58 protein-coding genes and 1 pseudogene (2 of these 59 cut by a window edge) are annotated in these 56451 nt (G+C 57.7%); 44 read left to right on the top strand and 15 right to left on the bottom strand.

Features of this window, described 5'->3' with window-relative positions; genetic code table 11:
• The 31 genes from MDG893_RS01795 to MDG893_RS01645 all read left to right on the top strand — a co-directional run.
• Positions 1-39: the 3' end of a DctP family TRAP transporter solute-binding subunit gene (locus MDG893_RS01795; protein ID WP_007151998.1), read on the top strand. 972 nt of this gene lie to the left of the window's left edge; only the last 39 of its 1011 coding nucleotides appear in the window; the start codon falls outside the window, past its left edge; the stop codon is at positions 37-39.
• 60 nt (positions 40-99) lie between these two features.
• A complete protein-coding gene (locus tag MDG893_RS01790; protein WP_007151997.1) occupies positions 100-594 on the top strand; it encodes a TRAP transporter small permease in 495 nt (164 codons plus the stop codon).
• On the top strand, positions 584-1888 hold the full coding sequence (locus MDG893_RS01785; protein ID WP_007151996.1) for a TRAP transporter large permease: 1305 nt from the start codon (positions 584-586) through the stop codon (positions 1886-1888). Before MDG893_RS01790 ends, MDG893_RS01785 begins: the two co-directional genes overlap by 11 nt.
• A 136-nt stretch (positions 1889-2024) precedes the next feature.
• Positions 2025-2648 (top strand): LysE family translocator, encoded by a 624-nt coding sequence (locus tag MDG893_RS01780; RefSeq protein ID WP_040474151.1) that lies wholly within the window; start codon positions 2025-2027, stop codon positions 2646-2648.
• 145 nt (positions 2649-2793) lie between these two features.
• Positions 2794-3834: an NAD(P)H-dependent flavin oxidoreductase gene (locus MDG893_RS01775; protein WP_007151994.1), complete on the top strand. Its 1041-nt coding sequence runs from the start codon at positions 2794-2796 to the stop codon at positions 3832-3834.
• A gap of 40 nt (positions 3835-3874) precedes the next feature.
• Positions 3875-4324, top strand: a complete 450-nt coding sequence (locus tag MDG893_RS01770) for an RDD family protein (protein ID WP_007151993.1) — start codon at positions 3875-3877, stop codon at positions 4322-4324.
• 211 nt (positions 4325-4535) lie between these two features.
• Positions 4536-5387: a glycine betaine ABC transporter substrate-binding protein OsmF gene (gene osmF / locus MDG893_RS01765; protein ID WP_244264376.1), complete on the top strand. Its 852-nt coding sequence runs from the start codon at positions 4536-4538 to the stop codon at positions 5385-5387.
• A gap of 3 nt (positions 5388-5390) precedes the next feature.
• Positions 5391-6575, top strand: coding sequence for an ABC transporter permease (locus MDG893_RS01760; protein WP_007151991.1), 1185 nt, complete (start codon positions 5391-5393; stop codon positions 6573-6575).
• Between the two features lie 20 nt (positions 6576-6595).
• Entirely contained in the window at positions 6596-7543 is a 948-nt protein-coding gene (locus tag MDG893_RS01755; RefSeq protein ID WP_007151990.1) for an ABC transporter ATP-binding protein, read from the top strand.
• Positions 7543-8283 carry an ABC transporter permease gene (locus MDG893_RS01750; RefSeq protein WP_007151989.1) on the top strand — a complete coding sequence of 247 codons (741 nt, stop codon included), beginning with the start codon at positions 7543-7545 and terminating at the stop codon, positions 8281-8283. The genes MDG893_RS01755 and MDG893_RS01750 overlap by 1 nt, the downstream gene beginning before the upstream one ends.
• Positions 8284-8895, top strand: coding sequence for a LysE family translocator (locus tag MDG893_RS01745; RefSeq protein ID WP_007151988.1), 612 nt, complete (start codon positions 8284-8286; stop codon positions 8893-8895).
• Positions 8896-8917: 22 nt separating this feature from the next.
• A complete protein-coding gene (locus MDG893_RS01740; protein WP_208855161.1) occupies positions 8918-9484 on the top strand; it encodes a YdeI/OmpD-associated family protein in 567 nt (188 codons plus the stop codon).
• Positions 9481-10869 (top strand): C13 family peptidase, encoded by a 1389-nt coding sequence (locus MDG893_RS01735; protein ID WP_007151986.1) that lies wholly within the window; start codon positions 9481-9483, stop codon positions 10867-10869. The genes MDG893_RS01740 and MDG893_RS01735 overlap by 4 nt, the downstream gene beginning before the upstream one ends.
• Positions 10870-10897: 28 nt before the next feature.
• Positions 10898-12118, top strand: coding sequence for a hypothetical protein (locus MDG893_RS01730; protein WP_007151985.1), 1221 nt, complete (start codon positions 10898-10900; stop codon positions 12116-12118).
• 35 nt (positions 12119-12153) lie between these two features.
• Positions 12154-12780: a Vgb family protein gene (locus MDG893_RS01725; protein WP_007151984.1), complete on the top strand. Its 627-nt coding sequence runs from the start codon at positions 12154-12156 to the stop codon at positions 12778-12780.
• Between the two features lie 60 nt (positions 12781-12840).
• Positions 12841-13053 carry a hypothetical protein gene (locus tag MDG893_RS01720; protein WP_007151983.1) on the top strand — a complete coding sequence of 71 codons (213 nt, stop codon included), beginning with the start codon at positions 12841-12843 and terminating at the stop codon, positions 13051-13053.
• A 103-nt stretch (positions 13054-13156) separates the two neighbouring features.
• A complete protein-coding gene (gene ndhC, locus MDG893_RS01715) occupies positions 13157-13573 on the top strand; it encodes an NADH-quinone oxidoreductase subunit A (RefSeq protein WP_007151982.1) in 417 nt (138 codons plus the stop codon).
• Positions 13574-13645: 72 nt separating this feature from the next.
• Positions 13646-14323 (top strand): NuoB/complex I 20 kDa subunit family protein, encoded by a 678-nt coding sequence (locus MDG893_RS01710; RefSeq protein ID WP_007151981.1) that lies wholly within the window; start codon positions 13646-13648, stop codon positions 14321-14323.
• 11 nt (positions 14324-14334) lie between these two features.
• Entirely contained in the window at positions 14335-16080 is a 1746-nt protein-coding gene (gene nuoC, locus MDG893_RS01705) for an NADH-quinone oxidoreductase subunit C/D (RefSeq protein WP_050776450.1), read from the top strand.
• Positions 16080-16595 (top strand): NADH-quinone oxidoreductase subunit NuoE, encoded by a 516-nt coding sequence (nuoE, locus tag MDG893_RS01700; protein ID WP_007151979.1) that lies wholly within the window; start codon positions 16080-16082, stop codon positions 16593-16595. The genes nuoC and nuoE overlap by 1 nt, the downstream gene beginning before the upstream one ends.
• Positions 16592-17974 (top strand): NADH-quinone oxidoreductase subunit NuoF, encoded by a 1383-nt coding sequence (gene nuoF, locus MDG893_RS01695; RefSeq protein WP_007151978.1) that lies wholly within the window; start codon positions 16592-16594, stop codon positions 17972-17974. The genes nuoE and nuoF overlap by 4 nt, the downstream gene beginning before the upstream one ends.
• Before the next feature lie 30 nt (positions 17975-18004).
• Positions 18005-20719: an NADH-quinone oxidoreductase subunit NuoG gene (gene nuoG, locus MDG893_RS01690; RefSeq protein WP_007151977.1), complete on the top strand. Its 2715-nt coding sequence runs from the start codon at positions 18005-18007 to the stop codon at positions 20717-20719.
• Positions 20716-21693, top strand: coding sequence for an NADH-quinone oxidoreductase subunit NuoH (gene nuoH / locus MDG893_RS01685; protein ID WP_007151976.1), 978 nt, complete (start codon positions 20716-20718; stop codon positions 21691-21693). The genes nuoG and nuoH overlap by 4 nt, the downstream gene beginning before the upstream one ends.
• Before the next feature lie 30 nt (positions 21694-21723).
• On the top strand, positions 21724-22272 hold the full coding sequence (nuoI, locus tag MDG893_RS01680) for an NADH-quinone oxidoreductase subunit NuoI (protein ID WP_007151975.1): 549 nt from the start codon (positions 21724-21726) through the stop codon (positions 22270-22272).
• An 18-nt stretch (positions 22273-22290) separates the two neighbouring features.
• The gene (gene nuoJ, locus MDG893_RS01675; RefSeq protein WP_007151974.1) at positions 22291-22833 is read left to right on the top strand and encodes an NADH-quinone oxidoreductase subunit J; all 543 of its coding nucleotides are present in this window, start codon (positions 22291-22293) and stop codon (positions 22831-22833) included.
• Positions 22830-23138 carry an NADH-quinone oxidoreductase subunit NuoK gene (gene nuoK, locus MDG893_RS01670; RefSeq protein WP_007151973.1) on the top strand — a complete coding sequence of 103 codons (309 nt, stop codon included), beginning with the start codon at positions 22830-22832 and terminating at the stop codon, positions 23136-23138. Before nuoJ ends, nuoK begins: the two co-directional genes overlap by 4 nt.
• A complete protein-coding gene (nuoL, locus tag MDG893_RS01665; protein ID WP_007151972.1) occupies positions 23135-25018 on the top strand; it encodes an NADH-quinone oxidoreductase subunit L in 1884 nt (627 codons plus the stop codon). Before nuoK ends, nuoL begins: the two co-directional genes overlap by 4 nt.
• Entirely contained in the window at positions 25015-26550 is a 1536-nt protein-coding gene (nuoM, locus tag MDG893_RS01660) for an NADH-quinone oxidoreductase subunit M (RefSeq protein WP_007151971.1), read from the top strand. Before nuoL ends, nuoM begins: the two co-directional genes overlap by 4 nt.
• Positions 26547-27992, top strand: a complete 1446-nt coding sequence (gene nuoN, locus MDG893_RS01655) for an NADH-quinone oxidoreductase subunit NuoN (RefSeq protein ID WP_244264375.1) — start codon at positions 26547-26549, stop codon at positions 27990-27992. The genes nuoM and nuoN overlap by 4 nt, the downstream gene beginning before the upstream one ends.
• A 152-nt stretch (positions 27993-28144) precedes the next feature.
• Positions 28145-28867, top strand: a complete 723-nt coding sequence (locus MDG893_RS01650; RefSeq protein WP_040474207.1) for a response regulator transcription factor — start codon at positions 28145-28147, stop codon at positions 28865-28867.
• Positions 28864-30153 carry a sensor histidine kinase gene (locus MDG893_RS01645; RefSeq protein ID WP_007151968.1) on the top strand — a complete coding sequence of 430 codons (1290 nt, stop codon included), beginning with the start codon at positions 28864-28866 and terminating at the stop codon, positions 30151-30153. The genes MDG893_RS01650 and MDG893_RS01645 overlap by 4 nt, the downstream gene beginning before the upstream one ends.
• Positions 30154-30174: 21 nt before the next feature.
• On the opposite strand, the gene MDG893_RS01640 is transcribed toward MDG893_RS01645, so the two are convergent.
• From MDG893_RS01640 to MDG893_RS01630, 3 genes are all read right to left on the bottom strand, one after another.
• Entirely contained in the window at positions 30175-32052 is a 1878-nt protein-coding gene (locus MDG893_RS01640; protein ID WP_244264365.1) for an LTA synthase family protein, read from the bottom strand.
• Between the two features lie 289 nt (positions 32053-32341).
• Positions 32342-33505, bottom strand: a complete 1164-nt coding sequence (locus MDG893_RS01635; protein ID WP_007151966.1) for an AI-2E family transporter — start codon at positions 33503-33505, stop codon at positions 32342-32344.
• Positions 33489-34316 (bottom strand): M90 family metallopeptidase, encoded by an 828-nt coding sequence (locus tag MDG893_RS01630; RefSeq protein WP_007151965.1) that lies wholly within the window; start codon positions 34314-34316, stop codon positions 33489-33491. The genes MDG893_RS01635 and MDG893_RS01630 overlap by 17 nt, the downstream gene beginning before the upstream one ends.
• 215 nt (positions 34317-34531) lie before the next feature.
• On the opposite strand from MDG893_RS01630, the gene MDG893_RS01625 reads away from it, so the two are divergent.
• The gene (locus MDG893_RS01625) at positions 34532-35611 is read left to right on the top strand and encodes an alpha/beta hydrolase (RefSeq protein ID WP_007151964.1); all 1080 of its coding nucleotides are present in this window, start codon (positions 34532-34534) and stop codon (positions 35609-35611) included.
• Between the two features lie 9 nt (positions 35612-35620).
• Here the strand turns inward: MDG893_RS01625 and MDG893_RS01620 are convergent, their stop codons facing one another.
• From MDG893_RS01620 to MDG893_RS01605, 4 genes are all read right to left on the bottom strand, one after another.
• Positions 35621-36472: a lipase secretion chaperone gene (locus MDG893_RS01620; RefSeq protein WP_007151963.1), complete on the bottom strand. Its 852-nt coding sequence runs from the start codon at positions 36470-36472 to the stop codon at positions 35621-35623.
• A 67-nt stretch (positions 36473-36539) separates the two neighbouring features.
• Complete coding sequence (locus tag MDG893_RS01615) at positions 36540-37319, bottom strand: SGNH/GDSL hydrolase family protein (protein WP_007151962.1); 780 nt, start codon at positions 37317-37319, stop codon at positions 36540-36542.
• 178 nt (positions 37320-37497) lie between these two features.
• Positions 37498-38523 (bottom strand): 2-dehydropantoate 2-reductase, encoded by a 1026-nt coding sequence (locus MDG893_RS01610; protein WP_040474204.1) that lies wholly within the window; start codon positions 38521-38523, stop codon positions 37498-37500.
• 106 nt (positions 38524-38629) lie between these two features.
• Positions 38630-38971, bottom strand: coding sequence for a hypothetical protein (locus tag MDG893_RS01605; RefSeq protein ID WP_007151960.1), 342 nt, complete (start codon positions 38969-38971; stop codon positions 38630-38632).
• 109 nt (positions 38972-39080) lie between these two features.
• On the opposite strand from MDG893_RS01605, the gene MDG893_RS01600 reads away from it, so the two are divergent.
• Together MDG893_RS01600 and MDG893_RS01595 are read left to right on the top strand one after the other, a co-directional pair.
• Positions 39081-39884 carry a helix-turn-helix domain-containing protein gene (locus tag MDG893_RS01600; protein ID WP_007151959.1) on the top strand — a complete coding sequence of 268 codons (804 nt, stop codon included), beginning with the start codon at positions 39081-39083 and terminating at the stop codon, positions 39882-39884.
• 56 nt (positions 39885-39940) lie between these two features.
• Positions 39941-40612, top strand: coding sequence for an SDR family oxidoreductase (locus MDG893_RS01595; RefSeq protein WP_007151958.1), 672 nt, complete (start codon positions 39941-39943; stop codon positions 40610-40612).
• Between the two features lie 20 nt (positions 40613-40632).
• Here the strand turns inward: MDG893_RS01595 and MDG893_RS01590 are convergent, their stop codons facing one another.
• The 6 genes and pseudogenes from MDG893_RS01590 to MDG893_RS01565 form a co-directional block, all read right to left on the bottom strand.
• On the bottom strand, positions 40633-41493 hold the full coding sequence (locus MDG893_RS01590; protein ID WP_007151957.1) for a LysR family transcriptional regulator: 861 nt from the start codon (positions 41491-41493) through the stop codon (positions 40633-40635).
• Positions 41487-42497 (bottom strand): phosphonate dehydrogenase, encoded by a 1011-nt coding sequence (locus tag MDG893_RS01585; protein WP_007151956.1) that lies wholly within the window; start codon positions 42495-42497, stop codon positions 41487-41489. The genes MDG893_RS01590 and MDG893_RS01585 overlap by 7 nt, the downstream gene beginning before the upstream one ends.
• Before the next feature lie 9 nt (positions 42498-42506).
• Positions 42507-43337, bottom strand: coding sequence for a phosphonate ABC transporter, permease protein PhnE (gene phnE / locus MDG893_RS01580; RefSeq protein WP_007151955.1), 831 nt, complete (start codon positions 43335-43337; stop codon positions 42507-42509).
• Between the two features lie 8 nt (positions 43338-43345).
• The gene (gene phnD, locus MDG893_RS01575; protein ID WP_007151954.1) at positions 43346-44209 is read right to left on the bottom strand and encodes a phosphate/phosphite/phosphonate ABC transporter substrate-binding protein; all 864 of its coding nucleotides are present in this window, start codon (positions 44207-44209) and stop codon (positions 43346-43348) included.
• Positions 44210-44222: 13 nt separating this feature from the next.
• Positions 44223-45057, bottom strand: a pseudogene (phnC, locus tag MDG893_RS01570) (phosphonate ABC transporter ATP-binding protein); the annotation flags it as partial.
• A gap of 170 nt (positions 45058-45227) precedes the next feature.
• Entirely contained in the window at positions 45228-45434 is a 207-nt protein-coding gene (locus tag MDG893_RS01565; RefSeq protein ID WP_007151952.1) for a cold-shock protein, read from the bottom strand.
• A gap of 312 nt (positions 45435-45746) precedes the next feature.
• On the opposite strand from MDG893_RS01565, the gene MDG893_RS01560 reads away from it, so the two are divergent.
• Genes MDG893_RS01560 through MDG893_RS01535 form a run of 6 tightly spaced genes read left to right on the top strand, consistent with a single transcriptional unit; the run spans position 45747 to position 49458 of the window.
• Entirely contained in the window at positions 45747-46070 is a 324-nt protein-coding gene (locus tag MDG893_RS01560) for an antibiotic biosynthesis monooxygenase family protein (RefSeq protein WP_007151951.1), read from the top strand.
• A 6-nt stretch (positions 46071-46076) separates the two neighbouring features.
• The gene (locus tag MDG893_RS01555) at positions 46077-46661 is read left to right on the top strand and encodes a CPBP family intramembrane glutamic endopeptidase (RefSeq protein ID WP_007151950.1); all 585 of its coding nucleotides are present in this window, start codon (positions 46077-46079) and stop codon (positions 46659-46661) included.
• A complete protein-coding gene (thpR, locus tag MDG893_RS20575; protein ID WP_007151949.1) occupies positions 46654-47226 on the top strand; it encodes an RNA 2',3'-cyclic phosphodiesterase in 573 nt (190 codons plus the stop codon). Before MDG893_RS01555 ends, thpR begins: the two co-directional genes overlap by 8 nt.
• Before the next feature lie 20 nt (positions 47227-47246).
• A complete protein-coding gene (locus MDG893_RS01545; RefSeq protein ID WP_007151948.1) occupies positions 47247-47642 on the top strand; it encodes an acyl-CoA thioesterase in 396 nt (131 codons plus the stop codon).
• 35 nt (positions 47643-47677) lie between these two features.
• Entirely contained in the window at positions 47678-48118 is a 441-nt protein-coding gene (locus tag MDG893_RS01540; protein WP_007151947.1) for a PaaI family thioesterase, read from the top strand.
• The gene (locus MDG893_RS01535) at positions 48115-49458 is read left to right on the top strand and encodes a diguanylate cyclase domain-containing protein (RefSeq protein WP_007151946.1); all 1344 of its coding nucleotides are present in this window, start codon (positions 48115-48117) and stop codon (positions 49456-49458) included. Before MDG893_RS01540 ends, MDG893_RS01535 begins: the two co-directional genes overlap by 4 nt.
• A 9-nt stretch (positions 49459-49467) precedes the next feature.
• On the opposite strand, the gene MDG893_RS01530 is transcribed toward MDG893_RS01535, so the two are convergent.
• The gene (locus MDG893_RS01530) at positions 49468-49869 is read right to left on the bottom strand and encodes a DUF2721 domain-containing protein (protein ID WP_007151945.1); all 402 of its coding nucleotides are present in this window, start codon (positions 49867-49869) and stop codon (positions 49468-49470) included.
• A gap of 228 nt (positions 49870-50097) precedes the next feature.
• On the opposite strand from MDG893_RS01530, the gene MDG893_RS01525 reads away from it, so the two are divergent.
• The 3 genes from MDG893_RS01525 (at position 50098) to MDG893_RS01515 (ending at position 54180) form a co-directional block, all read left to right on the top strand.
• Positions 50098-51459 carry a glycine cleavage T C-terminal barrel domain-containing protein gene (locus MDG893_RS01525; RefSeq protein ID WP_007151944.1) on the top strand — a complete coding sequence of 454 codons (1362 nt, stop codon included), beginning with the start codon at positions 50098-50100 and terminating at the stop codon, positions 51457-51459.
• Between the two features lie 74 nt (positions 51460-51533).
• Positions 51534-52463 carry a methylenetetrahydrofolate reductase gene (locus MDG893_RS01520; RefSeq protein WP_007151943.1) on the top strand — a complete coding sequence of 310 codons (930 nt, stop codon included), beginning with the start codon at positions 51534-51536 and terminating at the stop codon, positions 52461-52463.
• Positions 52444-54180, top strand: coding sequence for a formate--tetrahydrofolate ligase (locus MDG893_RS01515; RefSeq protein ID WP_007151942.1), 1737 nt, complete (start codon positions 52444-52446; stop codon positions 54178-54180). The genes MDG893_RS01520 and MDG893_RS01515 overlap by 20 nt, the downstream gene beginning before the upstream one ends.
• On the opposite strand, the gene gbdR is transcribed toward MDG893_RS01515, so the two are convergent.
• Positions 54172-55284 carry a choline metabolism transcriptional regulator GbdR gene (gene gbdR / locus MDG893_RS01510; protein WP_007151941.1) on the bottom strand — a complete coding sequence of 371 codons (1113 nt, stop codon included), beginning with the start codon at positions 55282-55284 and terminating at the stop codon, positions 54172-54174. The genes MDG893_RS01515 and gbdR overlap by 9 nt on opposite strands.
• Before the next feature lie 329 nt (positions 55285-55613).
• Between gbdR and MDG893_RS01505 the strand changes: the two genes are divergently transcribed.
• Positions 55614-56451, top strand: the 5' portion of a protein-coding gene (locus MDG893_RS01505) for an L-serine ammonia-lyase (RefSeq protein ID WP_007151940.1). Its footprint extends 545 nt past the window's final position; the window shows 838 of its 1383 coding nt (coding positions 1-838); its start codon is at positions 55614-55616; its stop codon lies off the right edge, out of view.

Below are 56451 nucleotides of genomic sequence, written 5' to 3'. Positions count from 1 at the left end.
AAGCAAGCGCAGGAAGCGGTCGCCAACCGTAACCAGTAAGCGCGATCTGTTCAGGCGCCCACCGTTGCCGGCGGGCGCTCTTTCCGAACCGGAGTTACCATGCCGTCCCGTCCTCCCAAATTCCGGCTCGATGCCTGGCTGGCCACCATTGCCCTGGTTGCGATCTGCTTGATCAGCCTCGGCAATGTGATCGTGCGCTACGCGACAGATGCCTCTTTTGCCTTTACCGAGGAATTCTCGGTGTTCCTTTTGGTGGTGCTTACCTTCGCAGGCGCTGCGGTGGCTGCGCGACACAACCAGCACATTCGCATCGAATTGATAGAGCACTACCTGCCGCCTTGGGCACGAAAGGTGGTGTTTGTCCTACAATGGCTGGGCGGGGTGACGGTCCTGGGGATCATGACGTGGTATGGCAGTACCTTCGCCCTGCAGGAATACCAGTGGGAATCGCTGTCACCGGGGCTGGGCTTGCCTAACTGGATCTATGTGATGTGGCTGCCGCTGTTGTCCGTGGCCATCATCATCCGTATGACCCAGAACCTCGTGGACCGCCTGCGCGGCAAGGAAGATCCGGAGGTGATCCATGAGTCCTGATCTTCTGATGATTGGCAGTTTTCTGCTGGCGTTGCTGTTGGGCATGCCAGTCGCAATTGCCCTGGGCCTGGGCGGGCTGGTGGGTATTGTGGCGGGACTGCCACCTGCAATGTTGGGCACGTTCGGTACCAACACCTATAACAGCGTGGCCAAATACCCGTTGATTGCGATTCCCCTGTTCATCCTGACCGGGCTGATCTTCGAGCGAGCGGGCGTTGCCGCCGCGCTGGTGCGATTTGCCCAGTCGATCATCGGCCCCCGCCATGGTGGGCTGACCGTTGTTGCGGTGCTGGTGTGCCTGATCATGGGTGGCATGAGCGGTTCTGGTCCAGCTGATGCAGCCGCTGTTGCGATGGTGATGTTGCCGAGCATGCAGAAGGCCGGTTATCCGAAGCCGTTTTCAGCGTCACTGATTGCGGCCTCGTCGTCCACAGCAATCCTGATTCCGCCGTCCATTGCGTTGATTCTCTATTCCATCGTGGTGCCCGGTGTTGATCTGCGAGCGCTGTTCGCCGCCGGTATTTTCCCTGGCATCCTGGCGGGCGTGTCCCTGCTGGCACCGGCTTTGTATTTCGCGAAGAAGTACCGTTGGGAAGATCCGGAAGCGGTCGAACGCCCGCCTTTCTGGCCCAGCCTCAAAGCGGCCTTGCCCGCGCTGTTTGCACCAGTGATCATTCTTGGCGGCCTGCGCTCAGGCCTGTTTACGCCCACTGAGGCGGCCGTGGTGGCGGTGGCATACGGCGTGCTGGTCGGTTGCGTGTTGTATCGCAATCTCAGTCTGCGGAACCTCTGGGGCCTGATGACGGATGCCGCCGTTACGTCCGGTGTGGTGATGTTTATCATTGCGCTGGCGGGCATCTTCGCCTGGGCGGGGACCACGTTGGGGACGTTCCAGCATCTGGCTGATGCTCTGCTGTCCCTTTCCGAAAATGGCTGGGTGCTGCTAGGTCTGGTGATGATCCTGGTACTGATCGCCGGCATGCTGCTGGATGCTATTTCGATCTACCTGATCCTGATTCCGATTGTTCTGCCGTTGATGAATCACTTTGGCTGGAACCCGATCTGGTTTGGCATATTGCTGGCCATGAACATCGCCATTGGCCAGTTCACACCACCGGTCGCCGTGAACCTGATGGTCACCACCCGCATCGCCAACATCCGCCTGGAACACACCATCGGTTGGGCCCTGGTGTTTGTGGCTGCGATGCTTGTCAGCCTGGTGCTGGTGATGTTGGTGCCGGGGATTGCGTTGTGGTTGCCTGAGAAGCTGGGGTATGTTGTAGGGCCTTGGTAGATGGGGGCACGCCTGCCTAAGCTAACCACTATTCACTTAAGAAGAAGCGGTTTGAAGACAAAGAATTTATCCTTTTGGTGTGGGCTAGTTGTGTAATCAGGCCTTGACTCGGATGCTTGAAATACAGGGAGGCGTTATGACTTTTGAGATATGGATTACCTTTGTATCTGTGGTTTTTGTGTTTGCCATTATTCCGGGCCCCACGGTGATTTTGGTGCTCGGTCAGGCCATTAGTCACGGCAAGAAATCTGTTATCCCATTGGTTTCTGGTGTTTTACTCGGAGACTTTGTGGCGATGACGTTGTCGTTGATTGGACTAGGTGCCGTTCTAGCGACCTCAGCGACGCTGTTTCTGGTGCTTAAATGGTTTGGTGTTGGGTATCTGGTCTACCTTGGTATCAAGGCGTGGCGAGAGGAGCCTGAGCATAATCTTCAAGCGATAGCAGGCCAAGATATTTCCAAGGCAAGCATGTTCAAATCGTCTTTCTTGGTTACAGCTTTGAATCCAAAAGACATTGTCTTTTTCGTGGCTTTCCTGCCTCAGTTTGTTAATCCCCAAGCGTCAGTCCTTCCCCAACTGCTCATTCTGATGGTGACGTTCCTGGGTATCGTCTCCATAACTATCAGCTCGTTCGCGCTTTTCGCAGGAATTGTGCGCCAAAGAATTCAAAGTATTCAGGCCCGTCGCAGGCTCAACAAATTGGGCGGTGGCGCTTTGTTCGGCGCTGCGGCGTTTACTTCGACGATGCAGCGGAGCTAAAAGCTCCTGAACCGAGCCAGGGCGCAAATCAGAAACCCAGGTTCGCGTCGTTTTTGCTAATGGAAAAACGCCGGCGCGGTCGCTCTGGGGGGGGGCAATGAACTTTTGGAGCGACTCTCCACCAATTAAGAACCTAGAGGTAAACATGACCATCCAGAATCTGCTGGGAATTGAGCTACCCGTCATCCAGGCGCCGATGGTCGGTGTGCAGGGTCATGCATTGGCTGTGGCAGTTTCCAATGCGGGAGGACTGGGTTCGTTGCCCTGTGCCATGCTTAGCTCTGAAGCACTGCGAAAAGAGTTGGAAGCACTGACAAGCCAGACCAGCAAACCCTACAACGTCAACTTCTTCTGTCACACGCCACCAGAGCCAGACGCCGATGCAGAGCGCCACTGGCGCGAGGCCCTCTCACCATATTTTGACGAGCTGGGTATTGATTCCAATAATGTATCCGCGCAAGCAGGAAGGGCTCCTTTCAGCTCTGAGGCAGCGGATGTGTTGGCGGACTTCAAGCCGCCGGTGGTGAGTTTTCATTTTGGCTTGCCAGCACCCGAGTTGATGGCCCGTATAAGAGGGTGGGGCGGGAAGATACTGTCAACCGCCACAACCGTGGACGAAGCGCTCTGGCTGGAGGCGCAGGGCGTCGATGCCATTATCGCGCAAGGGCTTGAAGCGGGCGGCCATCGCGGGTTTTTTCTGTCGCGGGACATTAGTGCGCAGGTAGGCACTTTTGCCTTGATTCCACAAATGGTAAACGCGGTAAAAATCCCCGTTATCGCCGCTGGCGGCATCGCGGACTCCAGAGGTGTACAGGCCGCCATGGCGCTTGGGGCGGCCGGAGCCCAGATTGGCACCGCGTATTTGTTGTGCCCCGAAGCTCAAACCAAAGCCGTGCATCGCGCCGCCCTGAAATCAGAGGCCAGCCGTGTGACCGCACTGACAAATCTGTTCAGCGGTGGTGCCGCCCGGGGTATTGTGAACCGAATAATGCGTGAATTGGGGCCGATGAGTTCCAAAGTTCCTGCTTTCCCCTTGGCATCATCCGCTATTGCACCATTGCGTGCGAAAGCCGAAGCTGAGGGGAGCGGTGACTTTTCGCCTCTGTGGGCGGGGCAGAATGTCAGTGGCTGCAAGGAGGTTTCGGCTGCAGTCCTTACGCGGGAATTGGCGGGTGTGAGTCAGTAAGCAAGTTCAAATCAAATGACAGACTCAGGAGTAAATTGGCATGGATGATCAGGAATACGCCGGATTTTGGATCAGAACCGGGGCGGCACTTATTGATTCGCTTTTAATTCTGGTGATCGTTGCGCCTATTATCAGTCTTATCTATGGATCTGAGTATTGGTTGAACGAGTCGTTCATCGTTGGGTTCTGGGACGTTGTGTTGAACTATGTGTTGCCCGCAATCGCGGTGATCGTGTTCTGGATCTACAAATCGGCAACGCCTGGGAAAATGGCCACCCGGTTGGTGATTGTGGATGCCAGGACGGGTGAGAAACCCACCACTGCCCAGTTTTTTGGCCGGTACCTGGCCTACTACATCTCCATACTACCGTTGTTTCTTGGGTTGATCTGGGTTGGTATCGATAAGCGCAAGCAGGGTTGGCATGACAAGCTCGCGGGTACGGTTGTTTTGCGAAATAAGAAGCCGGAGCCGGTGATGTTTGAGGGCTAGTCGACGCTATGATGCGGCGAGAAGCCAAATTAACCTTGTCTTCGTAGTTGCCTGCAATAGACTGATAACAGCAGCCGGAAGCCCGATTTAGGGCATTGTGGCGGCTTGATAATCAAAGAAACGCCAACCAATGAGAGGAATAACCGTGCCCGCTATATCCCCTTTGTACCGCGCAGCGGCTTTTACCCTTGTTCTGATCGCCGGGCCGGCTATGGCGGCTGATCCAGTGGTGGTGTCGTCCAAGATCGATACGGAAGGCGCTGTGTTGGGCCAGATGATCCTGCAAACCCTTGAAGAGGCCGATATTCCGGTTGAAAACCGTCTGCAGCTCGGCGCGACCAGCATCGTGCGCAACGCCATCAAGGCCGGCGAGATAGACCTGTACCCGGAGTACACCGGCAATGCCGCTTTCTTCCATGACCAGGCAGATAGGGACATCTGGAAAGACGCCGACAAGGCCTACGAGCAGGCTGCCAGCCTTGATAAGAAAGCCCATAACATCGTCTGGCTAACACCGGCGAAAGCCAATAATACCTGGGCCATGAGTGTGCGGGGCGATCTGGCGCGTGATAACGGTTTGAACACGCTTGAAGATCTGGCGTCTTATATCAACGGCGGCGGCGCTTTCAAGTTTGCAGCCAGCGCCGAGTTTGTTGAATCCGCCAGTGCGCTGCCCGCGTTCCAGGAGGCGTATGGTTTCAAGCTGGGGTCTGACCAGTTGCTGATCCTGTCCGGTGGCAATACGGCTGCGACGCTCCGGGCTGCGGCCCTGACCGACAACGATGTGAACGGCGCCATGACTTACGGCACTGATGGTGGTCTGAGCGCACTCGATCTGAAGGTGATGGAAGACACCCTGGGCGTTCAGCCGGTCTATCAACCCGCGCCTATCGTGCGCGCAGAGGTGCTGGAAACGTATCCGAACATCCGCGAGGTTCTTGCGCCGGTCTTTGAGTCTCTGGACCTGGAAACCCTTCAGCGTCTGAATGGTCAGGTTGCGGTGAACGGTGTGCCTGCCGAGGCAGTTGCCCGGGACTATCTGGATTCCCTGGCCCAGGACTGAGGTTTGTCCATCACCGAGCCTTTGCGCCATACGGTTCCAAACAGAGTCATTCCGGTACTTGGGGTGTTGGCTCTGGCACTGGTCTGGTTGCTGGACCTTGGCACTATCCAGCCCAACCGTATTGTCCCGGGTACCGGCCATGGCCTGCTTTCGGCCTTGGGATGGACAGGGGCAGGGCTGGTTACGGGGGTTCTGCTGGCGACCACTGTGTTGTCGATGGTGCCGGTGCGTCGGCGTTATGAGCTCCTGCTCGGTCTGATTGGGCTTTCACTGGCAACGATGCCGCTGTTGCTGGATGTGTTTGCCGCCCTCCATCTGCCCGAGGGTTCGCCCTACGCCCGTTCGTCGGTCGGGGCAGGGTTCTGGTCTCTTCTGTTCCTGCTTTCGCTGATGTTGATTGAGACCCTTGGCCGGCTCAGCGCCCGGCGTTGGTTGCAGTTGATGCTGCTGGTGTTTGTCGGTGGAAGCTGGCTTGTTTTTCTGCGTGGCGAGGGCCTGGAAAGTCTGTCGCTGGTGCGGGAGTTCAACGCTCGCCCCGACAAGTTTCAGCAAGCGCTCTGGACGCACCTGGCGCTGGCATTGGGTGCGGTTGCCATCAGTGCAGGCCTGGCGTTCGCCCTGGCGCTTAAAATGATTCGTAGCCCCGCCTGGCAGCGTCCTCTTCTGGGCGCCGTGAGTTTTTTACAAACCATTCCCAGCCTTGCGGTGTTTGGTTTGCTGATTGCGCCACTCAGTGCGCTCTCGTCAGCGCTCCCGTTCCTGCAGGATCTTGGCATTCGCGGGATTGGTTGGGCGCCGGCGCTACTGGCGTTGATCGCTTACAGTTTACTGCCGATGGTACGCAACACCTTTGTGGCTATTACCGAAGTTCCTGAAAGCCTGGCCGATGCGGCTCGGGGCATGGGGATGAATGAGCACCAGGTGTTTTTTCAACTCAAGCTGCCTTTGGCGCTGCCGGTGATCATTGAGGGGGTACGCATCACAACCATTCAGGCAATCGGCCTGACCGCGGTAGCCGCCCTCATCGGAGCGGGTGGTTTCGGTGGTTTTATCTTTCAGGGGCTGGGGCAGGCGGCGATGGACCTGGTATTGCTCGGTGCTTTGCCTACGATTGCGTTGGCGCTGCTTGCCGATGCGTTACTCACGATGCTGGCGGCCAGTCTCAAGCCGACACCGGCAACGGCCTGATAGAGGAAGGAAAAGGTCGGATGATTGAACTGAAAAATGTCTCCCGGCACTTTGGCAATACCATCGCAGTGGATGGGGTAAATCTGACTATTGAAACTGGTGAGGTCTGCGTGCTGGTGGGCAGTTCCGGCTGCGGTAAATCGACCACGCTTCGCATGATCAACCGGCTTTTGCCTTATAGTGCTGGCGAGATACTGGTGGATGGTGAGGACATCACCACCATGAACCCGGAACAGCTGCGGCTGAACATGGGGTATGTGATCCAGGGTACGGGGTTGTTTCCTCACTGGACGGTGGCACGCAACATCGCCATGGTGCCCACGTTGTTGAACTGGCCCAGGGAACGGATCAACGCACGAGTCGATGAGTTGATGACCTTGTTGGATCTCGACCCCAGCGCCCACGCCAACAAATACCCCCAGCAATTGTCTGGCGGCCAGGCCCAACGGGTCGGTGTTGCGCGGGCATTGGCGGCGGACCCCAACATTCTGCTGATGGACGAACCTTTCGGTGCATTGGATGCGATAACGCGGGAAAACCTCCAACTGGAAATGCTGCGGATCCAGAAGCAGGTCCGTAAAACCACTGTTTTCGTGACCCACGATATTGATGAAGCACTGAAGCTGGCCACCCGCATTGCCGTGATGGATCAGGGGCGCATCATCCAGCATGACACGCCGGAGAATATCCTCCGCCATCCAGCGTCGGACTTTGTTGAAAACCTGATTGGCAAGCAGGACCGCGGTCTGAAACTGATGAGCCTGCGGCCTGTCCGGGACCTGATGGCCAATCACACCGAGCCGCGGCAGTCGGAACCCGGGGAGCATGTACTCAGGGAGGAAGACAGTGTTCGCCTGGCTCTGTCCGTGATGCTCTGGCAGGACCTGCGGCAGGTCGCGGTGTTCAATGCGCAGGAGCAGGAGACAGGTGTGATTACCCGTGAACGCATTATCCAGGAAGGCGTGTAATGCGTGTCTGGTTACCTGCCACTCTTTTGGCCTCGCTGCTGCTCGCGCTGAGTGCCGGCATGCCGGTGCTGGAGCCATTGTTCAATTGGGTGCAGCCGGGCAAGCAGCAGGTGATCTATGAACGGGAGAGCTTTTTATTCCTGCTTCAGAATCACCTGATGCTGGTCGTCGTATCGGCGGCTGTGGGTACTCTCGTTGCGGTCGCTGGCGGCATCTTTGTCACTCGTCCTTTTGGCCGAGATTTCCTGCCTCTGGTCGGCCAGGTGGCTTCTATTGGCCAGACCTTCCCGCCGGTCGCTGTACTTGCGTTGGCGGTGCCGGTGCTCGGTTTTGGCGAAGCGCCGATTCTTCTTGCGTTGGTCCTTTACGGTTTGCTGCCCATTCTGCGTAATACCCTGGCGGGACTGGAAGGCATAGATCCATCGGTGCGGGAGGCTGCACTGGGCATGGGCATGTCGCCAGTGTTGGTCCTCGTGCGAGTAGAACTGCCCCTGGCCGGACGGGTCATTCTCGCGGGTATTCGAACCTCTGTTACTATCAATATCGCGACCGCCGCTATCGGCTCAACCATTGGAGCCCGCACCCTGGGCGATCCTGTCATCGCCGGGTTGGTGAACGGCAATACCGCGTATGTGCTGCAAGGAGCGATTCTGATCGGGTTGCTTGCGCTGACAACGGATAGCCTGTTTGAAGCACTTGAACGATCCTGGGATCGTCGGTTGCAATCCGTAGGAGTCTAGATGGGTAGTTATCTGCTGTTTGTTGTTATCGCTATAGCGACTGTCCTCAGCCCGGGGCCAGGCGTTATGCTGACGCTGACCAATGCTATTCGATACGGCGTTTCCGGTGCCTTCGGCGGAATTCTGGGGATTGCCTTTGGTACTTTCATTGTTGCGGGTATTTCAGCCACAAGCCTGGGCATTGTACTGGCGACGTCGGCGACGGCGTTTAGCATCTTGAAGTTTATCGGTGCCGCCTACCTGATCTATCTGGGGGTAAAATTGTGGCGGTCTCCTGTCACCGAAATAGCACAAAATGCGGCTGCGGTCAGAAGCAGAAAATTCCAGTTCCTTGAAGGTCTGGCGTTGCAACTGACAAACCCGAAAGCTGTATTCTTTTTCCTGTCTGTTTTTCCTCAATTTATTGATTATTCGACGGAATTTGTCGGCCAATTTGCCCTTTTGGTGGTCACTTACAGCGCCCTGGTTGTCGCCATCCACTTGTTGTATGCGCGCCTCGCCAGATCAGCCCGTGGCTGGCTTTCATCCGAAAAAGGGGGGCACTTGGTCAATAAACTGGGTGGGGCGACGTTTGTCGGTTTTGGTGTGGGGCTGGCAACGGCGAGCAGGTAACGATGTTGAGTGGAGGATAAGCATAGTGCAAAGTGAAACAAACTCTCAGTTCAACGCGGAATTACTTTGTCCGGCCAAGCCCGGCGGAGGCGCTCCCTGGGCTTTTATCGTTTTGCCCCGGGAGGCAAGCGAAAAGCTTCCCAGGCGGGGAAGAACAACGGTAGAGGCCAGCCTCAACGGTCATCATTTTCAGGTGACGCTTGAGCCCGATGGTCAATTGAGCCATTGGCTAAAGGTGAGCAAAGAACACCTCGAAGCCGCAGGTGTGAGCGTCGGTGATGTTGTTGATTTGGGCATCCGGCCGGTGGACAAGGAACCTGAACCAGAGGTTCCCTCGGACCTGCAAGAGGCGTTGGAAGCGGCCCCCGAGGCTCGGGTGGTTTGGGATGAGACAACTACCATTGCGCGTCTGGACTGGATTCATTGGATTGTCTCAGCCAAGCAGGCAAAAACCCGGGCGAAGAGGATTAGCGATGCGTGCGACATGCTGGCCTCGGGAAAGCGACGGGTTTGCTGCTTTGATCCCTCAGGTTATTACAGCAAAGCGTTGAGTGCGCCCAAGGTGGCGGACACACAGGAGATTGGATGAGCAAACCCGTTGTATCAAGCCCCCTGCGGCGAGCTTTCCCGCTTGTCGCAATCCTTTTGCTTACCGCCTGCGATGCGCCACAACTGCTTCCGCCTGACGCCCGCCTTCCGGACGGCAGTACCTATTCCGGTGATATTCAGGATGGTTACTTTCACGGTGAAGGCGTTCAGGAATTTGCCAGTGGCATGGTCTACACCGGCCAGTTCCAGGAAGGCTACTGGCACGGCCATGGTGAGCTCGAATCTCCGGCGGGTTGGCATTACGAGGGCGAGTTCCGGAAAGGGACGATGTCGGGACAGGGCGTAATCGAAGACGACGGCAGTCGCTACGAGGGGGAATTCCGGAACGGTGAGTTTCACGGTGAGGGGCGTTACGAAGCCGGTGGCAGTGTCTATATCGCTGAGTTTGAAGATGGCGAGCCCGTGGAGGGAAAACACGTTACGGATTACGGCACCTACGAAGGGGAGTTCCGTGACTGGTATTACCACGGTGAAGGCAGCTACGCCTTTACCGGCGAATCGCAGGATCTGGGCAGCCTCACAGGAACCTGGGAGTTTGGTGAGTTCGTCGATCAGGAAGAGTACGTCGCGGAAGCGCCTGTCCCGGAAGAACCAGCGCTTTTGACTGAGACTATTCTCGTCGAAGACCGTCGGCGCCTGAGCAACCAGATCGAGAGTCTCGCCCCGGAACAGGCGGGGACGGCAGACTCCTACTTTCTGGCCGTGGGCGGCGACGGCACCGAGTCGGTGTTCATGCGCGATATCCAGGTTGCCAAAACTGGCCTTCAGGCGCAGTTCGATGTGGAAAACCGCGCCATCATGCTGCTCAATCACCGGGACTATGAAACGTTTCCCCTGGCTACCCGGCCATCCATTGCCTCAGCTCTGGAAGCATTGGATGCGCAGATGAATCCCGAGGAAGACCTGTTGGTGGTTCACCTGGTCAGCCACGGCATGCAAAACGGACAACTGCTGTTGCAGCAACCTGGTATCGAGTTGCCTAACCTCTCGCCGCAGGATTTTGCGGAAATGCTGGAACCACTGAATATACGCCGAAAACTGCTGGTGATTTCCGCATGCTACTCCGGCCAGTGGATCGAGCCGCTCAAGGACGAAAACACGTTGATCATGACCTCTGCGAGGGGAGATCGTACCTCTTTCGGCTGCGGCGATGACTCGGAGATGACCTGGTTCACCAAGGCGGTTTATCAGAGTGTGGGGCTGTCATTGGCCGACCCTGATGCCATGTTCGAGGATATCAACCAACAGATCCGAGCCTGGGAAGAAGAGATCGGTATGGAGGAATCGAATTGGTCCTATCCTCAGTCGCATGTGGGTGAGAACCTGCGGGAGTGGTTGAGCCAGATGCCTCAGCCTGCACGCTAGAAAGCTAAAATACTGTGATGAGCTCGCGATGGACCGACTGATCACAGCCGCTGGCCGAGCACTTGCGATGGGCGACCCGTTGGCCGCGCTGAACTGCGTTGCCTTGCGCGACGATGCGCCGTCGCTAGCGCTGCGTGGCATCGCCATGGCCCAGCTCGGAGAACTGGACCGGGCCAGGGTGCTGATAGGCAACGCTAGCCGTGCTTTTGGTTCGCAGGAACCGTTGGAACGTGCAAAGTGCATTGTGGCCGAGGCCGAAATTGCGCTTGCTTCCCGTGATCTTGGCTGGCCATCCCCCAAGCTTGACGCAGCGCGCGAGGTGCTGGAACAGCATGGCGACCGGGTGAACGCAACGCATGCGCGCTATATCGATATCCGACGCCGGCTGCTGATCGGTCGACTCGATGAAGCTGAGCTCGAACTGGGAGTTATAAACGTAGCCTCGTTGCCGCCGGCGTTGAGAGCCATCCATGAACTTATTGTTGCCGGGATCGCTATGCGGCGCCTGGAAACCCAGGTGGCACGCGATGCGCTCCTGCAGGCCGAACGCGCCTCACAGCACGCCGGTATTCCGGCTCTTGTGGCTGAAGTCGCCAGTAAAGTTGAACTCCTGGGCTTGCCCGCCGCTCGCCTGACCAGGATGGGTAGTGAGCGTTTGTTGCTTCTGAGCGAAGTAGAAGCGTTAATGGCGTCCCAGGCGCTTGTGGTCGACGGGTGCCGTTATACCGTGAAGCACAAGGAAGCCGTTGTGTCACTCGCGACGCGCCCTGTGCTGTTTGTGTTGCTTCGCATCATGGCTGAAGCCTGGCCTAAAGAAGCCTCCAGAGACGAGCTAATTGCACGGGCATTTCGCATGAAACAGGCTGATGATTCCCATCGTGCACGTCTGCGGGTGGAGATCGGGCGCCTTCGGGAGTTATTGAAGCCGTTGGCAACCGTGGATGCCACTTCACGGGGTTTTGCACTGGTGCCCCACGAGGCGTGCGAGGTGGCCGTCCTGGCACAGCTAGTGGAGGAAAAGTACGCGCCTATACTGGCGCTGCTTTCCGATGGTGAGTCCTGGTCGAGTTCCGCCCTGGCACTGGCATTAAATGTCAGCCAACGCAGCGTGCAGCGGGCACTCGATACGTTAGCGACAGAAGGCAAGGTCTACTCGTTTGGCCGGGGCCGCAACCGCCGCTGGACAACGCCGCCCATCGCCGGGTTCGCGACAATCTTGTTACTCCCTGGTTCATTGGCCCTTGGCTAATATGAGGGCGTGATTCAGCCAACCAGGAGATAACCATGAAACAGTTTGATGCAGAGATTCTCAACGAATACGGCCCCTTCCACGGAGCTGAGCAGATCCATGGTGTTACATTCGATGGGCAACGTGTCTGGTTTGCATCCGGTGACAAACTGAATGCAATCGATCCTGATAGCGGCAAGCCGGTCGATTCCCTTAGTGTGCCCGCACAAGCTGGGACTGCTTTCGACGGGCACCATATCTTTCAGATTGCGGACAGCCAGATTCAAAAGGTTGATCCAAAAACCGGCGAGGTACTCGCAACCATCCCTGCGCCAGACGGCTGCTCGGGGCTTGCATGGGCGGAAGGTTCTCTCTGGGTGGGGCAGTATCAGGAGTGCAAGATTCATCAGTTGGACCCGCAAACAGGGAAGGTTCTTCGTAGCATCGAATCCAACCGACATGTGACCGGTGTTACCTGGGTCGACAGCGAACTTTGGCACGCCACTTGGGAGGGTGACGACAATGAGATCAGGCAGATCGACCCTCAGACCGGAGACGTTCTGAAGAGCATTGCAATGCCGCACGGTATTGGCATATCGGGGCTAGAGTCCGATGGCCGAAGTCGCTTTTTCTGCGGAGGCGGAAAAAGTGGGAAGCTGAGGGTTGTTCGCTATCCGGAGTAGGCAAGAAACACGTCCGTGAAACGAGATTATGAGGTACATAGTTCATTGACCCCGGAACAAATGGATGCCCTGCTGGAAACTATCCCCGACGCCCGTGACGGTCTCACTCGCACCGAGCGGATCATTCTCTATGTGCTACACGAAACCCAGCGCGAGTTAAAAGGACGTAATGTGCCAACGGTGATGCTCTACGGCCGGGTGGTGGAATACGTCAACATCAGTGAAGCGGAGCTTCATGTTTACCTGGACAGGTTGGGTGTGAGGGGCGGCTGAGTTGCCCCAGGTCATTGATTTTCGCCGCTCATTATTTGCGCAATCGCCAATCCACTGTTAGGTTTCTAGTCAGGGCTTCATCCTGGATTCGTAGGGAGAGCGCATGGCAGACACCGTCACTGACTTGCTGGTCCGCTACTGGGCCACCGGCTTCTTCATCGTTGCCACATTGGGCCTGTGTGCCTTTATGGTGGGCGCCTCCAGCGTGCTTGGAGGGCGTAGCCGGGGTGTCAGCAAATCCCTCCCTTTCGAGTCCGGCATTGTTGGCACCGGTGATGCCAGACAGCGCTTTTCCGTCAAGTTTTATCTGGTCGCGATGCTGTTCGTGATCTTCGATATCGAGGCCGTGTTCCTGTTTGCCTGGGCCATCGTCATTCCCGACGTGGGCTGGACCGGATTCTGGGGCGCGGCGGTTTTTATCCTGATTCTGCTGGCCGGTCTGCTCTATGACAGTCGTACCGGTGCCCTGGACTGGGCCCCGGAATCATCCAGCGGTAGACCTCGTAGTCCGGCAGGCTGATTCAACGCACCCGATTACGGCGCGGGTCAACGGTGATTCCACTGTTGGGTCCAGCGCCCATGGAGGCGCAGCATGTCCTACACACTGACCAGGGCGGAACCTTCGCCGGTAGGTGACACGCAATACCCGATACGGCAACAGGAACCGTCGGAAGATCCTGTTAAGCGCCAGCTTGAACGCAATGTGTTCACCGGCAAGCTGAGCGACGTTCTCAATTCCGCGGTCAACTGGGGCCGCAAAAATTCCCTCTGGCCCTACAACTTCGGGCTGTCCTGCTGCTACGTGGAAATGACCACCGCCTTCACCGCGCCCCACGACATTGCCCGCTTCGGATCCGAAGTTATCCGCGCATCGCCCCGACAGGCGGATTTCATGGTGATTGCCGGCACCTGCTTTATCAAGATGGCGCCGGTGATCCAGCAACTGTACGACCAGATGCTGGAACCCAAGTGGGTAATCTCCATGGGCTCCTGCGCAAACTCCGGCGGCATGTACGACATCTACTCGGTGGTGCAGGGTGTCGACAAGTTTCTGCCGGTGGATGTGTATGTCCCCGGTTGCCCGCCCCGGCCAGAGGCCTTTCTGCAGGGCTTGCAGTTGCTACAGGACTCCATCCAGGAAGAGCGCAGACCCTTGTCCTGGGTGGTGGACGACCAGGGTGTCTATCGGGCAGACATGCCCTCTCAAAGGGAGAAGTGGCGGGATCAGCGTATTCAGGCCACCGAACTGCGAACACCGGATAAGCTGTGACAAACGCAACCATGTCGAAAGGCACCACTGACCTCGAGAGCCTGCTGGGCGATTTTCGGGAGGATGTACTGCATGTACAGCCCACGCTGACGGGCATGCCCGTATTCTGGGTGTCTCGTGAGAGCATCGTGGATATCCTGACCCACTTGAAGCGGCAGCCAGCGCCATTTTCCATGCTCTATGACCTGTCGGCCGTGGATGAGCGCTTGCGTGGTCACAGAAACGGGCTGCCGGAGGCAGATTTCACGGTGTTCTACCACTTGCTGTCAGTGGAGCGTAATGAAGACCTGATCCTGAAGGTTGGGCTGCCAGAGAGCGATTTGCGGGTGCCTACCGTTAGCAAAGTCTTCGCCAATGCCAATTGGTACGAGCGGGAAATCCTGGACATGTTTGGCATCGCCGTCGCCGGACATCCGCATCCGCAGCGGATCCTGATGCCGCCGACCTGGACAGGCCACCCCCTGCGGAAGGATTACCCCGCCCGGGCCACCGAGTTTGACCCCTATACCCTGACCGTGGAAGGCCAGGATGCGGAACAGGAAGCCATGCGGTTCGACCCGGAAGCCTGGGGCATGCAGCGTGAACGCGACGGGGCGGAGTTCATGTTCCTCAACCTGGGGCCTAATCACCCGTCCGCCCACGGGGCTTTTCGCATTGTGCTGCAACTGGACGGTGAGGAAATCGTCGATTGTGTGCCTGACATTGGCTACCACCACCGGGGCGCCGAGAAAATGGCCGAGCGCCAGTCGTGGCACAGCTTTATCCCCTACACCGATCGCATTGATTACACCGGTGGCGTGATGAACAACCTGCCTTATGTGCTGGCCGCAGAAAAACTGGCCGGTATTGAGGCGCCGGACAGGGTGAAGGTGATTCGGGTGATGATGGCCGAGATGTTCCGCATCACCAGCCATCTGCTGTTCCTCGGGACTTACCTGCAGGACCTGGGCGCCATGACACCGGTGTTCTACACCTTCAGCGACCGGCAGCGGGGCTATGAGGTGATCGAAGGCATTACGGGGTTTCGCATGCACCCGGCCTGGTACCGCATTGGCGGTGTGATGCAGGACTTGCCACAGGGTTGGGAAAAACTGGTGCAGGGCTTTCTGGACTGGATGCCCGCACGCCTGAAGGAGTACGAGCGGGCAATGATGGACAACGCCATCGTGCGCGAGCGGACCCGCCATGTGGCGGCCTTCAACACCGCCGAGGCACTGGAGTGGGGGGTGACCGGGCCTAACCTGCGGGCCACCGGCTGCGATTTTGATTTGCGCAAGCAGCGGCCGTACTCCGGTTATGAACAGTTCGATTTTGAGGTGCCGCTGGGTCACAACGGGGATGTGTTCGACCGGGGTCAGTTGCGCATCGACGAAATGCGCCAGAGCCTCCGGATCATCCAGCAATGCGTCAACAATATGCCCGCGGGCGACTATAAAGCGGATCATCCGCTGACGACGCCACCACCCCGGGAACGCATGCTCCAGCACATTGAAACCCTCATTACCCACTTCCTGCAGGTGTCCTGGGGGCCGGTGCTGGAACCCAATGAATCCCTGCAGATGATTGAGGCCACCAAGGGCATCAACAGTTATTACCTGACCAGTGACGGCAACACCATGAGCTACCGTACCCGCATCCGTACACCGAGTTTTCCGCACCTGCAGCAGATACCGGCGGTGATGCGCGGAGGCTTTGTGCCGGACTTGATCGCCCATCTGGGCAGTATCGACTTCGTGATGGCAGACGTGGACCGCTGATGATGGCAACAACACCACAGACACATCAGATTATCGGCACCGATGGATTCGAACTTCATCCGGCGGACGAGACCGCAATGCTGGAAGAGATGGCGCATTACGAGCAACCCCAGGCCGCGTGTATTGAGGCCCTGAAAGTTGTTCAGCGCCGTCACGGCTGGGTGCCGGACGGTGCCATTGGCGCCATTGCAAAGGTTCTTGGTATCGGCCCCGCATCGGTAGAGGGCGTGGCGACCTTCTACAGCCTGATCTTCCGTCAGCCGGTGGGTCGGCACGTGGTGCTGGTCTGTGACAGCAGTTCCTGTTTTCTGAGTGGTTTCGATGAGTTGAAACAGGCGCTGGCGAGTCATCTTGGAATTGACTATGGCCAGACGACAGAAGACGGCCGGTTCACCCTGCTACCAGTCTGTTGCCTGGGTGCCTGTGATGGCGCGCCGGCCCTGATGATTGATAACGACACCTATGGCCCGGTGTCACCGGATGACCTGCCGGGTCTGCTGGAGGGTTACCCATGAGCAAGTCCATTTCCAGCCAGCGTACATCCGTACGTTATCGCAGCCGGCTGTTGCAACCGGAGGCGGATCGTCATCCGGATACCCATCCGCTGACCTGGCGGCTGCGTGACGATGGCGAAGTGATCTGGCTTGACGAATACCTGCGCAAGGATGGCTATCAGTCGGTTCGTGCGGCCCTGGACAACGGCAACCCTCAGGCCATCATTGCCACCATGAAAGACGCCAATGTGCGAGGCCGTGGCGGTGCCGGCTTCTCGGCCGGGCTCAAGTGGAGCCTGACCCTGCAGGGCGGCAACATGCCCCGGGGTTACCTGATCTGCAATGCGGACGAGATGGAACCGGGCACCTTCAAGGACCGCCTGCTGATGGAGCAACAGCCACATCTGCTGATCGAAGGCATGATACTGGGGGCTTTGGCCAACAATTCCTTTTACGGATACATCTTTTTACGCGGTGAATACGTGGAGGCGGCGCGAGTTCTGAACCGAGCTCTGGACGAAGCCCGTGAGGCCGGTTGGCTAGGTGCTGACATCAACGGCAGTGGCTTTGATTTCGACATTGCCGTGCATACCGGTGCAGGGCGGTACATCTGCGGCGAGGAAACCGCGCTGATCAATTCGCTGGAAGGCAAACGGGCCAACCCTCGAGCCAAACCGCCTTTTCCAGGCCAATCCGGAGCCTGGGGCAAGCCTTCGGTGGTGAACAATGTGGAAACCCTGTGCAACGTGCCGGCTGTGATCCTCAAGGGTGCAGACTGGTATCAGGCACTTTCCGGTGACCGCACCGACGATGGCGGCAGCAAACTCTATGGCGTGTCCGGCCCGGTGGAAAAGCCAGGCCTGTGGGAGTTGCCCATGGGGACAACTGGCGCCGAAATCCTCGAGCGGGCAGGGGGCATGCGTGCCAACCGATCACTCAAAGCCTGGCTTCCAGGCGGTGCCAGCACCGGGTTTCTGTTGCCGGAGCATCTGGACCTGCCCCTGGATTTCGATACCGTGGGCAAGGAAGGCAGCCGCCTGGGGACGGGGCTGCTGACGGTGGTACCTCAGGAGCAGAGCATGGTGGCGTTGATGCGCAACCTGGAGGAGTTTTTTGCGCGGGAATCCTGTGGCTGGTGCACCCCTTGCCGGGACGGGCTGCCGTGGACGGTCAAACTGCTGCGGGCACTGGAACTGGGGCAGGGTGAAACCGGCGATATCGAACTACTGGACAAGCTGGCGGCGGACTGCGGCCCAGGGCTGACCTTCTGCGCCCATGCGCCCGGCGCCGCCATGCCGTTACAGACGGCCCTGAAACACTTTCGGCAGGAGTTTGAGCAGGGCGTCGGCAAACCCAGGGGTAAGGCCCATCCGGACCCGATTCCGGTGGGAGAAGTCTGAACGAAAGTCATCGAAGGATAGGCAGGCATCATGGCGACGATTCACGTGGATGGACAACGCTATACAGTCAACGGAGCCCACAACCTGCTCCAGGCGTGTCTGTCCCTTGGCCTGGATATTCCGTATTTCTGCTGGCACCCGGCCATGGGGAGTGTGGGTGCCTGCCGACAGTGCGCGGTCAAACAGTATAAGGACAAGGACGACGACAAGGGCATGGTGGTGATGTCCTGCATGACGCCTGCCGCAGACCAGACCCGCATTGATATCGACGATGAGGAAGCCAAAGCCTTCCGCGCCAGTGTCGTGGAGTGGCTGATGATCAACCATCCCCACGACTGCCCGGTGTGCGAGGAGGGAGGGCATTGTCACCTGCAGGACATGACCGTGATGACCGGCCATGATCGCCGCCGTTACCGGTTCCGCAAGCGCACGCGTCGGAACCAGTATCTGGGGCCGTTCATTGCCCATGAGATGAACCGGTGCATTACCTGTTACCGCTGTGTACGCTTTTACAACGACTACGCCGGTGGTACGGATCTGGGCGCCTTTGGTGCCAGGGATAATGTCTATTTCGGTCGCTACGAAGAAGGCATCCTGGAAAGCCCCTTCGCCGGCAATCTTACGGAAGTATGCCCCACCGGCGTGTTCACCGATCAGAGTCATTCCGAGCGTTACACCCGCAAGTGGGATTTGCAGTTTGCCCCCGGCATCTGCCATCAGTGCTCGATGGGCTGCAATATCAGCCCGGGAGAGCGGTACGGAGAACTGCGCCGTATTGAGAATCGCTACCACGGTGAGGTGAACGGGTATTTCCTCTGTGACCGGGGCCGGTTCGGCTACGGTTACGTCAATCGCGCAGACCGTCCACGACTGCCGGAATGTCGGGAATCGTCAGACAGTGAGCCAGTTACCCTGGAGGTCGACACCGCACTGGCCCGTATCAGCGATGCCCTGCGCCATTCGCGCCGTGTGATCGGCATCGGCTCGCCACGTGCCAGCCTGGAGAGCAATCACCAGTTACAGGCGTTGGTCGGCATGGAACATTTTTCCACAGGTATCGAGACACGGGAACAGGCTTGTCTTGATCTGATGAATCATCTGCAACGCCATGCCGGCCTGCCGACGCCCACGCTACGGGACATCGAAGATCACGACGCCGTTCTGGTGTTGGGGGAAGACCCGGTCCAGAGTGCCGGTCGCCTGGGCCTGAGCCTTCGACAAGCGGCCCTGGCACGGCGTGAGGCGCTGGGTGAGACCATTGGTGTGCCCGCCTGGAATGCCGAAGCCCTCAAAACCCTGGCTCAGGATCGTTACCATCCGCTGTTTATCGCCTGGCCCACTGCCACGGATCTGGACGATGTGGCTGCGGCTCGCTATGCCTTGGCCCCGGATGACATTGCCCGACTTGGCTTTGCAGTGGCCCATCGGATCGACCCGGCCGCCCCGCCGGCGGAAGGGCTTTCCGAGGGCATGGCCGACGCCGCTGAAGCTATTGCTGCCGCTTTAATGGAGGCAGAACGTCCGCTGGTGGTGAGCGGTGGCTCGTTGGGCTCCGAACCGGTACTGGAAGCAGCCGGGAATGTGGCCAGAGCGTTGTCCCGGCGCGCAAAACGAGGCGGGATGGCACTGATCCGGCGCGAGGCCAACAGCACGGGCTTGTCGCTGATGGGCGGCCAACCGCTGGACTGGGCGCTGGAGGAACTGACAAACGGCCACGCGGATGCCCTGGTGGTGCTGGAAAACGACCTGTACCAGCGACTGCCCCGGAATACGGTGGATGCAGCACTGGCGCAGGCAGAGATATGCGTTGTGCTTGATCATCAACGCACTGCTACGGCCAAGCGCGCCAAATTCCTGCTTTCCGCAGCCAGTTTCGCGGAGGCGGACGGTACGCTGGTTAATCTGGAAGGCCGGGCGCAACGCTTCTTCCAGGTATATGACCCCGGTTACATGCGGCCGGAAAGCCGTATTCACGAAAGCTGGCGCTGGTTGCACGCAATGGCGGTGAACCTGCAAGGCGAGAGGGCCGGTGATATCACCCTGGATACCGTCATTGCAGCGTGTGTCGAGGCTCATCCAGAGCTGGGCGGTATGGAGGAGGCCGCTCCCGCCTCACACTACCGCATTGATGGCCTGCAGCTCGCGCGGGAGCCCCACCGATACAGCGGCCGTACTTCCATGCGGGCGAACCAGAACGTCAGCGAGCCACGGGTGCCGCAGGACCCGGATTCCGCGTTTGCCTATTCCATGGAGGGCTACAGCGGTTATCACCAGCCGCGGCAACAAGTGCCCTTCGCCTGGGCGCCCGGTTGGAACTCGCCCCAGGCCTGGAACAAGTTTACCGATGAAGTAGGTGGTCATTTGCGCGGCGGTGACCCCGGCGTGCGGTTGATATGTCCGGTCCCGGGGCAGGGCCATTACAGCCGCCCGCCTCAACGTGCCGGAGACTCCCCAGGTTTACGGGCTCTGATTCTGCCAAGACTGTTCGGTGGCGAAGAAACGTCATCGTTGGCCATGCCCATTCAAAAACGTACGCAAACGCCCAGTGTCACCCTGAGCACCGACGACGCTGAACACTTGTCGGTCCGGGGCGGTGACACGGTGACCATTCTTGGGGAAACGCTATCGGTGGTTCAGCAGGATGGCTGGCCCAATGGCTGGATCGGTCTTCCCGCCGGGCTGTTTGCCGGACTGCTTCCGGGAGAGCCAGTCACACTGGACAACTCCGCCGGAGGTGCACCATGAGCTGGTGGACCCCGCAACTGGCTGCCATTGCCTGGGGCATGTTCCAGGCGCTGGTGATCCTGCTTGGCGCCGTGCTGCTGGGTGCAGCTCTCACGGTCGTGGAACGCCGCCTGCTGGGGCTCTGGCAGGACCGTTACGGGCCCAATCGGGTCGGGCCGTTTGGCACGCTGCAACTGGTGGCGGACATGATCAAGATCTTCTTCAAGGAGGATTGGATACCGCCATTCGCTGATCGGCCGCTGTTTGTCCTGGCGCCGGTAATCGCCTTTGCCTCCTTGCTGCTATCGTTCGTGATCATCCCTATCACCCCCGGTTGGGGCGTGGCAGACATGCACATTGGCCTGCTGTTTTTCCTGGCCATGGCTGGGGTCAACGTATACGCGGTGTTGCTCGGGGGCTGGTCCAGCGGCAACAAATACGCGTTGCTGGGCGCCATGCGGGCGACGGCCCAGACGCTGTCCTATGAAGTGTTCATGGGGTTGTCGCTGATGGGCGTAGTGGCCATGGCCGGGTCGTTCAACCTGCGGGACATCGTCAACGCCCAGGAAAGTTTCTGGTTCATCATTCCCCAGTTCTTCGGTTTTGCCACCTTCCTGATTGCTGGAATTGCGGTGACTCACCGCCACCCGTTTGACCAGCCGGAAGCGGAACAGGAACTGGCTGACGGGTACCACATCGAATACTCCGGTATGAAGTTCGGCCTGTTTTTCATCGGTGAATACGTGGGCATGGTGCTGGTATCGGCGCTGATCGTCACGCTGTTCTTCGGCGGTTGGCACGGCCCATGGCTGCCGCCAATCCTGTGGTTTGCGCTCAAGACCGGCTTTTTCCTGATGCTGTTTATCCTGCTGCGGGCGTCGTTGCCCCGGCCCCGGTATGACCGGGTGATGAGCTTTGGATGGAAGGTGTGCCTGCCGCTCACGCTGATTAACTTGTTGGCTACTGGGGCGGTCATGCTCCTGATGGCCGAATAGGGAGGACTCATGGAAAGACAAACAGTCCCGATGATCAAACGTATGCTTTGGCTGGTGCCAGCCACCTGGTCGCAATTGCGCACCCTTGGCATGGTGTTCATGCACAGCTTTCGCAAGCGCGAGACAGTGAACTATCCGGAACAACAGGTCTATCTGCCTCCGCGCTACCGAGGGCGTATCGTACTGACCCGCGACCCGGACGGAGAGGAGCGTTGCGTGGCCTGCAACCTGTGCGCGGTGGCCTGTCCGGTGGACTGCATTTCACTACAGAAGGGCGAGCAGGAAGACGGCCGCTGGTACCCGGAGTTTTTCCGCATCAATTTCTCCCGCTGCATCTTCTGTGGCATGTGCGAGGAAGCCTGCCCGACGTCGGCCATCCAGCTGACACCGGACTTCGAGATGGGCGAATACGATCGCCAGCAATTGGTCTACGAAAAAGAGGACCTGCTGATCAACGGTCCCGGCAAGGACCATGACTACCACTTCTACAAGGTGGCGGGCATGGCCATCGGTGGTAAAGACAAGGGCCAGGCCCATAACGAGGAGGCGCCGGAGGATGTGCGCACGTTGTTACCGTAAGCCGGAGGAGGGTGCCTGATGGAGCTGGCCTTCTATGTCTGCGGACTGGTGGCGGTGCTGGCCACCATTGGCGTGATCACCGGCACCAGCCCGGTTCACGCGGTGGTGTATCTGATCGTGTCACTGATCGCCGTTGCACTGGTGTTCTTTGCCCTGGGGGCACCGTTTGCCGGCGCCCTGGAAATCATCGTGTATGCCGGGGCGATCATGGTGCTGTTTGTGTTCGTGGTGATGATGCTGAACCTACGGTCGGATGCGGAGCAGGAACCGTCCTGGCGGAATCCGCGCCATTGGGTGGGGCCGTCGTTACTGACGTTGCTGCTGCTAGGTGCCCTAGCCGTTCTGATCGGTCAGGGTGGCATGGGGCAGATGATCGATGGTGAGCTGCTGACCGCACGGGCCGTGGCCCTGACCTTGTTCGGGCCCTGGCTGATAGTGGTGGAACTGGCCGCCATTCTGCTGTTGGCTGCCCTGGTGACAGCGTCCCATGTGGGCCGACGATCAAATCCCCTGCGAAAGCAGAGGTCAATGGACAGCGCTAACCAGGGAGGTAACTCATGACGGGAATTCCCATGGAGCATGGGCTGATCCTGGCTGCCATTCTGTTCAGCCTGGGGCTGTTGGGGTTGATGCTGCGCCGCAGTATGTTGTTTGTGCTGATGAGCCTGGAAGTAATGCTGAATTCGGCGGCACTGGCATTTGTGGTGGGAGCTACAGCCTGGAACCAGCCTGATGGGCAGGCCATGTTCCTGTTGGTGATTACCCTGGCGGCTGCGGAAGCCAGTGTCGGGCTGGCGCTGATGATCCAGCTTTACCAGCGGTTCCGCTCCCTGAATCTGGATGCCGTTAGCAGGATGCGTGGATGATGGCGATGGCAGTGACTCTTTCGTTTCTGTTGCCTCTGGCGGGCACACTGATCCTGGCGTTCAGCGGCGGACGCTTGGGCGCATTGGCCAGTTCCGTTGTGGGCGTTGGTAGTGTGGGGCTGGCGGCGCTGGCCACGGCGTGGGCAATGATGGCTCATTCCGGCGGTAGTGAAGGTATAACCCTTTGGACCTGGATTGCAGTCGGGGATTTCCAGCCCACCATCGGCCTGGCAGTGGATGGCCTGGCACTGGTGATGATGTCAGTGATTACCGGAGTCGGTTTCCTGATTCATCTGTTCGCCGCCTGGTACATGACCGGTGAGGAAGGCATTACCCGCTTCTACGCCTGGATGAACCTGTTTGTGTTCAGCATGATGCTGCTAGTGCTGGGAGACAACCTGCTGCTGTTGTTCCTGGGTTGGGAGGGTGTCGGCCTCTGCAGCTATGGCCTGATTGGCTATTACTATCAGGGCAGCGCCAATGGCTGGGCGGCCTTCAAGGCGTTTGTGGTAACCCGCATTGGCGACGTGTTCCTGGCACTCGGGCTGTTCCTGATCTTCATGGAGCTGGGCACACTCGATATCCAGCAATTGCTGGCCCTGGCACCACAGCAGTGGCAGGAAGGCAGTACCACCGCCAACCTGGCGGCGTTGCTGGTACTTGGCGGTGCCCTTGGCAAGTCGGCTCAGGTGCCGCTGCATACCTGGTTGCCCGACGCCATGGCCGGCCCCACGCCGGTGTCTGCGCTAATCCACGCGGCGACCATGGTCACGGCGGGCGTGTACCTGATTGCCCGGCTCAATGGCCTGTTCCTGCTGGCCCCGGATGTGCTCCTGCTGGTCGGTGTGATCGGGGCTGTGTCTCTGCTGCTGGCGGCCTTTGCGGCTCTGGCACAGACCGATATCAAGCGCGTACTGGCCTATTCCACCATGAGCCAGATTGGCTACATGTTCGTGGCGTTAGGGGTAGGCGCGTTCGATGCTGCGATCTTCCACCTGGTGACCCACGCCTTCTTCAAGGCTCTGCTGTTCCTGTCTGCCGGGGCGGTGATCATCAGTTGCCACCACGAACAGGACATGCGGCGGCTTGGCGGGCTTTGGCGTAAGTTGCCCGTGGCTTATGGTGGCTTCCTCGTGGGCGGTGCGGCACTGGTGGCATTGCCACTGGTGTCGGCTGGTTTTTTCAGCAAGGACGAAATCCTGTGGCAGGCAATGGCGGCTGACCAGACCGGCCTATTGATTGTTGGATTGCTGGGCGCGGTGTTGACCGGCATCTATACGGTTCGACTGATCCTCGGCACCTTCCATGGTGAGCCGGGCCATGGCGAGCCGGGCAGCGACCACGCCCGCCATCCGGAACCCGGCACCAATCCACTGACTCATCACCTGCCGTTGATCGTGCTGGCGGCGCTGTCTACCTTTATCGGCGCCTGGCTCTATCCGGGCCTTGGCGGACTGTTCCCGGACGCACCCGGAGAAGCAGCGGAAACCGGCCACACCCTGCTGCAGGTACTGGCCATGGGCGCCGCTATCGCAGGATTGCTGCTGGCAGCATGGCTGTATCTTTGGCGGCGAGACTGGCTTGCCAAAAAGGCCGGGGAGGGCATAGGCGCTCGCCTGTGGACACTCTGGCACCATGCCTGGGGTTTTGACGCCCTGTTTGACCGGGTGCTGGTGCTGCCCTGGCAGTGGGTGGTAAAGGTTCTGAGGGTGGATCTTGTGAACCTGGTGATGAATCTGCCCGCGCTGTTGGCGCGTGCGCTTAATGCCGGGTTGGTGAAAAGCCAGAACGGTCGCGTGCGTAGCTACGCCCTGGTGATGGTGTTGGGCGCCACGATCATCCTGCTGGCTCTGGCGGTGTTGCCGGGAGGGCTAGCATGATCCTGGTGTGGCTGATCCTGATCCCGTTTGTGGGTGGACTGCTGTGCTGGCAGGCGGATCAGTGGGGCGATCGGGCGCCTCGCTGGATAGCGCTGGCTACCATGTTGTTTGTTCTGATCATCAGCCTGGTGCTCTGGGTAACCGGTGATTTTGCGTTGCCGGGCGAGGTCACCAGGCATTGGCTGCTGGAATGGAGAACGTCCTGGATCCCGCGTTTCGGCATTGAGATTCATCTGGCGATGGATGGCCTGTCGCTGATCCTGGTGGCGTTGACCGGCTTCCTAGGCGCACTGGCCGTGCTCTGTTCCTGGCACGAGATTGATCACCGCGTGGGCTTTTTCCACCTGAACCTGCTGTTCATCCTCGGTGGTGTTGTAGGCGTATTCCTGGCGCTGGATCTGTTCCTGTTCTTCCTGTTCTGGGAAATGATGCTGGTGCCGATGTACTTCCTGATTGCGCTCTGGGGCCACAGCGGCTCGGCAGGGCAGACCCGGATTCGTGCCGCGACCCGATTCTTTATCTACACCCAGGCCAGTGGCCTGCTCATGCTGGTGGCGATACTCTCACTGGTGTTCGTGCATTACTCCAACACCGGCGAACTGTCTTTCAGCTACGATACCTTGCTGGATACGGATGTCCCGGAGGCGCTGGCGCCGTGGCTGATGCTGGGCTTCTTTGTGGCCTTTGCCGTGAAGCTGCCGGTGGTCCCATTCCATGGCTGGCTTCCGGATGCCCATGCCCAGGCGCCGACCGCTGGTAGTGTCGATCTGGCCGGTATCCTGTTGAAAACCGCCGCCTACGGCATCCTGCGGTTTGCGCTGCCGCTGTTCCCGGAAGAGTCCCAGGCGTTTGCGCCTGTCGCCATGACACTCGGGCTGGTGGGCATTATCTACGGCGCCGTACTGGCATGTGGCCAGCAGGACATAAAGCGCCTGATCGCCTATACCAGTATCTCCCACATGGGCTTCGTGCTGATTGCCTTGTATTCAGGCTCGGAACTGGCGATTCAGGGGGCCATTATCCTCATGGTGGCCCATGCCTTCTCCAGTGCCGGGCTGTTCATTCTCAGCGGCCAACTGTATGAGCGCATTCACACCCGTGACATGCGGATCATGGGCGGCTTATGGGGGCGAATCCCGGTGCTGCCCGGTTTTACCCTGTGTTTCGTCGCTGCCTCCCTGGGGATGCCAGCCACGGCCAACTTCGTGGGCGAATTCATGGTGCTGTTTGGCACCTTCCCCAATGCACCGGTTGTCGTGGTGATTGCCAGCGTCGGGCTGGTGCTGGCGGCGATATACTCCCTGCTGTTGATGCAGCGGGTGCATTATGGTCCGGAATACCGCCAGGGCGCCCTGAGAGGGCCGGACGCGAGAGAATACGGCATGATGTTGGTGCTGCTTGTGCTGACGGTGATGGTGGGGCTCTATCCTCAGCCAATACTCGACATTACCGCGCCGATAGCGGGCCCGGCTGCCGAGCTGTTCCAGCAAGCCGGAGCGGAACTTGCCAGCCGCGCAGGGGAGGTGAACTGATGCTGACCCTGGCAAATCTGGTTGCACTCATACCACTGATTGTTGTTGGCACCACTGCGGTGATCATCATGCTTGGCGTAGCCTGGCAGCGACACCATGGCGCCACGGCGTTGGTTTCGGCCGTTGGGCTGGCATTGGCTCTCGCCTGCGTGCCTGTGGCCTCAACAGCATTGTCATCGCCGCCACTGATGGCTGTGGATGGGCTGGCGTTAATGGGCAGCGTGCTGGTGTTGTTGTGTGCGCTGGTCACGGTGGCCCTGAGTCATCATTACCTGACCGGTTATATCGGCCCGAAGGAAGAGTTTTACCTGTTGCTGTTGTGTGCCGTGACCGGGGCATTGGGACTGGTGGCCAGCGACCACCTGGCGACCCTGTTCATCAGTCTGGAACTGTTGTCGATGCCCCTCTACGGCATGTTGGCCTACAGCTTTCGGGCAGAGCGGTCGCTGGAAGCCGGCATCAAGTATCTGGTTCTGTCTGCGGCTGCGACGGCGTTTCTGTTGTTTGGCATGGCTTTGATCTATGCCCGCACCGGGCATCTGGACCTGGCGGGCCTGGCGACGGGGCTGGCAAACACCTCCGATGCATGGACGCTGGCCGGGGCTGTGCTGATGCTGGTGGGGCTTGGCTTCAAGCTCTCCATCGTTCCCTTTCATCTCTGGACGCCGGACGTTTACCAGGGCGGGCCAGCGCCGGCCACCATTTTCCTGGCCACGGTCAGCAAGCTGGCGGTGTTTGTGTTGTTGCTGCGTCTGGTGACCGTTGCGCCGGTGTTTAACAGCGACTGGTTGAACACGCTGATAACACTGTTGGCCCTGATCACCATGTTGGGGGGCAACCTGTTGGCGTTGTTTCAATCCAATCTGAAACGATTGCTTGGCTATTCTTCCATTGCTCATTTTGGCTACCTGATGGTGGCCATCGTTGCAGGTGGGGCACTGGCGGTAGAAACCGTAGGGGTTTATCTGGTGACCTACCTGGTCACCACACTGGCGGCCTTCGGCGTGGTTACCCAGCTGTCTAGCCCGTTCAGTGGTGAAGATGCTGCCGGACTGCATTATTACCGTGGGCTGTTCTGGCGCCGCCCATGGCTGGCTGCAGTGATGACCGTGAGTTTCCTGTCTCTGGCTGGCATTCCGCTAACTGCAGGGTTTATCGGCAAGTTCTATGTGTTGGCATTGGGGGTTGCCGAAAACCGCTGGTGGCTGGTGGGCGGTATCGTCGCAGGCAGTGCCATTGGCCTGTTCTACTATCTGAGGGTGATGGTCACTCTGTACCTGCCGGAACCCGGCATGCGCCGGATGGATGCCACCAACGACTGGGGCAACCGCATCGGTGGGTTGACGCTGCTGGTTGTGGCCGTATTGATCCTGGTGTTGGGTGTTTATCCCTCGCCGATGATCCAGTGGGTGGTGGGGCTCTCGACCGTAGTTGTGTCATGACTTCACAGCGGTTTATCTGATTTTGACAATTTCCTTATAAAACCCCGACAAAGATCTGATAATAGCCTGCTAACCTACTCGCTCGGTAATGGTTGATGGTTTCAGGAAAGAGGGTAAACGAACGCCCTTCAACACCAATGGAATTTGATGGAATGACAGCTGATAGACCGCCCCTTAGACTGCTGATAGTGGAAGATCAGGTAGACCTTGCGGAAAACCTTTTCGAGTTCCTGGGGGAAGATCGCTATTGCCTCGACTTTGCTGCCGATGGTTTGACCGCATTGCATCTGCTGGCCACGCAAAGCTACGACGTCATCGTTCTCGACCTGATGCTACCCGGTGTGAACGGTTTTGATGTTTGCCGGCGTATTCGCGAGGATTTGCGATGCCAGACCCCCATCATTCTAATGACCTCCCTCAGTGCGTTGAACGACAAGGAAAAAGGGTTCGATTGCGGTGCGGATGACTATCTCGTGAAGCCGTTTGAGCTGAGGGAATTGCAGCTGAGAATCGAGGCGCTTCACCGTCGCCATTCACCGTTGAAGCCGGTACTGCAGGCTGGAGAGATCCGATTTGATCCTGGCACTCTGGAAGTTGAGTTGCATGGGCTGAAAACAACTCTGTCTGGCACATCGTCACGATTGTTCGAACTGCTGATGCGAGCTTATCCAAACTTTCTTGGCCATACGACATTGACGGATGCCTTATGGGGTGGCGCTCGTTATGGAGACGCTGAGGGAAACAACTTGCGGACTCAGGTCTACACTCTCAGAAAATCCTTACAGGGGAGCCTTGGTAACGGCCTGATAAAAACGATACACGGCAGGGGTTACCGACTGGAGTCACCGAAAGATACAGATCCCAATACACCATGAAGTCATCACTGACCGCCCGACTGACGGGAACCCTGTTCGTCCTGATTGCCGCTACTGCGGCGGCATCGATGTTCATCGTTGAGCAGTTTGTTGATGACATTGAAGACACCATCCTGGACCTTGAGCTAAAGGCAGACGCGGACTATTTCAAGCAACAGCTTCTTGAGGATGAATTCCGGCCTGTAAAAACGGGGCGCCTGGAGGCAGTTTTTCTACCGGAAGGCGCGGAGGAATCGGTTCTGCCGGACTATTTCCAGGGCCGCACCCTGCCATTCTCCCGGGAAGTCGAGGTGGGTGAGACAACGCTTTTGATTGTCGGCGAACAGCTGAATGAACCCGGGGGTAAACTTTTCCTGGCCCAGGATATTACCATTATGGAGAACCGTGAGTTCCTGGTTCAGCTTGTCCTGGTTGGCGTGGCGGCCGGCATGCTTCTGGTCGGCTATTTTATTGCCCGCGTGGGTGCCCGCTATCTGGTACGTCCTTTCAAGAAGTTGACCCGCGAGGTACTGGGCACGGAGCCAGGATCTTCCATGCCGAGAATGACCACCCACTATCGCGACCAGGAGTTTTGCGATATTGCCGAAGCATTCAACCGTTTCCTCTCAGAGCTTGAAAAACATATCGAACGGGAAAAGTCGTTTGTGAAGCTTGCCAGCCATGAGCTTCGCACGCCTCTGGCAGTGATGGGCGGTGCGCTGAACGTACTGGAACAGCGCCAAAGCCTTTCGGAGGCTGATCAGAAAACTTTGGGGCGCCTCCGTCGGGCAATGCAAACAATGCGCGATGATACAGAAGTCCTGCTGGAACTGGCCCGCAGTGAGGCTTCCAGCGACGATGCAAGGATCATTGTGGTGAAGGACATCATCCAGAATACGATTGATGATCTGGAACATGGGCATCCGGGACAGGGCGGTCGCATCACGATATTCGATGACAGTCCGGATCTCAGGATTAGAACCCACCCTATACTGGTGCGCATGTTGCTGCGGAACCTTTTGCAGAATGCGCTGCGTCACACCCAGTCTCCTGTTGAAGTTCACATCCTGTGGAACGGGATCCTGATAAAAGACTTCGGTTCAGGTCTTCCCGAAACTGTAGTGGAGACTCTGAGGTTATCGAATGAGCCCAGGGGCGCCGTATCGAAAACAGACCAACTCAACAACACAACGTTCGGATTGCTCATTGTTCGCCTGGTATGTGAACGATTGGGTTGGGGGATCAAAGTTGCCCAATCAGATGACCGGGGCACCGAATTCCTGATTGAGATTGATAACCGGAGTTGACGGTTTGTCGTTTCACTCTCGCTAATCATGATTGGGCCCTGACGGTACACCGGGTAGACCATACGAGCGATTGCTATAGAGTTTTAACGGCAGCAGAGCATGGGCAAGGGCTTTGTTGAACAGAGTTTCGGACGAAGCCTGTTGCAAGTATTGGGTCTGCCCTCGGTCTTTGGAGTAAACGCCGGCCAGAGGTGGCTGATCGGGGCGTAGCACCGTCACATTAAAGTGGTTGTCCATCCAGGCGTAGTAGTCATTGAACTGCATCATTGCCCGACCCGGTGCGTCCGGAAATGCCGCCAGGTCGCGACCGACCAGGGGATGTTCGCTGGTGATACCCATGAGAGACAGCAGCGTTGGCGCCAGGTCGATCTGGCTGGTGATTGTCTGGATTTTCCGGCCTTCAATGTCGGCCCCCAGAATCAACCCCGGAATCTGGAAATTCTTGATAGGCACCAGTTCATCACCCCAGACCCTGGCGTCATGGTCGGCCACAATCAGAAACAGCGTATCCTCCCAGTAATCGCTGTTGCGAGCGGATGCCATGAATTCGCCCAGGGCGTGATCCGCGTATTTGACGGCATTGTTGACCGTGTTTTTATCGTCGTCGTATGGCTCAATACGTCCGTCAGGAAACTCAAACGGCGTGTGGTTGGAGGATGAAAAAATCAGACGGAAAAAAGGTTTCCCCGAGGTATGCAGTTGCTTCAGCTCTTCCTGGGTTTTTTCAAATAGATCTTCATCGCTGACGCCCCAGCTTCCGGTAAAACTCGGATCGGTGTAGTCCTGCTGGTCGACAATCGTGTCGAAGCCATTACCGGTGAAAAAGCTGCGCATGTTGTCAAAGTGGGCCTCTCCCCCATAGATGAAGCCCGTGTCATAGCCTTTTCTTTTCAGCAGCTCGCCGAGTGTAAAGAAGTCGGTCTGGGACAGGGATAGTTTCACCACGCTGCGTGCGGGAGACGGCAGGAAGCCTGAAACGACGGCTTCGATGCCCCGCACGGATCTTGTGCCGGTGGCATACAGGTTTTCGAACCACCAGCCAGAATCTTTCAGAGCCTCCAGATGTGGGGTAACGGGTGTTCCACCGAGCGATTCCACAAAAGTCGCACCCAGGCTTTCCTCAAGCACGATCACCAGATTGAGCGGGCGTGATCGTGTCCGGGCCGGGGTTTGGTGATGCAGCGTTGGAAACCGGTCTGACTCGAATTCGGCGTTGCTCAGCCATGGTTCATTCCGTACTTCGTCCAGAATACGGGACATAGCCATGGAACCGTAATTGTCGCTGGCCTCTGCCTCGTGTTTAAGATTGTAGATCGCAAATGCCACGGACCAGGTCGAATTAAGAATCAGCGAGTTCACCAATGCATCGGAGGTTAGCGCAAACATGGCGGGATTCGCCGGCCGGTGGCCTGTTGTGGATCGAACGCTTATAAATACCAGGAGCACGACAATTGGCCATACCATTAAAGCTTTGCGGTAATGGCCAGGTTTGGCTTCCTTCAGCCATGGTCTCATCAGCCGGGCGAACAGCCATGTCAGAGTAATCACAATCAGCGTGCCCAGGACGACAGTGGTCAAATAGCCCTCCCAAAGCATGCTCAGTACTTCCCTGGGATAGTTCAGATATTCGATAAACAGCCGATTGGGGCGAACATCGTATTCGGCTATGAAAGTCGGGGTAGACAATTCCATGAAGAGGAACGTGCCAACCACGACCAGTGCCCAGAGAAAAGTAAGACGCTTCCAGACCGCCCAGCAATACTTATGGCCCAGAACCGGAAGGAGCAGCACCAATGGCGCCACGACCATGCCAGCCATGATCAGGTCCACCCGCAGGCCGTGAAGAAAAATATCGGGCCAGACGGAGGTCGTCTCGACCCGATCAAATTGCCAGGCCACCAACAAAGACCGGGACAGACCTCCGATGAGAAGAATAGTGCAAAACAGCATGAGTATTGGTGCATAGGCGCCGGCCCATCTGAACCAGCGATACACACATTCAGGCAGTGAAACTTTCCTTGCCGTCGATGAGGTAGGCATAACAGGACTCTACGTTTGAGGGAACACTCTGTGGGCTGAGTAATGGAAACGTAGAGTAAGGGATGATTTGTCAGTTTCAGGTCAGGGAATTGTCAGATATTCGTCAAATTCTGCCTCCGGATAATTGATCGCTAAACGGTTCACCTGCCTATTTGCCCAGCAATTCACCCACTGGGCGCAAATTAACCACATGGTCACACAGTGATTTGACGATCATCAGGATTGGAGTGGCAACCACAAGCCCCACGGGGCCCCAAAGCCAGCCCCAGAACAGCAGGCCGATAAAAATGGCAACCGCGTTAAGGCTGGAAATATGGCTGGTAAGCCAGGGCGTCAGCAGATAGCCCTGAATGCTGGTGATGGCCAGAGAAGTACCGGCAACGATGATCGACATTTCCAGTTCGCCAAACTGTATGAAGGCGGCCATACCCGTGCCCATGAGAACTAGGAACGGCCCCAGATACGGCACGGCACTGGCGATGCCGGCCAGAACGCCCCAAAAACCGGCTTGCTCAACGCCCAAGGCCATAAACGAAAGCCAGGTCAGCACGCCCACAAATACGGCACCTACAAACATCACAAACAGGAACTGCCTTACGCTGCGATGGAATTCGTTCATGATTCGGGCGGCCTTGCGCATTCGAGCAAAGGATGGCCCGGATATTTTGACGATCTTGCGTCTGTACAGTGAGCCAATGGCGAGCACAAAATACACCAGCAACAACGCGGAGAAGCACTGGGAAATCAGGACGAGTGCCGCTGGGGAACCCTGAAGCACGTAGTCTTTGATCTCGAGAGGTTCGTCCACCACGCGCACTGGCGTTGCTCCCGATTGGGATGCATCTCCGTTGTCCCGATCCGGACTGGCCGTGGCCTCAATTTTCTTCGCGGCGGACTGGGCTTTTTCCATCATGCTCTCGCCGTCTTTGGGGCGGCTGGCTTCATTTTTCTGAAACTGTTCGATGGCGACCGGTATCTTGTCCAGCATAGCCATCGCTTCCTGCTTCAGAGGAATACTGGCTCCGGCAATGATGCCAATCAACAAAATCAGCACCACAGCCGCCGCCAGTGGACGGGGTACTTTCAACCGGTTGATCGCGGCGACCAGGGGCTCTAGCGCGTAGCTGATTAATACAGCCACCACCAATGGCAACAACACCGCCTGGGCCCAGTCAATAAAATATAGGGTTGCGATACTGGTGAGTGTGATGAGTGACATGCTGCGCATGTTGACTGCGTCAATCAACGCCTGACCGTTCTGGGAACCGTCAGCCCCCGACTCATAACGCTTTGTCTTATCGCCGCTTTCCATGGGGTAATGCCTCCGTGTCTAATCGGTAAAACCGTTGCAGCGCTTCGTAAACTTCTGGCTGTTCCGCTTTCAGGTGTTCCGGCTGTTGGTAAAAGGCTTCCGTTAGCACCGCAAAAAACTCGGCGGGTTCGGTGGCGCCGTATGGGTCCAGCCAGGGCTTCTGGTGATGTTGAAGCGACTGTCTCAAGTGTTCATAGGCCCGAGTCATTGTTTCCTGCCAATGTCTTGCCTGTTCTCCGCTGAGTGGCGGAGCGCCGTCCGCAGTGCCGTCCAGATAGTCCAGCTGGTGGGCGAATTCGTGAAGAATGACGTTATGGTGCCCATCAGGGTTGACTGCACCTTCCTCGCACTGTGTCCAGGCCAGAACCACCTGTCCGTAACTTGAGGCTTCACCCGCACGAATCTCATTACTCTCGCTCACCACCAGGCCATCATGCTCAATATCCCTGACACGATAGGCATCCGGATAGACCAGAATACTGCGGATGTCGTCGAAGTCAGAATAGCTGCGGTTCATGATGAGCAGGCAGGCATGTCCCGCGATGGTCAAGCGCACAGTGTCGTCCATCTCGAACCCATCGCAGCCGTAAAAAGACTTTTCCGCCAGGAACAACTGTACATGCTGTTCCAGTTGTCGTTTCAGCTTGGCCGGCAACCCGGGGAACAGGGGCACCTGAGACTCAAGTGTCGCACGCCAGGTTTCCGGAAAAGGGGTCTGAAGCTGTCTCTCGCGGCGCCAGTTGCGGTAGAAAAACAGATAGAAAACCGAGGCGGCAATCACGGACAGCGCGCAGAGAGTGTAGATCAGCATGGGCAAGATTCCGAGGCCGTATGGTGATTTGACATTTTAGTTCAGTTTGCTAATTAAATAGGTGTTGGGTAGCAACATTCCCAAAGTGCGATTGAATTCTGATGCCGTTCATCATAGGGGGTTGGCGGGCGGCCGTCAGGGAACTTTTCGTTACTTCCTATCAGTAGTGGCCACCAGGTCGTTCCGTGGCATGGAAGCATAAAGGAATCTGCTCCATGTATATCGTGACCAATCGAACCGTCGATGAAAGCAAACACACCGAGAACGAGGCCTTTGGCAGTAAACCCATTGAAGGCCCCAACGAGTTGCGGCTGGCGGAGGCGTCCCGTCGGCGAAACCGCTGGCATATCGATATCCTGCCTGACCAGATCACGCCGCAAATGGCGAGGAGTGTCGATCTTAATCCCGACAATATCTATCCGGCCAGCGCCTATGTGGCCCGCAAATTGATCGAGAAACCCGACCAAGGCACTGGTGCGCGCCCGAACGGAAGAAACCTGTTGTTGTTTGTTCATGGCTACAACAACGATATGACTGACGTGCTTGATCGTGCCGAAAGGCTGGAGCAGAACTTCGGTGTTGAAGTCATTGTGTTCAGCTGGCCCGCCAATGGCGGAGGATTGCATGGTGTGCTCAGCTACAAGAGCGACAAGCGGGACGCCCTCGCCTCGGTAGGTGCATTCAATCGTGTGTTGGAGAAACTGGAAGCCCTGGTGAGCGACTTTCATGCGCAGTACGTGATCGATCTGGAGGCGCGCGCGGAAGCCCGGTTTGCAGACAACGCCGCCGCCTGGGACCGCTACTTTGCGAAGGAAGTCGAGAAGCACTGCCCATTCACTGTGAATCTGATGTTGCACAGTATGGGGAACTATCTCTACAAGCATTTGCTGGGGAGTTCTGTATACAGCGGAGATCGGCTGCTGTTCGATAACGTTGTGATGGTGGCCGCGGACACCAACAATGAAAACCACGCGGAGTGGGTGGACCGAATTCCCTACCGCAACCGCCTCTATATCACCATCAACGAAAACGACGGTGCCCTGAAGGCCTCTCGCCTGAAAATGGGCGAACAGCAAAAAGCCCGGCTTGGCCATTACCTGCGCCGGCTGGATTCCAGGGTGGCGACCTATATCGACTTTACCAGCCAGCCCCATGTGGGGGATTCCCACGCCTATTTTGAGGACTCGCCGTTAAAGAACGCGAAAGTTCTGGATTTCTTCAAAGCATCGTTGAATGGGAAAGTGGCTGAGAAGCCGACTCGGTATGATCCATCACGAAACGTTCACCGATTGTGATTGCGGACTTCAGTTAACCCCAAATCGCCGCTCTCGCTCAAACCGGAAGAATCCGTCCCGTTCTTCAAGGGCAATGGTTTTGGCAGAGCGCCCGAAGTGTTCTACACGCAAATCGTCCAGCGCCTCATCCAGTTGATCTCCGGAATAGCGCCGGGCAAGTTGGTTTCGTTCGGCCATGTAGGCTTTGCCATTTTGCCAGCGTTCGTTACGTTGCTGGTCCTGCTTTGAAAGGCGGCTGATGGCTTCTTCCGGATAGCCCATCTGGCGGCGCAGGCTGTTGATACGCTCCTGGCGGGCGTCTGCCGATAAGGTGTGGAGGTGGCTCTGAACAGCGTCGAGGCTGAACAGGGTGCGAGTCATCACGTCCGGGCCAATAAGCTGTCGGGCCATATCGTTGTTGTAAAGCTGTTCTACGGAGGTTTTAAGCTGGTGCGCGGTTTCTTCCGGAGTGATTTCGTGGGCTTGGTCCAGTCGCTGCAGTTCCGCCTGGAAGGCATCCTGATTCGCATGCATGGGAGACTCCCGCTCGCCCCATATACGGCTGGCGTCGTCACCGAACAGTGCCTCTCGTTTTTCCCAGAGCGCCGTCTGGCGTTCGAACATGGGCATGCCCTGCAACAGTAGCCGGTTGTCTTCCAGCCATTGCTCGTAAGCTGAGAGCTTTGCTAGGTCTTCTTTGCTCAGGGTTGATGACCCCTGCGATTGGGCCGGCGGTGATGTAGCTGGTTGGCCGGACAACGCCGGAGGGGGAGAGGTCTCGGACGTCAAAGGTTGCACGGGCGCCGTCAAAAGCCCAAGGATAAAGCCGGCCGTGGCCAGAATCACCACGGCCAGCCCTGCAAGCCAAAGGGATGTTTTCACGAAATATTTTCCTGTTCGCCGGTTGTCAGGGGGTCTTTCAACGTCTTTGAAAGGCCCCCTGGTTGAGTTACAGCAAAGGCTGGAGTTTTGGCCAGATCAGCTCTGCGATCTTTTGGGAGCCACTATCGGCCGGGTGTATGCCATCGAAGATGATGTCGCTCTCCGTCACCACCTGTCTTGGGTCCACGAAGGTGCAGTCAAGAGTGGAATATTCGCAGGCCCTGGCGAGGATTTTGTTGCCGTAGTCGACCGCCTGTTTCATGCTTTTAAGACGGAAAAGGCCGTTCTTGGTGTAGTAGTAGCCCACCAGCACGCCGTTCTCCACGCCCGCATCGGACAATTCGTTCAGATAGTTCACGCCGTCCACATACAGATCATCGATCAGATCCTTGCACTTGCTGCTGAGGCGGCCGAACTGATACCACTGGGTTTTGCAGTTGTATGGGTCAAGGGCAATCGCCGGAATAAGGATGTCGTTACCGCCGCCATTACCAACCATGGTGCGGATGTCGGGATTGTCCTCCTGTGCGGTGGCGAACTGCTCGACAACAGAGGGTGCGAGGAAGCCGCCGGTGAGTTCGGCGCCGGAGACCGTGTAGCGGCGGAAGGATTCCCCGGCCTTGGCTTCCAGTTCGTCCTGGATCTTCCCGGACAGGGCAAAGATCGAGTCGCCCAGGAATATCACCTGATCGTTATCCGCATCAGGGACCTGGGGATTGCTGAGCAGTTGTCCCAGTTGTCCGCAGCCTGTCATAGCCATGGCCATCGCAGTGACCGCCATTAGTCGAAACAGGGAATGGCGTTTGGAGAAGGTGTCTCTTTCGTCACAGTGTCGGATCTTGTTCATTATTGTGTCTCCGTTGTTGGGGATGAATGGTGCCTGGCGAGGCGCCATTCATTTGCAACTTGCACAAAATACGATCAGTGCGACAGGTCGGAAGTGGCCGTTTTTTTGTCTTTTTCGGCGGGATGAACTGGAGTGTGACTGGCCTCTCGAAACGATGTGTTCGCTTTTTAGTGGCAGGTTATGGCCTGGAGTGACCGGTGAGCTCATTCAGCAATTCAGAAGCACCCCAGGTTTTTTCTGTTTCCTCCCGTTGATGCATCAATCGCACGAGTTTGCGGTTGACCGGTGCGTCCGTGCCCAGCTTTTCGGCCAGTTTCACCACTTCTCCGTTGATCCAGTCAATTTCCGTTGGGCGCCCGGCCTGAAGATCTTCCCACATGGAGGAACGTGCAACAGGATCGATGGTGAGCATCCGTTTGGCCAGTCGGGTAAACAGCCAATCAGGTAGTGACATCACGGAAGGAATCAGTTTGGTAGTCAGGCCTGTGAGTTTTACCGTGGGTATGCCAGCCGCTTTAAGGAGTTCTAGTGTTTCTCTCTGAGCCATCGCCAGGCAGCGGCGATAGTCCCTTTGCGAGAGCTCTTCCAGCAGCGGAACGCCAGAGAGGGCGTTGACCGGGTTATTCAGATTGAGTAACAGCTTGGACCACATCACCGATTCGATATCGCGTCGCAGTTCCAGCGGGAGCCCGGCATGTTCAAACCAGGGCAGGGCATGTTCCAGCGACGGATGCCGGTCGGCCATCAGGTGGCCCTGAGTGCCTTGATGGAAATGCCCCGGCTCCTGTTGCAGCACGTTGAATGGAACCATCCCGGCCAATACGTTGGCGTTGGGCATAGCGGCCTGGAGGTGCTCTGCGTTGGAGATTCCGTTTTGCAGACTGACCACCGGTATGCCCTCGCTCACCCAGGGCGCGAGCTGTTTGCCGGCCTCGGAGGTGGCGGCGGATTTGACCGTTACCAGCACAAGATCGGCGTTGCCTGCCGCCTCGGCAAAGGTCACATACTGATGCTCGGCCAGCTGGCTGTGGAAGCGAAACCCTTCATAATCAGTGACCGTCAGTGGGGAGGTTCGAAGGCGCTCCTGCATGGCCTTTCGGCCTACCATGACCACGTTCACACCGGAAGAAAGCAGCCTGCCTCCGAGGTAACAGCCGATACTGCCAGCGCCAAATATAACGACCTTGAAAGAACTCTGCGTCACGGGCTTTGCCTTATTGTTTTCCCAAATAGTGGAAGGGCTGCCCGCGAGAGTCAACTGTCGGGACTCCGGCAACACGTTGGCGGAGCCTTGTTTCGGTAGTTCCGTGTCAGATGCTGTTCGGGTTCCTAGGCATGGCAACCAGCCGTTTTGGCTGGAAGGCCCGCAGTGTCAGATAGGCGAGTGGCGCAATCACGCCAAGGAGCGGCGTGGCGACCAGGAAGGGGGCAAAGCTCCTGAAATGCCCGCCCTGGGCAGCATGATCGCGGTACAGAAAGTACATCAGCAACAGCAGGGCTATGCCCAGATCAAGGACGACCTGCAGCGACTCCTTTTCGGTGAACAGGCTGAGGAACCATTGCCAAAAGTCCTGATCCGAGGTGGCCAGCACCCACAGTGTGAAGCTGGTGAACAGTACGAAAACCAGTGGGACGACGCGAGTCAGTATCATGGCAGTGTGCCTCCGTGTACGGGTTGTAAAAATTGGTTATGCTCTCGACAAAGATCATGCGCTTGTAGCCATACCGGCGCACTTCCCGATTAGGTAAAGGCCACGCAACATGACTGTCAGCGAAACGTCGATTTCCCGAGGTGGCGAACACAGCGCGTTTGGTCACAAGTTGCGGTATTGGCGACGCCACCGGGGCATGAGCCAGTTGGATCTGGCGCTGGAAGCGGACATATCACCCCGTCACCTGTCCTTTATTGAAACCGGTCGTTCCCGCCCCAAACGGGACTTGGTACTGAAACTGGCAGTAACCCTTGAGGTTCCCTTGCGTGAGCGCAATGAAATGTTGATGGCTGCCGGGCTGCCAGCGGCCTATTTCGAGGAGGACTACGACAGCAAGGAACTGGCGGTCTACCGCAGGGCTATTCATGAGCTGATCACCAATCATCAGCCATATCCCGCCTTGGTGCTCAATCGCTGGGGCGATGTGGTGGATGGCAACGCGACGGCGTTTCTGATGTTTCCTGAGTTCAAAGTAGACCCGCCTGCCAATCTCTACCGCGAGTATCTGTCCTCAACGAAATGGAAAGAATTGGTCGTAAACTGGGACGAGGTGGCATGGGCGGCCTATGAGCACCTGGTCAATGACGCCTCCCGTTACCAGGGGGACGAGCGCATGCAGTCGCTTATCCAGGAAGTCCAGGGCTTGTTGCGAAATACCCCCAGGCCAGAATTGATGCCGGACAGCCCATCCATCCATACGCGCCTGAACATGGGAGGAGATATTCTGGAAACCACCACAATGATTGCGCACTTCGGGCCCGTGAACGATGTGTTTCTCTCGGAGCTACGGGTCGAGATGATCTTTCCCGCCAACGACAGTGCCCGGCGATTTTTCTCTCAACTTGAAGGTTGAACACTGCAGTGGTTAGTCCGTATAACGGACCTTTAGCCAAATAACCGGAGGTTTTCATGCCTGAACAAAGAACCGTTGTGATTACCGGCGCCAATCGCGGCATCGGCCTTGAGTTGGCCCGTCACTTTGCAGGTGAAGGCTGTGACGTGATTGGCGTATGCCGGGAAGCGTCGTCCGAGCTCAAGGAGGTGGCGACTCGAGTCATTGAATCTGTTGACGTCACCACGGCAAGCGGACTTCAGTCTTTGATTGACGGAGTGAAGGGGCTGTCGATCGATCTGCTGATCAATAATGCCGGCCTGCTGCAGGATGAAAAGCTGGGCAGCATTGATTTCGATTCCATTCGTACCCAGATGGAAATCAACGCTTACGCGCCATTGAGGGTGGCGGAAGCGCTGGTGTCCCAGATACCGTACGGCGGTAAGATTGCCAACATCACCAGCCGGATGGGCTCCATCGCGGACAACGACTCTGGTGGCCGCTATGGCTATCGTGCGTCCAAGGCGGCGCTGAACGCCTTTGGCAAGTCCCTGGCGATGGACCTTAAACCAAAGGGCATTGCGGTGGCCCAGCTCCATCCCGGTTATGTGCAAACCCGCATGGTGAACTTCGGCGGACTGATTACGCCCGAGGAGTCCGCAAAGGGCTTGGCTGCGAGAATCGAGGGCCTGAACCTGGAAAACACGGGCTCCTTCTGGCACAGCAATGGTGAGGAACTGCCCTGGTAATAACTTGCCAGGGGCCTCGCTCAGTGGCATAGGTGGCTGACAAAGCTGGAGACCGGTGGATGCCGGGCAATCGTCTCGGGGCAGATAACCACCAGTTCCTTGGCAAGCCCGGGATCGCTGACGGGGATGGCTCGCAGGGTGCCTGCTCGCACTTCGTCAGTGACCGAAGCAGCCAACACCAGCGAAATACCCACCCCCGCCTTGACCGCCTGCTTTACGGCTTCGGTACTGCCCAGTTGCATCGATACCTCCGGAAAAGGCCCGTCGTCGCCAAAGAAATTAGCCAATAAACGGCCAGTGCCGGTCCCTGGCTCGCCGCCCAGCAGCGTCATTCCTGCCAGGGCTTCCCGGTTGATCTGCGTCATATCGGCACAGGGGTGGCCAGGCGGCACAATCAGCACCACTGGCTCCTGTTTCCAGTCACGGGCCTGGAAACCGGGCTTGGGGTGCCACCACTCCATGACTGCGATATCCAATTCGCCGCTGGTGAGCTGTCGTGCGATGGCGGGGTTGTTGTCGATCACCAGATCCACGTGCGGCGAGGTCTGCCGGTCCATGAAGGAGCGAACGTGAGGCTGCAGCATGTAGATACCGATGTTGGAGCTGGCACCTACCCGCAGACTTGTTCCCGTGACCGCCTCCCGCGCGCGTTGGTCCAGGCGTAACATGCTTAGGGTGAACGGCATCAGCGCCTGGGCCGCCCTGGTGGGTTCGCAACCGGACTTGCCGCGTTGGATCAATAATACGTCCAGCTGCTCCTCCAGTTTCTGAATGTGCTGGGATAGGGTGGGCTGGGCGATGCCGAGGTGATTGGCGGCGGCCTGGAAACTGCGGTGCTGAACGAGGGTGATAAAACTCTTGAGCCAGACCAGGTTCAGCATACTGTTCCCTTGGGTTCGAGCGGTGAGTTGACCGCGTCCTGGGGCTGATGGCCTCTGAGCGCCTGAAGGATGTTGTCGGCTGCCCGCAGTTCGATGGCAAATCTCACGTCCCTGACGGCCGAGCCCGTGTGTGCTGTGAACAGGGTGTTCGGGTGGGCCAGCAGTGCCGGATCAATCCGCTGCGGGCGGTCCGGTCTGGCCCAGTCTTCCATTTCAAACACGTCCGCCGCGTAGCCACTCAGATGTCCGTACGTCAGCGATTGCAGAACGGCTGCCTCGTCCACGACGGAACCCCGGCAGGGATTGATCAGAAAACTACCGCGTTTCATCTGGCGCAGGCGGTCAGCGTTGAGCGTGTGCAGGGTATGTTCATTAAGCGCCAGGGCCAGTATGACGATGTCGGATTCGGCCAGCAGGTCATCAAGCTCTGACCTGGAAAGGCCCAGGGCGCCTTCTTCGGCAGCCGGTAGGCTTTCCGGTTGTGAGTACAGTACTCGTGCGCCCCAGCCCTGGAGCCGTGTAGCCACGGCTTTGCCGATGGCTCCCATGCCCACAATACCAATGGTCGAGCCTTCAATGCCGAGGCCATAGAATTGAGGCTGCCAGCCCTGGAATTCTCCGGAACGGACGAACTGGTCTGCTGGCCGGATCTGGCGAATCAGGCCTATGGTTAATCCAACGGTGAGTTCGGCGGTGGGCACGGTCAGCAAATCGGGCACGAAGGTCAGCCAGACTCCGTGACGGGTGCAGGCATCCACGTCGAAGTTATCGAATCCCTTCAGGGCAGCGCCGATCACTTTCAGGTCGGGGCAGGCCACCAGAAATTCCTCGCTAACGCGATCTGGCATAAACGCCATCATGGCATCGGCCGTAGCCGCGCGGGCTCTCACCGAATCCGGTGGCAGGGTGACGGCAGACTGGTTAGTGATCAGCTCGCAGTGGGGCTCCAGGCTGGCAAGTATACTGTCGTGGACCCGGTGGGTGATGACAACTCTTGGTTTCATTCGCTGTCCTTATTTGAATGTCTTACGGAGGTGGCCGCTCAGGCTGTCCACCATCGTTACCATCAGCAGTATGACAATGAGGATGGCACTGACTTCCTGATACTGCATGATGCGCAACGACCCCATGAGCTCGAAGCCGATACCGCCGGCACCGACCATGCCCATGACGGTGGAGGCGCGAAAGTTGTATTCCCAGCGATAGATAGACACATCGGCAAACTGTGGCAGCACCTGCGGCAGAACCGCGTGCCAGAGTACTTGCAAACGCGTGGCTCCGGAGGCATCAGCGGCCTCTACGGGGGCTTCATCCACATGCTCTATGGCTTCTGCGAAGAACTTGCCGACCATACCGATTGAATGCAGGCCAAGGGCCAACACCCCTGGCAGTGCGCCAAAACCCACGGCCGCGACGAAAATAATGCCCATGATGAGTTCCGGTACGGAACGCAGGCCGTTCAGCAGGGTGCGGGTCAGGTAAAATACAGCAGGGTGGGGCGTGGTGTTTCGGGCTGCCAGAAAGGCCAGGGGCACGGAGGCCGAAACCGCAATCGCGGTGCCGGCGATGCTCATCGCCAGTGTGTCCAGCAGGGGCGACATCCAGTCCATCACATTGGTGAAATCAGGTGGTAGTGACTCTCGCAACAGGGTGGCGATCGCGGGAACGCCGTTGGCAAGGGTGCGGAAGTCAAGCAGGTCCACGTACCAGCTGGCGAAAAAGACCACCGCCAGTACCAGGCCTGCCTGCCAAAGCTTGCTCCGCCAGCCCCGTGCGTGTTCGTCCAGCACGGAAGCCGACGGAGCCGGCGACAGGGCCGCCGGTTCCGTCGTCGTGTGAGTCATAAAGCCTCTTACATCTTCGCGAAATCAAGGTTGAGCAGGCCGCCCATCTTGCGGATCACGTCGTAGTCGGAATCCTCGATAGCGGCAAACCCCTCGGCCTTAAGGTTGTTCAGGATTTCTTTGTCATTAATGCTGATGAAGGCGTCGCGTATCTTTGCCTTGAGGTCCGGGTTAAGGTTTGACCGCATGGCCCACGGATACTGTGGGAACTCGCCGCTGTAGCCAAGAATCCGGACGTTATTGCGATCAATCAGGCCGCGGTCCATGACATGCTGAAAGATCACTTCCGACAGGCCGCCGGCCTCAGCATTGCCGTTGGCCACGTTCACCGCAACGGAATCGTGGCTGCCGACGAAGTGGGCTTCATAGTCCCTGTCTGCTTCCAGTCCGGCAGATTCAAGCAGCACCGTTTTGGGGATGAGGTGGCTTGAGGTGGAGGCGCGATCGCCATAGGCCATATTCTTGCCCTTGATATCGTCATAGGACTTCACGCCCGAATCCGCATTGGCGATGAGGATGGAGCGGTACGTGGGTTTGCCGTCCACAATCATGGCGGCGAAGGGCTCGATGTCGCTTTTGCTCTTTGCCATCACGTAGGACAGTGGGCCGAAATAGCCAAGGTCGATACGGCCGAAGCGCATGGCTTCGATCATGGACGAATAGTCCGTTGTGACGATCAGTTCCACTTCTTTCCCGAGGGTGCTTTCCAGGTAGTCTTTCAGGGGCTGGTTGCGCTTGATCAGTTCAGAGGCATTTTCATCGGGGAGCAGGGCGACCTTCAGCAGATCCGGGTTGGGGTCTGCCGCGGAGGCCTGCATGTTCATTCCCATCATCAGGCAGAGCACTAACACTAGGTTGAATAACGGTTTCATTGGGCGATCTCCAGTTGCTTGGTGGGATGGTTCGATGGTTGAGGGTGGGAGGTCTGCGCGGCGGTCTTGCCGGGGTCGGAAACTGCAACGCTCGCGCTGTGGTAGATCTCATCAAGATGGTGTTGCTCCAGCTTTGCCGGTTCCGCATCGAATACGATCCGGGCGTTTGCCAGGCCGATGATGCGATCGGCAAACCGCCGGGCGTACTCCAGCTGGTGCAGTGAAATTACCGCGGTGATACCGTCCTCCCGGCAGATATCGCGCAAGAGTGTGAGTACCCTTTCGGACGTCGCCGGGTCCAGACTGGCGACAGGCTCATCTGCGAGGATCATGGACGGCTGTTGCGCCAGGGCGCGGGCGATACCCACCCGTTGTTGCTGGCCGCCAGACAGTTGATCCACCCGCGAAAGGGCCTTTTCGCCAAGACCAACACGCTCCAGGCAACGCAAGGCGTACTCCAGTTCCGCCCTCGGTAGGGGAAACAGGCTGCGCCATGTACTGTGGTAGGCAAGCCGGCCTGTGAGTACGTTCTGGAGCGCGGTATGTCGTTCGATGAGTTGGTGGTGCTGGAAGACCATGGCAGTTCTACATCGGTGCCGGCGGACCGTCCTGCTGGTCTTCAGGGTGCCGAACTCAGCCGAGATCACCGTGCCGGTGGTGGGTTGCACCAGATGATTAAGTGAACGCAGAAGGGTCGATTTGCCCGCGCCCGAAAGGCCGAGTAGTACCGTAAACTCACCTTTGTGGAACTCGACGGTGGTAGGCCGCAGCGCCAGGACGTTGCCGGGGTATGTTACTCCCATGTCCTCGATGCGGAGCATCATATCGAGGGAATGCACAGACGGCATGGAATCACCTTTTGCAATACATAAGCTCGCTTTATTGCGAGTTACAATGCAACGGTAATCCTTGAGGGTGACAAAACAGTGTCAGGTAGGTGACAGGTCAATGACGAAATTATGAAGGGGCAATAAAAAAGGCAGCCGAAGCTGCCTCTTTCAAACGTGCTGGCTGTTATTTAAACAGCAACAACGTTCTCTGCCTGAGGACCTTTCTGGCCGTCAGTTACGGTGAACTCAACCTGCTGGCCTTCTGCCAGGGTCTTGAATCCGCCGCCTTGAATTGCGCTGTAGTGAACGAATACGTCAGGGCCGCTTTCACGAGTGATGAAACCAAAGCCTTTTGCTTCGTTGAAAAACTTAACAGTACCGGTAGTAGTCGACATAATCATAATCCTGAAATCGATAATTTAATGTGCCGCCAGACCATCTTGAACGATGACTGATCAGCGTTGTGCGGAAACAAAAAACGCGCGGAATCAAAAACAGGACGGACAACTACCAAAACAACAGAGATGCGTCTTATTCGTGAAATGCTGTGCTAAATCTTTCCTACGAAACGAACTTTACTCCTATGTCCCCGAAATTGCCAAGTTTATTTGTAGGCATTTACCGATGCGATCCAAAATCAAAACAATTACTCTGGGAGTCAGAGGCCCGTTATTTGGGAAATTGCTGTTTGGAACGAGGGTGAACTCATGAAATACATCTTCGAGGTTCGCATACGAGAAGGGCACACGGCAGAGGAATACGCCGATGCCTGGGTTCGTGCCAGCGAGATCATCCAGCAGGCGCCGGGTGCGCGCGGAACAGAGCTACACCAGAAAATTGGTGACCCGAATGTGCTGATTGCCATCGCCAGTTGGGACAGCAAAGAGCAGCGGGATGCCATGGAAGGGCAGCATAACCCGGAAGTGGCCCGAATCATCCGCAGCGCCGCGCCATTTTGCGAGATTACGCCGCTTGGCGAATTCGAGGACCCTGAGTGGGTCGTGATGCCGCCGGGCAAGCGAGGTAGGTGAGTGGCCATGGCTCGAAAACGCCCGCAGATCTCATCCACGGCTGCATTGGGATTCCAGGCGGGCATTGGGGTGGTGGGTCTGCTGGCGATTCTTCTGTTCGGTATACCGGTTCAGTACGATGGTTTGAGCTTTGGCTCGGTCGTTTTATGGGGAGTGGCCGGCAGTGCGGCAACCTACGTCGTGATCATGATGCTGACCTGGCTTCCGGGCCGGCTTCGCGACTCTCTGGAATCCCAGTTGGAGCAGTTGCATCGTTTCGCCTGCGAGTATTCCTGGCCGGTGCTGGTAGCCTTGGCAGTCTTCGCCGGAGTCGGTGAAGAGTTGCTGTTCCGCGGGGCGATCCAGGGTTGGCTGACCCAACATACCCACGATGCGGTTGCGATAGTGGCTGCGTCGGTGCTGTTTGGCATGGTGCATTATCTTTCGTTCACCTACTTTCTATTGGCGACCGGGTTGGGATTGGTGTTGGGAGTAGCGTATGCACTGACGGACAGCCTGTTGCTGGTAATGGTCTGGCATGGTGTTTACGACATGATAGCGCTGTACTGTCTGCGTCGGTTTCCGGAATGGTTTGGGGTGCGGGTTGGATAAACCAGAAACACATCGCCTGTTCTTCGGGTTGGAAATCCCCGATTTGGTGAAGCAGCGTCTGGTGTCAATTCAGCAACCGGTTGCAGGGGCGCGCTGGCAGCGACCGGATCAGTTGCATCTTACGCTGGTATTTCTCGGTAGTGTGGCCAGGCAGCGGTTGCCGGATGTATGTGATGCTGCCCGAAACCTGCCAGTTGAACAATTTGATCTCACGGTTTGCGGCCTTGGCTGTTTCGGCCGACCGGACTTTCCAAAAAATCTGTGGGCCGGAGTTCAGCCAGCGGATACACTGGCAGAGCTTCACGAGGTGCTTAACCAGAGGCTTTGCATGCCTGGGTTTGAGCAGGAAAAGCGCCCGTTCTGCCCACATATCACGTTGTCTCGTTTCAAGGGGCAGCGTGGGTCAGTCGCCGAATTGCTTGAGTTTCAGGAACGGCAACCTGTAGGGACATTTTCGGTGGACGGGATTGCGTTGTTTGAAAGCACACAGGGTGCTTATGGGTCTGTCTATCAGATCATTGAACGGTTTCCCCTCGCCGGAAATCCCGAGAGACTTTGCCGCTAAAACGATGTAAGGGGAGTCGAATGTTCCACTACGAAACCGAACCAAGATTCAGCGACACCGACGCACTTGGCCATATCAATAACACGGTTTACCCGGTCTGGTTTGAACAGGCGAGAACACCGGTATTCCGCATATTCCATCCCTCCCTGGAACCAAAAGGTTGGCCACTGATTCTTGCCCGCATGGAAATTGATCTTAAAGCCCAGTGCTACTGGGCCACGCCTGTGAAGGTTCGTTCCGGCATTGGCAAAATCGGCAACTCTTCCTTCGAGGTTATTCAGGAAGCTTGGCAAAATGGCGTTTTAGTTGCCCGTGGCGTTACCGTGCTGATTCATTTCGACTACGAGATTCAAAAGTCGGTCCCCATCCCTGAAACGATTCGTAGCGAGCTTGAAGCCCATACTTTCGAGGCATAAACCGCTGGATTGCCAAACACAGTTCCGGAGACGACATGGACAAGCTCAACAGTAACGAAGTGGAACGGATTTTTTCATCGGCGCCGTTTGTTGCGGACATTGGTCTGGAATTGGTGTCTATCAAAACCGGTGAATGCCGCTCCCGGCTGGCGCTCGAAAACAGACACCTGCAACAGGATGGCTTTGTCCATTTCGGGGTTCAGGCCACCGTTGCTGATCACACGGCGGGGGCGGCGGGCGCCTCCATGGCTATGCCTGGGCAGATGGTGCTAACGTCCGATTTCTCGCTGAAGTTGTTGAGGTCAGCCAGCGGTACGCATATCGAGTGTGTTGCCACTGTGCTTAAGGCGGGTGCCTCCCTGACCGTGGTAGAGTCTGAAGTATTCTGCGGAACGGTCGGTGACCTGCGACTTGTTTCCAAAGCAACAGTGACATTAGCCGTTGTCAGTCCTCGTGGGGCTCCCGATAGGTCATGAAACCTGCCATTCCACCGGAAAACTTTATCGACCTGCTACTGGATGCACTCTGCGTGGTGGATCGCGATGGCTACGTTCGCTACGTCAGCGCAGCCAGTGAGCGAGTATTTGGCTATCTACCGGAGGAAATGGTTGGGCGGCGAATTCTGGATTTTGTTCATCCGGATGACCTGGAGAAAACGCGCCAGGCCGTCAAAGAAATCCTGCGGGGAGAGCTAAAGCCATACTTTGAAAACCGTTACATCCGCAAGGACGGCACAACGGCCCATATCATGTGGTCTGCCCGTTGGTCTGAAGAGGAACAGATCCGCGTGGCCGTCGCCCGTGATGTGACTCAACGCAAACGGGCCGAGGCCATGCAGTCCGCCATGTACGCCATATCGGACGCAGCAAACAATTCGGATAGCCTGCCTGCCATGTTCCGGCGAATTCACCAGGTTGTGGAAGGCCTGATGTCAGCGCCTGCTTTTATGGTGGCGCTCGTGGATAAGCAGAGGGGTGGTTTGTATTTTCCCTACAATGCCGACCGCCACGACACGGGAACCCCTGGTTTCTCGCAGGATATCGGTTCTCTCTGTGAACAGGTCATCCATTCTGCGAGTGCCCTGTTGCTGACGCCCGGAATCAGCGGGGCTTTTCCGCCGCCGGCAAACGATAACTCGCACGTTGAGGTACGTCACCACTGGCTGGGTGTGCCGTTGAAGTCATCTCAGGGCGTGTTCGGCGCGATTGCCGCACAAAAGCACTCAAAGGGGACGTGTTACACAGACGAAGACAGAGAGCTGTTGGAGTTTGTCGGCATACAGGTTGCGGCCGCAGTAGAGCGTATGCAAATGCACGCGCAATTGGAGCATATGGCCAGGTACGACCAACTGACGGAATTGCCGAACCGTAGCCTGGTCCTGGACCGGATTCAGACAGCGTTGGCGCGTGCAGCCAGGGAAGCCGGCTTTCTGGCGATACTGTACCTCGATCTGGATGACTTCAAACAGGTCAACGATACCTACGGACACACCGTCGGAGATCAGGTATTGCAGGAAATGGCTCGCCGATTGGTACAGGGTGTTCGGGCCGCAGATACGGTTGGTCGGCTGGGTGGCGATGAATTCATCGTGCTGCTTGATGGTATTGAAAAGCCAAGCGATGCGGTCAGTGTTGCAGGAAAGCTGCGAGCAACTCTCAGCGAACCCTACGAGGTGTCGCTGGCATCCCTGACATTGATTCCGAGCATTGGTGTGGCGGTCTATCCCGAACATGGGGACAGTCATGAAGCGCTGATTCGCTATGCGGACAGCGCCATGTACCAGATGAAAAAAGGGAAGCCTGATCCGGTTTCCTGAACGTTTGTGTTACTCACCCGCTCGTTTCCTGGCCTCGAAGTTTTCAAGCTCAACGTTGATGGCGTTGGTCGAAATCACGATTTCGTACAGCGAATACAACAATGAGACCGACAGTAATATCAGACTGATGCCGAACGCGATGGCACCAGCAAGCTGAGCCCCCACAAACAAAACAAACATGGACATGGTGCAAACAAAAAAGCTGAGTACGCCGTAAGCCTGCATCCGTTTGGTCAGTACAATGCGTTTGCGCAGCATGCTGATCTGGCGGGCGATAAGGGCATGGTCTTCCTCCGTATCCATCTGTTTGAGTTGACGGATCAATTGAGCAAGTACGAGAAAGCGATTGGTGTAAGCCAGCAGCAACAATGAAATGGCGGGAAACAAAAGGGCAGGGGTGGTCAGTGTCAACGTCGACTCCTTGATCTGCACGGACGGTTCCGACCAATATAACAGGCTTTGTCGGGCAGGTGGTGGTTGCTGTCGCCTCACCTTATGCTTGGTGCTTTGGGAGGGTTTCCGGGATCCATCATCGTGGTGTTGACGTTTTTGGTTGTGCCGGTGTCGTATTGGTTCAACCTGATAACTGAAAACAGGGTCACATTAGAGCTATCGACAACCCGGTAGGGGGAGATAGCAATGGCCGTTAAATTTGAGCAAGCACTTCTGGATTATCCGCAACAACGGGCGGGCGCCGCCCGCCAGCCTGACAGTGTTGACCAGTCCGACCGTCGGGTTCCTATTAACCTGCGCCAATCCGGCCCCACGCCGGTGGAGATGTTGATTTCCACCCGCGTGCGCAAGTCGCCATACTGGCATCTGGCGTACGAAGCCGGATGCTGGCGGGCGACCGTTTACAACCGTATGTATCACCCCCGGGGCTATGTCCGCCCTGAAGATGGCGGCGCCATGGTGGAATATGAGTCGCTGATTCATGACGTCACCATGTGGAACGTGGCTGTAGAACGCCAGATTCAGGTCAAGGGCCCGGACGCGGAACGTTTCGTGAACTATGTGATCACTCGAGATGCCACCAAAATAAAACCCATGCGTGGCAAGTACGTCATCCTTTGTAACGAGGACGGCGGCATTCTTAATGACCCGGTTCTGCTTCGTGTTGCCGAGGACGAATTCTGGTTCTCCCTTTCCGATAGCGACCTGGAATTCTGGTTGCGTGGCGTCAACATCGGGATGGGCTTTAACGTCACCATCGCGGAGATCGATGTGGCGCCGGTGCAGATCCAGGGCCCCAAATCTGAGGCGCTCATGGCTGACCTGTTCGGTGAGCGAGTGAAGGAAATTCCGTACTATGGCCTGATGGAGGGCCAGGTGGCCGGCCATGACGTGATTATCTCCCAGACCGGCTTTACCGGCGAGAAGGGCTACGAGATTTACCTCAAGGAAGCCACCAAGTACGCGGAAGATCTCTGGTACACCGTGCTTGCCGCTGGTGAGGCCCACAACCTGAGGGTGATTGCGCCGGCGCATCACCGCCGAATTGCAGCCGGTATCCTTTCCTGGGGGCAGGATGTGGATCAGGAAACCCTGCCATTCCAGTGCAATCTGGCGTATCAGGTGCCTCGCAACAAGGACGCGGATTACATCGGTAAACAGAAGCTCGAGAAAGTCCGCGATCAACTGGACGCAGGCAGACCGCCGTTCAGCCACATCATGGTGGGCATCCGTTTTGGCGGTGGCCAGGTAACCGACTATGCCAACGACTTCTGGCTGGTCAGCGGACCGGACGGCGGCGAGCCGGAGGGTTATGTTACCTCGCCCTGGTACTCGCCCGAGCTGGAAACCAACATCGGGTTGGCTTATGTACCCTTTGATCTACGTGCCGTTGGCACCCGCCTGATGGTCCATCTGCCGGTGGAATACGCCGCTACGGATGGCTCAACGGCTGTCGAGGCGGAAGTGGTGGAAGTGCCCTTCCGGCCTTCGGTGAACCCCAATGCCCGAGAGCGGGCGCGGGCGAAGGGAATCGACTTCGCGGACTAGCAACGCAGTGGGGCAGACGGCGGTGTGACTGCCGCCTGCCCAATGCAGACAGGTAGCAATGGGGTGTGCGATTCATGAAACTGGTGAGTGATACACAGCCGTTTAGTGCCCGCGACGAGGAAGCCATCGCAAGGATGCAAGCCCTGGTGCGTTGGGCGTCCATTGAGGCAACACCCCGCCAGATACTCGCACAGGAGCACTTGCCGGATTTGCTGCCGCGAGGCACCTGTGTCTACGTGCCTTTTCTTCCAAAAGGCCAGTTCAGCGATACCCTGCGGGCATGCCGTCATCTGCTGAACGTTGGCATGCAGCCGATTCCCCACGTACCCGCACGTATGGCCGAGAGCCGCGGGCAACTTCGGGATTGGCTCTCGCAACTGAATGAAAGCGGCGTTGACCGTTTACTGCTAATTGCAGGCGACAGCGATGCGATCGCCGGCCCTTTTCCAGATACCCTGGCGGTTCTGGAGTCCGGCTTGCTGGCCCAGTTCCAATTCCATGGTATCGGTGTGGCAGCCCATCCGGACGGGCATCCTATGGCGGACCGGACCACCCTCATCCAGGCCCTTGGTATCAAACGCGAATATGCGCGCACGACGTCCACGCGGCTCTGGGTGGTCACTCAGTTCACCTTTGACGCCAACGTGGTCATCGACTGGCTGCAAAGCCTGGGCGACATCCTGGAAGAAGTGCCGGTGTACATTGGCATGGCCGGCCCGACGCGAGTGAAAACGCTCATTGCCTACGCGGCTCAATGCGGGGTGGGAGCATCGGCCCGTCTGATGCTGCAACGTCCTGGCAGCGCCAAACTGTTGCGTGCGTGGTCGCCGGACGGAATGGTGCGCGCGCTGGTCCAGTACTGCCTGGACAACCCGGACACCTTGCTACGGGGTATTCATCTTTTCCCATTCGGTGGCCTGCGCCAATCGGCGCAATGGATTCAAGAACACAGCGGGTCCGTTGAGGACCAGAGAGGCCAGTTCCATGAGTCTTCAGTACAGTAAGCTGACACCCGCAACACCACCGGAAACGGACTTTCCGCCGCCGGGCACACCTGACATTGAGATTGCCCGCTCGGTCCAGCCTCAGTCCATTCTGCTGCTGGCCCAGCAGCGTTTCGGTCTGCCGGGGGAGAGTCTGGTGCCGTTCGGCCACTACAAGGCCAAACTGGATATGGCCTATGTGGACACCTCTGATAGTGCACCCCGGGGCAAACTGGTACTGGTGACCGCCATTACGCCCACCCCGGCGGGGGAGGGCAAAACCACCACCAGTGTGGGGCTAAATGATGGCTTCAACCGCCTGGGCGTGCGTTCGTCCGTGTGCCTGCGGGAACCTTCCCTGGGCCCGTGTTTTGGCATGAAAGGGGGCGCTGCCGGCGGGGGGCGGGCACAGGTAATTCCGATGGAAGACATCAACCTGCATTTCAATGGGGACTTCCACGCCATCACCACGGCTCATAATCTGCTGGCGTCATTGATCGACAACCACATTCACTGGGGGAATGAGACGGGCCTGGACCCTCGCTATGTGAGCTGGCGGAGGGTGATGGACCTGACCGACCGCTCCCTGCGCAACATGGTGTGTGGTCTTGGTGGTGCGGCCCATGGTGTGCCCCGGGAAACCGGGTTCGACATTACCGTGTCGTCTGAGATTATGGCGATTCTGTGCCTGGCGGATGGCCGGGCGGACCTGAAGCAGCGGCTGGGCAATATCATTATCGGCAGGCGCTCTGATATGACCCCGGTGACCGTTCGTGACCTGGGTGTGGAAGGATCGCTAACCGTGCTTCTGAAAGAGGCACTGCAGCCCAATCTGGTCCAGAGCCTGGAGCACAACCCGGTGTTCATCCACGGCGGGCCGTTTGCCAATATCGCCCACGGCTGTAATTCCGTGACCGCCACCCGTGCGGCCCTGGCACTGAACGATGTGGTGGTTACCGAGGCGGGCTTTGGCGCCGACCTGGGGGCAGAAAAGTTCATTGATATCAAATGCCGGCACACGGGCCTGCGGCCAGACGCCGCTGTGGTTGTCTGTACCATCCGGGCGCTCAAGATGCAGGGTGGGGTCCCTCGCAGCCAACTCTCCGTTCCCGACCTTGCCGCCTTGAGGGAAGGTGCCGCCAACCTGGAGCGGCATGTTCGTAATCTGCAGCAGTTCGGACTGACGCCAGTGGTGTGCATCAACCGTTTCCCGGACGATACCGAGGAGGAAATGTCGCTGGTGCAATCCATCAGTGAGTCTCTGGGTGTGCGTGCAGTGCCTGCCGACCATTGGGCCTTGGGGGGTGAGGGTGCCACCGAACTGGCCCAGGCGGTGCTTGATCAGATGGACGAAGGCACACCGGAAGTGAACTTTCTCTATGAAGACAGCCTGCCGTTGGCGGATAAAATTCGCACCATCGCCACGCGTATCTACCACGCCGGTAGCGTGGAATTCACCACGGTGGCGAAGCGGCAACTGGAGGAATACGAAAGCCTGGGGTTTGGACACCTGCCCGTGTGTATTGCCAAGACCCAGTACAGCTTTTCTGCGGATTCGTCGGTGAAGGGAGCGCCCTCCGGCCATATGCTGCCGGTAAGGGAAGTGCGGCTGGCGGCCGGTGCCGGCTTTGTGGTGGCGGTGTGTGGCGACATCATGACCATGCCCGGTTTGCCACGCCATCCCGCGGCACTGGACATTGCGTTGGATGAAAACGGCTTGGTGGTGGGGTTAACCTGACCCGGTGTTCTCGAAAATGCCATAGGTCGGCTCAGACCGGGCGCGCCTCAATGCCTGCAGAGAGGAAGACGGCAGGCTTGCCATGGAATCGGAAAAAACCGCGCTGGAAGAGCCCTGGGAATAAATTTCCATTCGCTCGTGTTTGGGCGCTCGCCCCATGGTCTTGCGATAGCATCGGCTGAAGTGGGTGGCGGACACGAACCCACACATGGAGGCGATTTCCACAATCGAGCAGGATGTCTGCTTGAGCAATCGGCGCGCCCGGTTAAGGCGCACCCGCAGGTAATAGCGCGAAGGCGTGCAGCCCGTGTGCTTGAGGAACAACCGTTCCAGTTGCCGCCGCGAAATGCCGGCCAGTGTTGCCAGCTCCTTCAGTTCGATGGGCTCTTCGATATTGGCCTCCATCAACTGGGCCGCCTCCGCCAGTTTGGGTTGGGCGCACGCCAGTCGCGGGTGCATGGGCATCGGTTGCTGTTCACTTTCCTCGCGCACCCGGTCGCACACAAACATGTGGGATATTGCATTACTGAGCTCCTGGCCGTGACGCTTTGCCAGAAAGCTGAGCATCATGTGCATGGGGACGGTACCACCGGTACAGGTCATGCGTTCCCGCTCGACGGTGAACAGGCGGTTGTTGGTCTGTACCCGTGGGAAACCCTCCTGCATGGCCTCCAGACATTCCCAGTGGGCGCTACAGGCATGACCGTCGAGAAGGCCTGCGCTGGCCAGGACATAGGGGCCAGTGCAGACTGCCCCAAGGAGGATGTGGCGACGGGCCATCTGCTTCAACCAGACGACCTCTTTGCGGGAAAAACTCCGGGTAACATCAATGCCGGCCACCACGATCACCAGGTCAAACCGGTGCTCTTCCTGGATCGACCCGTCGGGCAGCATGGTAATGCCATCGCTGGCACGGGCAGGTTCGCCTTCGGCGGTAAGCAGCTTCCAGGAATAGAGTTCAGTACCGGACAATTGGTTGGCCATACGCAGTGGCTCAACGGCCGTGGCGAGGGCAATCAGGGTGAAATTATCGATCAGCAGGAAGCCGACCCGATAGGGCTCTTGGGCGGGCCTGTCTGTGTGTGAGCCTGTATCAGCGGTCATGGTAAACCCCCTTGCCCCGCCTGGGCCTGTCGCGGCAATGTCTGGCTGTCACACCAATTGTATTACCTCAACTTGAACACTAGTTGTTGCCTTTTGATAGTGCAATAAGTGATCAGTTCCAATGTGATCTCATTCTATGCTGGCGGTTCGGTAGCGAATGGTCCACAACCGACACGGGACTTTGCAGAATGATCCAGAAGCGACGTTTATGCCATTGTTCCGGTCGCTCAGAACTGTCGTAAACCATCGTTCGAATGTCGTCAGCAAGCAGGCGGCGGATCGCTGAAGGCGCTATCCTTGAAGCTCACCCCAAGGTAGGAGTCTGCAAAGTGGCTGTCAGTCTGTTTGAGCTGTTCAAGGCAGGCATTGGCCCGTCCAGTTCTCATACCGTCGGGCCCATGGAGGCCGCGCGCCGGTTTGCAGGTGGCCTGGCTGATGAACGCCTGCTGGCTTCCGTGCACCGGCTGAAGATATCCCTGTATGGCTCATTAGGTGCTACCGGGAAGGGGCATGGCACTGGCCCGGCTTTGATGATGGGTCTGGAAGGAGAGCGGCCGGCCCGGATTGATCCCGAGCAAATGCCGGGTCGGCTTGAGCGTATTCGACGTACAGGAACCCTCAGCCTCGCCGGTCATCATCCGATTCGTTTCCGCGAGAGTACCGATATCGTGTATTACCGACGGAAATCCCTGCCAGAACACCCCAACGGCATGGTCTGTCAGGCATTTGATGAGGACGGGCAGTGCCTGTGTGAGCATACCTATTACTCGGTAGGCGGTGGTTTTGTGGTGGCGGCAAACGCTGACGGCAGCCTGGAAATCCGTGCAGACGACACGCCCATGCCTTATCCCTTCAACAGCGGGAAAACCCTGTTGGCTCTTTGCCAGGAACACGGGCTCACCATCGCCGACATTATGTGGGCCAACGAGCAGGCCTGGCGTACGCCTGATGAGATTCGAGCGGGTATTCTTGAGCTCTGGCGGGTGATGCGTGAGTGTGTGAAAAACGGTATCCGCCATGAGGGGGACTTGCCCGGAGGCCTCAAGGTTCGGCGCCGGGCGGCGTCGCTGTATCGCTCGCTGATGGATAAAACGCGAGTGGACCTGATATCGCCGTCATTGAGCGCGCTCGACTGGGTGAATCTCTATGCCCTTGCCGTGAATGAAG

The organism is Marinobacter algicola DG893, assembly GCF_000170835.1.
In the GTDB taxonomy this organism is placed as follows: domain Bacteria; phylum Pseudomonadota; class Gammaproteobacteria; order Pseudomonadales; family Oleiphilaceae; genus Marinobacter; species Marinobacter algicola.
The sequence above is the reverse complement of the archived record's forward strand: the minus strand, read 5'-3'. Positions and strand labels throughout refer to the sequence as shown.

What these genes read in the sequence shown, in the direction of transcription:
- MDG893_RS01790 (WP_007151997.1), top strand. Translation starts at nt 100, where the DNA reads ATGCCGTCCCGTCCTCCCAAATTCCGGCTCGATGCCTGGCTGGCCACC.
- MDG893_RS01785 (WP_007151996.1), top strand. Translation starts at nt 584, where the DNA reads ATGAGTCCTGATCTTCTGATGATTGGCAGTTTTCTGCTGGCGTTGCTG.
- MDG893_RS01780 (WP_040474151.1), top strand. Translation starts at nt 2,025, where the DNA reads ATGACTTTTGAGATATGGATTACCTTTGTATCTGTGGTTTTTGTGTTT.
- MDG893_RS01775 (WP_007151994.1), top strand. Translation starts at nt 2,794, where the DNA reads ATGACCATCCAGAATCTGCTGGGAATTGAGCTACCCGTCATCCAGGCG.
- MDG893_RS01770 (WP_007151993.1), top strand. Translation starts at nt 3,875, where the DNA reads ATGGATGATCAGGAATACGCCGGATTTTGGATCAGAACCGGGGCGGCA.
- osmF (WP_244264376.1), top strand. Translation starts at nt 4,536, where the DNA reads ATGGCGGCTGATCCAGTGGTGGTGTCGTCCAAGATCGATACGGAAGGC.
- MDG893_RS01755 (WP_007151990.1), top strand. Translation starts at nt 6,596, where the DNA reads ATGATTGAACTGAAAAATGTCTCCCGGCACTTTGGCAATACCATCGCA.
- MDG893_RS01750 (WP_007151989.1), top strand. Translation starts at nt 7,543, where the DNA reads ATGCGTGTCTGGTTACCTGCCACTCTTTTGGCCTCGCTGCTGCTCGCG.
- MDG893_RS01745 (WP_007151988.1), top strand. Translation starts at nt 8,284, where the DNA reads ATGGGTAGTTATCTGCTGTTTGTTGTTATCGCTATAGCGACTGTCCTC.
- MDG893_RS01735 (WP_007151986.1), top strand. Translation starts at nt 9,481, where the DNA reads ATGAGCAAACCCGTTGTATCAAGCCCCCTGCGGCGAGCTTTCCCGCTT.
- MDG893_RS01730 (WP_007151985.1), top strand. Translation starts at nt 10,898, where the DNA reads ATGGACCGACTGATCACAGCCGCTGGCCGAGCACTTGCGATGGGCGAC.
- MDG893_RS01725 (WP_007151984.1), top strand. Translation starts at nt 12,154, where the DNA reads ATGAAACAGTTTGATGCAGAGATTCTCAACGAATACGGCCCCTTCCAC.
- MDG893_RS01720 (WP_007151983.1), top strand. Translation starts at nt 12,841, where the DNA reads ATGGATGCCCTGCTGGAAACTATCCCCGACGCCCGTGACGGTCTCACT.
- ndhC (WP_007151982.1), top strand. Translation starts at nt 13,157, where the DNA reads ATGGCAGACACCGTCACTGACTTGCTGGTCCGCTACTGGGCCACCGGC.
- MDG893_RS01710 (WP_007151981.1), top strand. Translation starts at nt 13,646, where the DNA reads ATGTCCTACACACTGACCAGGGCGGAACCTTCGCCGGTAGGTGACACG.
- nuoC (WP_050776450.1), top strand. Translation starts at nt 14,335, where the DNA reads ATGTCGAAAGGCACCACTGACCTCGAGAGCCTGCTGGGCGATTTTCGG.
- nuoE (WP_007151979.1), top strand. Translation starts at nt 16,080, where the DNA reads ATGATGGCAACAACACCACAGACACATCAGATTATCGGCACCGATGGA.
- nuoF (WP_007151978.1), top strand. Translation starts at nt 16,592, where the DNA reads ATGAGCAAGTCCATTTCCAGCCAGCGTACATCCGTACGTTATCGCAGC.
- nuoG (WP_007151977.1), top strand. Translation starts at nt 18,005, where the DNA reads ATGGCGACGATTCACGTGGATGGACAACGCTATACAGTCAACGGAGCC.
- nuoH (WP_007151976.1), top strand. Translation starts at nt 20,716, where the DNA reads ATGAGCTGGTGGACCCCGCAACTGGCTGCCATTGCCTGGGGCATGTTC.
- nuoI (WP_007151975.1), top strand. Translation starts at nt 21,724, where the DNA reads ATGATCAAACGTATGCTTTGGCTGGTGCCAGCCACCTGGTCGCAATTG.
- nuoJ (WP_007151974.1), top strand. Translation starts at nt 22,291, where the DNA reads ATGGAGCTGGCCTTCTATGTCTGCGGACTGGTGGCGGTGCTGGCCACC.
- nuoK (WP_007151973.1), top strand. Translation starts at nt 22,830, where the DNA reads ATGACGGGAATTCCCATGGAGCATGGGCTGATCCTGGCTGCCATTCTG.
- nuoL (WP_007151972.1), top strand. Translation starts at nt 23,135, where the DNA reads ATGATGGCGATGGCAGTGACTCTTTCGTTTCTGTTGCCTCTGGCGGGC.
- nuoM (WP_007151971.1), top strand. Translation starts at nt 25,015, where the DNA reads ATGATCCTGGTGTGGCTGATCCTGATCCCGTTTGTGGGTGGACTGCTG.
- MDG893_RS01650 (WP_040474207.1), top strand. Translation starts at nt 28,145, where the DNA reads ATGACAGCTGATAGACCGCCCCTTAGACTGCTGATAGTGGAAGATCAG.
- MDG893_RS01645 (WP_007151968.1), top strand. Translation starts at nt 28,864, where the DNA reads ATGAAGTCATCACTGACCGCCCGACTGACGGGAACCCTGTTCGTCCTG.
- MDG893_RS01635 (WP_007151966.1), bottom strand. Translation starts at nt 33,505, where the DNA reads ATGGAAAGCGGCGATAAGACAAAGCGTTATGAGTCGGGGGCTGACGGT.
- MDG893_RS01630 (WP_007151965.1), bottom strand. Translation starts at nt 34,316, where the DNA reads ATGCTGATCTACACTCTCTGCGCGCTGTCCGTGATTGCCGCCTCGGTT.
- MDG893_RS01625 (WP_007151964.1), top strand. Translation starts at nt 34,532, where the DNA reads ATGTATATCGTGACCAATCGAACCGTCGATGAAAGCAAACACACCGAG.
- MDG893_RS01615 (WP_007151962.1), bottom strand. Translation starts at nt 37,319, where the DNA reads ATGAACAAGATCCGACACTGTGACGAAAGAGACACCTTCTCCAAACGC.
- MDG893_RS01605 (WP_007151960.1), bottom strand. Translation starts at nt 38,971, where the DNA reads ATGATACTGACTCGCGTCGTCCCACTGGTTTTCGTACTGTTCACCAGC.
- MDG893_RS01600 (WP_007151959.1), top strand. Translation starts at nt 39,081, where the DNA reads ATGACTGTCAGCGAAACGTCGATTTCCCGAGGTGGCGAACACAGCGCG.
- MDG893_RS01595 (WP_007151958.1), top strand. Translation starts at nt 39,941, where the DNA reads ATGCCTGAACAAAGAACCGTTGTGATTACCGGCGCCAATCGCGGCATC.
- MDG893_RS01590 (WP_007151957.1), bottom strand. Translation starts at nt 41,493, where the DNA reads ATGCTGAACCTGGTCTGGCTCAAGAGTTTTATCACCCTCGTTCAGCAC.
- MDG893_RS01585 (WP_007151956.1), bottom strand. Translation starts at nt 42,497, where the DNA reads ATGAAACCAAGAGTTGTCATCACCCACCGGGTCCACGACAGTATACTT.
- phnE (WP_007151955.1), bottom strand. Translation starts at nt 43,337, where the DNA reads ATGACTCACACGACGACGGAACCGGCGGCCCTGTCGCCGGCTCCGTCG.
- phnD (WP_007151954.1), bottom strand. Translation starts at nt 44,209, where the DNA reads ATGAAACCGTTATTCAACCTAGTGTTAGTGCTCTGCCTGATGATGGGA.
- MDG893_RS01565 (WP_007151952.1), bottom strand. Translation starts at nt 45,434, where the DNA reads ATGTCGACTACTACCGGTACTGTTAAGTTTTTCAACGAAGCAAAAGGC.
- MDG893_RS01560 (WP_007151951.1), top strand. Translation starts at nt 45,747, where the DNA reads ATGAAATACATCTTCGAGGTTCGCATACGAGAAGGGCACACGGCAGAG.
- MDG893_RS01555 (WP_007151950.1), top strand. Translation starts at nt 46,077, where the DNA reads ATGGCTCGAAAACGCCCGCAGATCTCATCCACGGCTGCATTGGGATTC.
- MDG893_RS01545 (WP_007151948.1), top strand. Translation starts at nt 47,247, where the DNA reads ATGTTCCACTACGAAACCGAACCAAGATTCAGCGACACCGACGCACTT.
- MDG893_RS01540 (WP_007151947.1), top strand. Translation starts at nt 47,678, where the DNA reads ATGGACAAGCTCAACAGTAACGAAGTGGAACGGATTTTTTCATCGGCG.
- MDG893_RS01535 (WP_007151946.1), top strand. Translation starts at nt 48,115, where the DNA reads ATGAAACCTGCCATTCCACCGGAAAACTTTATCGACCTGCTACTGGAT.
- MDG893_RS01525 (WP_007151944.1), top strand. Translation starts at nt 50,098, where the DNA reads ATGGCCGTTAAATTTGAGCAAGCACTTCTGGATTATCCGCAACAACGG.
- MDG893_RS01520 (WP_007151943.1), top strand. Translation starts at nt 51,534, where the DNA reads ATGAAACTGGTGAGTGATACACAGCCGTTTAGTGCCCGCGACGAGGAA.
- MDG893_RS01515 (WP_007151942.1), top strand. Translation starts at nt 52,444, where the DNA reads ATGAGTCTTCAGTACAGTAAGCTGACACCCGCAACACCACCGGAAACG.
- gbdR (WP_007151941.1), bottom strand. Translation starts at nt 55,284, where the DNA reads ATGACCGCTGATACAGGCTCACACACAGACAGGCCCGCCCAAGAGCCC.